The sequence below is a fragment of the Mesorhizobium sp. LNHC232B00 genome (assembly GCF_000502435.1).
Taxonomy (GTDB): Bacteria; Pseudomonadota; Alphaproteobacteria; order Rhizobiales; family Rhizobiaceae; genus Mesorhizobium; species Mesorhizobium opportunistum.
Genome location: NZ_AYWP01000038.1, coordinates 1 through 42,901 on the forward strand (window position 1 = coordinate 1; position 42,901 = coordinate 42,901).

Annotated in this window: 45 protein-coding genes and 1 tRNA gene; 32 read left to right on the top strand and 14 right to left on the bottom strand. The window is 62.0% G+C overall.

What is annotated here, in order from left to right:
• Positions 1–221: 221 nt before the first annotated feature.
• Complete coding sequence (locus X743_RS1000000172490; protein ID WP_156934541.1) at positions 222–431, bottom strand: hypothetical protein; 210 nt, start codon at positions 429–431, stop codon at positions 222–224.
• Positions 432–1,344: 913 nt separating this feature from the next.
• Between X743_RS1000000172490 and X743_RS141090 the strand changes: the two genes are divergently transcribed.
• The 4 genes from X743_RS141090 to X743_RS141080 are packed head-to-tail and all read left to right on the top strand — an operon-like array spanning position 1,345 to position 7,748.
• On the top strand, positions 1,345–2,844 hold the full coding sequence (locus X743_RS141090; protein ID WP_023768752.1) for a class I SAM-dependent DNA methyltransferase: 1,500 nt from the start codon (positions 1,345–1,347) through the stop codon (positions 2,842–2,844).
• Positions 2,834–3,973, top strand: a complete 1,140-nt coding sequence (locus X743_RS1000000170060; protein WP_051508633.1) for a restriction endonuclease subunit S — start codon at positions 2,834–2,836, stop codon at positions 3,971–3,973. The genes X743_RS141090 and X743_RS1000000170060 overlap by 11 nt, the downstream gene beginning before the upstream one ends.
• Positions 3,970–7,014, top strand: coding sequence for a type I restriction endonuclease subunit R (locus X743_RS141085; protein ID WP_023768754.1), 3,045 nt, complete (start codon positions 3,970–3,972; stop codon positions 7,012–7,014). Before X743_RS1000000170060 ends, X743_RS141085 begins: the two co-directional genes overlap by 4 nt.
• Positions 7,014–7,748 (top strand): SprT family zinc-dependent metalloprotease, encoded by a 735-nt coding sequence (locus tag X743_RS141080; protein ID WP_023768755.1) that lies wholly within the window; start codon positions 7,014–7,016, stop codon positions 7,746–7,748. Before X743_RS141085 ends, X743_RS141080 begins: the two co-directional genes overlap by 1 nt.
• 301 nt (positions 7,749–8,049) lie before the next feature.
• On the opposite strand, the gene X743_RS1000000170065 is transcribed toward X743_RS141080, so the two are convergent.
• Both X743_RS1000000170065 and X743_RS141075 read right to left on the bottom strand, forming a co-directional pair.
• Positions 8,050–8,580 carry a hypothetical protein gene (locus X743_RS1000000170065; protein ID WP_023768756.1) on the bottom strand — a complete coding sequence of 177 codons (531 nt, stop codon included), beginning with the start codon at positions 8,578–8,580 and terminating at the stop codon, positions 8,050–8,052.
• Positions 8,581–8,647: 67 nt separating this feature from the next.
• On the bottom strand, positions 8,648–9,622 hold the full coding sequence (locus X743_RS141075) for a hypothetical protein (protein WP_023768757.1): 975 nt from the start codon (positions 9,620–9,622) through the stop codon (positions 8,648–8,650).
• A 268-nt stretch (positions 9,623–9,890) separates the two neighbouring features.
• Here X743_RS141075 and X743_RS141070 point away from each other — a divergent pair, with 268 nt between their 5' ends.
• A complete protein-coding gene (locus X743_RS141070; RefSeq protein ID WP_023768758.1) occupies positions 9,891–10,505 on the top strand; it encodes a recombinase family protein in 615 nt (204 codons plus the stop codon).
• 210 nt (positions 10,506–10,715) lie between these two features.
• Positions 10,716–11,000 (top strand): hypothetical protein, encoded by a 285-nt coding sequence (locus tag X743_RS141065; protein ID WP_031258626.1) that lies wholly within the window; start codon positions 10,716–10,718, stop codon positions 10,998–11,000.
• On the opposite strand, the gene X743_RS141060 is transcribed toward X743_RS141065, so the two are convergent.
• Positions 10,970–12,391, bottom strand: a complete 1,422-nt coding sequence (locus tag X743_RS141060; RefSeq protein ID WP_156934542.1) for a hypothetical protein — start codon at positions 12,389–12,391, stop codon at positions 10,970–10,972. The two genes, X743_RS141065 and X743_RS141060, sit on opposite strands and share 31 nt — an antisense overlap.
• A 347-nt stretch (positions 12,392–12,738) precedes the next feature.
• Between X743_RS141060 and X743_RS141055 the strand changes: the two genes are divergently transcribed.
• Both X743_RS141055 and X743_RS141050 read left to right on the top strand, forming a co-directional pair.
• Positions 12,739–12,966 (top strand): hypothetical protein, encoded by a 228-nt coding sequence (locus tag X743_RS141055; protein ID WP_156934543.1) that lies wholly within the window; start codon positions 12,739–12,741, stop codon positions 12,964–12,966.
• Positions 12,967–12,999: 33 nt separating this feature from the next.
• Positions 13,000–13,245, top strand: a complete 246-nt coding sequence (locus X743_RS141050) for a hypothetical protein (protein ID WP_156934544.1) — start codon at positions 13,000–13,002, stop codon at positions 13,243–13,245.
• Here X743_RS141050 and X743_RS141045 read toward each other — a convergent pair.
• The gene (locus tag X743_RS141045) at positions 13,225–14,511 is read right to left on the bottom strand and encodes a tyrosine-type recombinase/integrase (protein WP_031258627.1); all 1,287 of its coding nucleotides are present in this window, start codon (positions 14,509–14,511) and stop codon (positions 13,225–13,227) included. The genes X743_RS141050 and X743_RS141045 overlap by 21 nt on opposite strands.
• A gap of 170 nt (positions 14,512–14,681) precedes the next feature.
• A tRNA-Ser gene (locus X743_RS141040) sits at positions 14,682–14,771 on the bottom strand.
• A gap of 301 nt (positions 14,772–15,072) precedes the next feature.
• Between X743_RS141040 and X743_RS0137320 the strand changes: the two genes are divergently transcribed.
• From X743_RS0137320 to X743_RS141030, 3 genes are all read left to right on the top strand, one after another.
• Positions 15,073–15,909, top strand: coding sequence for a hypothetical protein (locus X743_RS0137320; protein WP_032923499.1), 837 nt, complete (start codon positions 15,073–15,075; stop codon positions 15,907–15,909).
• A 132-nt stretch (positions 15,910–16,041) separates the two neighbouring features.
• The gene (locus X743_RS141035) at positions 16,042–16,365 is read left to right on the top strand and encodes a hypothetical protein (protein ID WP_023768766.1); all 324 of its coding nucleotides are present in this window, start codon (positions 16,042–16,044) and stop codon (positions 16,363–16,365) included.
• A gap of 252 nt (positions 16,366–16,617) precedes the next feature.
• Complete coding sequence (locus tag X743_RS141030) at positions 16,618–17,607, top strand: BMP family ABC transporter substrate-binding protein (RefSeq protein WP_013893047.1); 990 nt, start codon at positions 16,618–16,620, stop codon at positions 17,605–17,607.
• A gap of 320 nt (positions 17,608–17,927) precedes the next feature.
• Here the strand turns inward: X743_RS141030 and X743_RS141025 are convergent, their stop codons facing one another.
• Together X743_RS141025 and X743_RS141020 are read right to left on the bottom strand one after the other, a co-directional pair.
• Complete coding sequence (locus X743_RS141025) at positions 17,928–18,335, bottom strand: hypothetical protein (RefSeq protein WP_023768767.1); 408 nt, start codon at positions 18,333–18,335, stop codon at positions 17,928–17,930.
• 22 nt (positions 18,336–18,357) lie between these two features.
• Entirely contained in the window at positions 18,358–18,567 is a 210-nt protein-coding gene (locus X743_RS141020) for a SlyX family protein (protein ID WP_013893045.1), read from the bottom strand.
• 198 nt (positions 18,568–18,765) lie between these two features.
• On the opposite strand from X743_RS141020, the gene X743_RS141015 reads away from it, so the two are divergent.
• The 6 genes from X743_RS141015 to deoA all read left to right on the top strand — a co-directional run bounded on the left by X743_RS141015 (position 18,766) and on the right by deoA (position 25,037).
• A complete protein-coding gene (locus tag X743_RS141015; RefSeq protein ID WP_023768769.1) occupies positions 18,766–20,298 on the top strand; it encodes an ABC transporter ATP-binding protein in 1,533 nt (510 codons plus the stop codon).
• Positions 20,295–21,434 carry an ABC transporter permease gene (locus X743_RS141010; RefSeq protein WP_023768770.1) on the top strand — a complete coding sequence of 380 codons (1,140 nt, stop codon included), beginning with the start codon at positions 20,295–20,297 and terminating at the stop codon, positions 21,432–21,434. The genes X743_RS141015 and X743_RS141010 overlap by 4 nt, the downstream gene beginning before the upstream one ends.
• A 1-nt stretch (position 21,435) precedes the next feature.
• Positions 21,436–22,407: an ABC transporter permease gene (locus X743_RS141005; RefSeq protein WP_013893042.1), complete on the top strand. Its 972-nt coding sequence runs from the start codon at positions 21,436–21,438 to the stop codon at positions 22,405–22,407.
• Between the two features lie 78 nt (positions 22,408–22,485).
• The gene (gene cdd, locus X743_RS141000; RefSeq protein WP_013893041.1) at positions 22,486–22,878 is read left to right on the top strand and encodes a cytidine deaminase; all 393 of its coding nucleotides are present in this window, start codon (positions 22,486–22,488) and stop codon (positions 22,876–22,878) included.
• Between the two features lie 30 nt (positions 22,879–22,908).
• Positions 22,909–23,718, top strand: a complete 810-nt coding sequence (locus tag X743_RS140995; protein WP_023768771.1) for a purine-nucleoside phosphorylase — start codon at positions 22,909–22,911, stop codon at positions 23,716–23,718.
• Positions 23,718–25,037 carry a thymidine phosphorylase gene (gene deoA, locus X743_RS140990; RefSeq protein ID WP_023768772.1) on the top strand — a complete coding sequence of 440 codons (1,320 nt, stop codon included), beginning with the start codon at positions 23,718–23,720 and terminating at the stop codon, positions 25,035–25,037. The genes X743_RS140995 and deoA overlap by 1 nt, the downstream gene beginning before the upstream one ends.
• A gap of 16 nt (positions 25,038–25,053) precedes the next feature.
• Here deoA and X743_RS140985 read toward each other — a convergent pair whose 3' ends face one another.
• The 3 genes from X743_RS140985 to X743_RS140975 form a co-directional block, all read right to left on the bottom strand.
• A complete protein-coding gene (locus X743_RS140985) occupies positions 25,054–25,623 on the bottom strand; it encodes a TIGR02281 family clan AA aspartic protease (protein ID WP_023768773.1) in 570 nt (189 codons plus the stop codon).
• Positions 25,624–25,719: 96 nt separating this feature from the next.
• Positions 25,720–26,349: a uracil phosphoribosyltransferase gene (gene upp, locus X743_RS140980; protein WP_013893037.1), complete on the bottom strand. Its 630-nt coding sequence runs from the start codon at positions 26,347–26,349 to the stop codon at positions 25,720–25,722.
• Between the two features lie 122 nt (positions 26,350–26,471).
• Positions 26,472–27,446 (bottom strand): adenosine deaminase, encoded by a 975-nt coding sequence (locus X743_RS140975; RefSeq protein WP_023768774.1) that lies wholly within the window; start codon positions 27,444–27,446, stop codon positions 26,472–26,474.
• A gap of 133 nt (positions 27,447–27,579) precedes the next feature.
• Here X743_RS140975 and ubiE point away from each other — a divergent pair, with 133 nt between their 5' ends.
• The 5 genes from ubiE (at position 27,580) to X743_RS140950 (ending at position 32,735) form a co-directional block, all read left to right on the top strand.
• A complete protein-coding gene (gene ubiE, locus X743_RS140970) occupies positions 27,580–28,356 on the top strand; it encodes a bifunctional demethylmenaquinone methyltransferase/2-methoxy-6-polyprenyl-1,4-benzoquinol methylase UbiE (RefSeq protein ID WP_023768775.1) in 777 nt (258 codons plus the stop codon).
• 70 nt (positions 28,357–28,426) lie between these two features.
• Positions 28,427–30,001: a 2-polyprenylphenol 6-hydroxylase gene (gene ubiB, locus X743_RS140965; RefSeq protein ID WP_023768776.1), complete on the top strand. Its 1,575-nt coding sequence runs from the start codon at positions 28,427–28,429 to the stop codon at positions 29,999–30,001.
• 89 nt (positions 30,002–30,090) lie between these two features.
• Complete coding sequence (gene coaBC, locus X743_RS140960) at positions 30,091–31,542, top strand: bifunctional phosphopantothenoylcysteine decarboxylase/phosphopantothenate--cysteine ligase CoaBC (RefSeq protein ID WP_023768777.1); 1,452 nt, start codon at positions 30,091–30,093, stop codon at positions 31,540–31,542.
• Between the two features lie 279 nt (positions 31,543–31,821).
• Positions 31,822–32,130 carry a hypothetical protein gene (locus X743_RS140955; RefSeq protein WP_023768778.1) on the top strand — a complete coding sequence of 103 codons (309 nt, stop codon included), beginning with the start codon at positions 31,822–31,824 and terminating at the stop codon, positions 32,128–32,130.
• Positions 32,131–32,258: 128 nt separating this feature from the next.
• The gene (locus X743_RS140950; protein WP_023768779.1) at positions 32,259–32,735 is read left to right on the top strand and encodes an NUDIX hydrolase; all 477 of its coding nucleotides are present in this window, start codon (positions 32,259–32,261) and stop codon (positions 32,733–32,735) included.
• Between the two features lie 244 nt (positions 32,736–32,979).
• On the opposite strand, the gene X743_RS140945 is transcribed toward X743_RS140950, so the two are convergent.
• Positions 32,980–33,513: a GNAT family N-acetyltransferase gene (locus tag X743_RS140945; protein ID WP_023768780.1), complete on the bottom strand. Its 534-nt coding sequence runs from the start codon at positions 33,511–33,513 to the stop codon at positions 32,980–32,982.
• 218 nt (positions 33,514–33,731) lie between these two features.
• On the opposite strand from X743_RS140945, the gene X743_RS140940 reads away from it, so the two are divergent.
• On the top strand, positions 33,732–34,187 hold the full coding sequence (locus X743_RS140940; RefSeq protein WP_023768781.1) for a DUF2214 family protein: 456 nt from the start codon (positions 33,732–33,734) through the stop codon (positions 34,185–34,187).
• Here X743_RS140940 and nth read toward each other — a convergent pair.
• Complete coding sequence (nth, locus tag X743_RS140935) at positions 34,184–34,984, bottom strand: endonuclease III (RefSeq protein ID WP_023768782.1); 801 nt, start codon at positions 34,982–34,984, stop codon at positions 34,184–34,186. The genes X743_RS140940 and nth overlap by 4 nt on opposite strands.
• A 22-nt stretch (positions 34,985–35,006) precedes the next feature.
• Here nth and X743_RS140930 point away from each other — a divergent pair, with 22 nt between their 5' ends.
• The gene (locus X743_RS140930; protein ID WP_023768783.1) at positions 35,007–35,501 is read left to right on the top strand and encodes a DUF2244 domain-containing protein; all 495 of its coding nucleotides are present in this window, start codon (positions 35,007–35,009) and stop codon (positions 35,499–35,501) included.
• 59 nt (positions 35,502–35,560) lie between these two features.
• Here the strand turns inward: X743_RS140930 and X743_RS140925 are convergent, their stop codons facing one another.
• Positions 35,561–36,376, bottom strand: coding sequence for a class I SAM-dependent methyltransferase (locus X743_RS140925; protein ID WP_023768784.1), 816 nt, complete (start codon positions 36,374–36,376; stop codon positions 35,561–35,563).
• Between the two features lie 115 nt (positions 36,377–36,491).
• On the opposite strand from X743_RS140925, the gene X743_RS140920 reads away from it, so the two are divergent.
• From X743_RS140920 to X743_RS140885, 8 genes are all read left to right on the top strand, one after another.
• Positions 36,492–37,445 (top strand): bifunctional helix-turn-helix domain-containing protein/methylated-DNA--[protein]-cysteine S-methyltransferase, encoded by a 954-nt coding sequence (locus tag X743_RS140920; RefSeq protein WP_023768785.1) that lies wholly within the window; start codon positions 36,492–36,494, stop codon positions 37,443–37,445.
• Positions 37,446–37,665: 220 nt separating this feature from the next.
• Complete coding sequence (locus tag X743_RS140915) at positions 37,666–38,136, top strand: hypothetical protein (protein ID WP_023768786.1); 471 nt, start codon at positions 37,666–37,668, stop codon at positions 38,134–38,136.
• Positions 38,137–38,156: 20 nt separating this feature from the next.
• Positions 38,157–38,549 carry a hypothetical protein gene (locus X743_RS140910; RefSeq protein WP_023768787.1) on the top strand — a complete coding sequence of 131 codons (393 nt, stop codon included), beginning with the start codon at positions 38,157–38,159 and terminating at the stop codon, positions 38,547–38,549.
• Positions 38,516–39,031, top strand: coding sequence for a hypothetical protein (locus X743_RS140905; protein WP_023768788.1), 516 nt, complete (start codon positions 38,516–38,518; stop codon positions 39,029–39,031). Before X743_RS140910 ends, X743_RS140905 begins: the two co-directional genes overlap by 34 nt.
• Entirely contained in the window at positions 39,006–39,485 is a 480-nt protein-coding gene (locus X743_RS140900; RefSeq protein ID WP_023768789.1) for a hypothetical protein, read from the top strand. The genes X743_RS140905 and X743_RS140900 overlap by 26 nt, the downstream gene beginning before the upstream one ends.
• 151 nt (positions 39,486–39,636) lie before the next feature.
• A complete protein-coding gene (locus X743_RS140895) occupies positions 39,637–40,542 on the top strand; it encodes a ribokinase (RefSeq protein ID WP_023768790.1) in 906 nt (301 codons plus the stop codon).
• A gap of 1 nt (position 40,543) precedes the next feature.
• Complete coding sequence (locus tag X743_RS140890) at positions 40,544–41,989, top strand: amidase (RefSeq protein WP_023768791.1); 1,446 nt, start codon at positions 40,544–40,546, stop codon at positions 41,987–41,989.
• A gap of 115 nt (positions 41,990–42,104) precedes the next feature.
• On the top strand, positions 42,105–42,719 hold the full coding sequence (locus tag X743_RS140885; RefSeq protein ID WP_023768792.1) for a LysE family translocator: 615 nt from the start codon (positions 42,105–42,107) through the stop codon (positions 42,717–42,719).
• Positions 42,720–42,901 lie beyond the last annotated feature (182 nt).

A 42,901-nucleotide genomic window follows, 5' to 3' on the forward strand; every position in this document is an offset into this window, starting at 1 on the left:
CAAAACCCTTTCGGGCCAAAAGTGTTACCCATGTCTCCGGTATAAACCGTAACCTATGTGTCCGGAACGGACCCAACGATGGTTGGCGGAGAGAGCGGCCGCCAGTTCAGCAGTACTCTCTAATGAAATCAAATAGTTAGCGTGGTTGCGGCGAGCAAAATGTTAGCAAAACGTAGAGCAACCTGCCGCTCCTAGATCAGGGTCGGCCCGGTGGTCCCATTCTAGGCATCTTTGTAAAACCAAACTGCGTTGTCGTCCGGTCGATTGTCGATCTTAACGTTGCGCTCCCGAGCAAAGGTGTGAGCACGGCCGCGCGCTCCATCATCAGGTTCGCCGGGCGGGAACAACAGTTCGTAGACATCGTACGGCACGCGGGCACCCTTGCCGGCTTCAAGTTCACGCAAAATCTTATCGAGATCGTCTAGGGTCACAGTGCTTCAATCTCCCTCATGGCATCCGTTTAAGCATCGGCCATCTCGGCAGGACTGCGTTGATGACGGCATCGCAGAGCCATATCGTGAATATTAGTCAGTTAAATCAGCTATTTACCTATCTTATTGCGTTTTGTATAGCCGATTGATTAGCGAAAACCCGTCGCTGTCAACAGACCAGATTTTGAACCCGGTTGCAAAAACCTATGACCCTCATCGAACCCGCTCGCCTGCCGGAATGGAAGTGGCCACGAATGCCTGACTACAACGGCTTCACCCACGAGGAGCGAGTTCGCGGATGGCAACTCATACACCACTTCATCGCTAACGGCTGGCTAGCAAAGCCTGAGCGATGCTCAATCTCCGGTGCAGCGGGCAACGTCCAGTATCACTGCGAGGACTACTATGCTCCATGGTCGCCATATGCGATCAGCCAGCCAATTCACATGGCCCTGCATCGTCGGTTCCGGCAGCCGGATACGTGGAACCGCATCAGGGATAATTACGTCCTAAGTGGCGATGAATGGTTTTGTAAGCTCGACGCGCGACCGGTAGATTTGGCCGCGACGTTGCGTGCCGTCCACGGGGATCAGATTGCCGACGTTTTCAGGGGAGCCCCTTATCCTTCGGAGGGGTTCTGCGGACGCCAGCGGGCTAGCACGGGCCGCCACGCCCTATCTCCGACCCTGCAGTCGGTTGGCAAATAGTCTGTGGCTTCTAAGAACGACAAGGTTAGGAATATATTCTCCAGCCCGGACGATGCCTTGGCGTCGACGCGCTCGTGCCTTTCGAGGACCTGCGCAGCGCGACCGAGGGCCTTCGCGACCTCGGCCTGTGACAGCCCTTTTGCGCGCCGCTGACACTAGCCAAGGCGGTTCGACATGTTGCATTGGTGGTCGTGTGGAGAAGACAAATGGCGAAACTGACGCAAGCCGAACTTGAACGACGCCTTTGGGGCGCGGCAGACATTCTACGCGGCACGGTCGATGCCGGGGATTACAAGCAATATATCTTCGGCCTGCTCTTCTATAAACGCCTATGTGACGTGTGGGACGAGGAGTTCGAGGCACTGCTGGCCGAGACCGACGACCGAGAGGAAGCCGCTGATCCCGACGAGCACCGCTTCCATATTCCGGCCGAACATCGCTGGGACGCAGTGCGCAAGCACGCCACGCAGATCGGCCAGCGGCTCAATAACGCGCTGGCGGCCATCGAAGATGCCAACTTGCGGCTACGCGGCGTATTCGGGTCTGTGGACTTCGCTAATCAGGATCGCTTCTCCGACGCCCTGCTTGAAAAGCTGCTCTCCCATTTCGAGAAGCAGCGGCTGCGCAACGCCGATGTTCCCGCCGACATGCTCGGCGATGCCTATCTCTATCTCATCAAGATGTTCGCCGAAGGCGCGGGCAAGAAGGGTGGTGAGTTCTACACGCCGCGCCCTATCGTACGGCTTATGGTCGAGATACTAGATCCGCGCCCCGGCATGTCGATCTACGACCCTACCTGTGGTTCTGGCGGCATGTTGCTGGAGGCGGTGCAGTATCTGAAAGACCGGGGCGAGGATGCCCGGACCCTGTCGCTCTACGGGCAGGAAAAGAACTTTGCCACATGGGGTATCGCTGAGATCAACCTGTTCCTGCACAATGTGGACGACGCCTTCATCGCCAAGGGCGACACGATCCTGTCTCCTAAGCGATACGACCCCAAGGCTCGCGAGTTCGTGGAGGGCATCGGGGCTTATGACCGAGTGCTGGCCAACCCGCCATTCTCGGAAAAGGTTTGGGGCCATGATGTCTGGCAGAACGGCGATCCGTTCGGGCGCGATGCCTATGGTTGCCCGCCCAAGGGCTATGGCGACCTCGCCTTCGTCCAGCACATGCTCGCCAGTCTGAAGGACGACGGTATGTTGGCCGTGGTGGTGCCGCATGGCGTCCTGTTTCGAGGCGGGGCCGAGGGGCGGATCAGGCGGACCATGCTGGATGCCGATGTGATCGAGGCGGTCGTGGGCCTTGCCCCAAACCTTTTCTACGGAGCGGGCATCCCTGCCGCCGTGCTGGTGTGCCGCAAGAACAAACCCGCCGAGCGCAAGAGCAAGGTGCTGATCGTCAACGGCGATGGCACCTACCAGCCGGGCAAGGCGCAGAACTTCCTGACCGACAATCACGTTCGCACGTTGTCCGATGCCGTCCACGGCTTTGCCGACATCGAGAAACTTGCCCGCGTTGTCCCGGTCGAGGAGATCGCCGCCAACGGCCACAACCTCAATATCACCCGTTATGTGCAGACCGGCGCGGATGCCGAGGCGGTGAATGTCGCGGCGGAGGCCGCCAAGCTGGAAGACCTGATCGCCAAGCGCAACAAGGCGGAAGCCGTGTTGTTCGGGCACCTCAAGAGGCTTGGTTATGTCGATTGATGTGCCGGAAGGTTGGGCATCAGGACCTGTCCTGAACTTTTTCCAACTCCAAAGGGGCCACGACCTCCCCGTTCAGGACCGTAGTCCGGGGCCGGTCCCTGTCATCGCCTCGAACGGTGCAGTTGGGTCACACGACCAATCGCCTTTTCCCGGCCCCGGTGTCATCACGGGCCGCTCTGGCACCATTGGGAACGTTAGCTACGTTGAAGGGGCTTACTGGCCGCTCAATACAACTTTGTATCTGCGTGACTTCAAGGGTGCCGATCCGAAGTTCGTCTACTATTTCCTCCAGAACTTCCCCCTCAAAGATCATCAGTCGGGGACCGGTGTTCCGACACTCAACCGCAATGATGTTCATGCCGTCGACGTGGTGTTCCCACCGCTCGACGAGCAGCGTCGGATCGTCGAGGTGCTGCAATCGGTGGATGAGGCGATTGCCGCCAAGCAAGCTACGCTGGCAGCCACCAAGCAGTTCAAACGGACGTGTCGAGAAGCTGCCGTTATGCGGTTTCAGGATTGTGCACCTACTGCATTACGAAGTGTGTTGGTCTCGATTGACGCGGGATGGAGCCCGGACTGCGAGAGTGAGCCAGCGAATGACGGTCAATGGTCCATCCTGAAAACCAGTTCTGTGGTTTGGGAAGGATACGACGATACCGAGAATAAGAGGCTTCCCGCCCATCTCGGGCCGCGCCCTCACCTAGAGGTGACTGCCGATGACATTTTGATCACCCGAGCAGGTCCAGCCGAACGCACAGGCGTCGTTGCTATTGTTCGGGAAACAGCCGGGCGACGCATGTTGTCCGACAAAATCATCAGGTTGCGTGCCTCCCCTGAAAAAGCAGTGCCTTTGGCAATCGCGGAACTGCTGTCTAGCGACCATGTGCAGGCCGAGTTGATCCGCTCCAAATCGGGCATGGCCGCTTCACAGACCAATATCTCGCAAAAGATCGTCCTTGGGCTGGAGATGCGATTGCCGTCGCTGGCCGATCAGAAGGACTTTGCCAACGAGATGGCAGCTTTGCAGGACGCCATCGAGATTGGCGAAGCCGATCTGCATAATGCTGAACGGCTGAAAGCAGCGCTGATGTCTGACCTCCTCTCTGGTCGCGTCCGGGTGTCTGCATGAGCGAATACCGCCTCGCCGAGAAACCCACCATGGACGTGTTGGCGGCGCTGGGCTGGCAGGCGCTGTCCCCGGCTACCGCCTTGGCGATGCGGCAGGAAGAAAACCGCGTCATTCTCAAGTCCGTGCTAATCGAGGCGCTGCGCGACCTAAACGGCATTGGCGCGGAAGATGCCGAAGCGATCTACAACGACCTTGCCACCCTGTCCGATAATGAGGAGTGGCAGCGCAAGCTGCGCGGCGGCTATTCCCGCCGCCTGTCCGGTGAGAACCGCGATAGCCCGATCAAGCTGATCGACTTCAAGCAGCGGGGCCGCAATGTTTTCCATGCCGTCCGCCAGTTCCGCGTTGCCGCCCAGCGCCCGCGCATTCCCGACATCGTGCTGCTCGTGAACGGCATCCCGCTGGTGGTGATTGAAGCCAAATGCCCCCTGAAAGGCACCGCCACTGGCGACGAGGCACATGAGCAGATCAGGCAATATGAGCGGGACATTCCCCGGCTGTTCTATCCCAACGCCTTCAACATCATCACCGACGGGATGCGCACCGAATATGGCGCAACGGGTGCCAAGGCGCAGTTCTATGCACCGTGGCCCGATGCGTGGCCGCGCAGCCTCGACGAGTTTCCCGACACGCTTGCTAAAGACCTGTGGTGCCTGTGCGAGCCGTCCCGCCTGCTCGACCTGCTCGCCCATTTCATCGTGTTCGAGACCGACCCCGAGACGGGCGGCAAGATCAAGAAGATCGCTCGCTATCAGCAGTTCCGCGCCGTTAACAAGGCGGTGGAGCGCGTTGCGGCCGGAGAGCGCCGCAAGGGGCTGATCTGGCACACACAGGGCAGCGGCAAGAGCCTGACGATGGTGTTCCTCGCCCTCAAGCTGAAAACCCATCTGACGCTGGATGCACCCAGCCTCGCCAATCCCAACCTCCTTGTGCTGACCGACCGGATCGACCTCGACGACCAGATCAGCAAAACCTTCGTTGCCTGCGGCCTGCCCAACCCTGTGCAGTGCGGATCGGTCGCCGCCCTGCGCGATGCGGTGAGCCGGAGTGGCAACGGGCAAATCCTGCTTTCCACCATCTTCAAGTTCGCGGGATCGAAAGAGCCGATCCTCAACTCGGCGAACTGGATCGTGCTGGTGGACGAGTGCCACCGCACGCAGGAAAAGGACTTGGGCGCGTTCTTACAGGCGACCCTGCCGGATGCCCATTTCTATGGCTTCACCGGTACACCGATCAAATCGACCAACAAGGACACCTATGCCCGGTTCAGCATTGTGGGCGAAGGTTACCTCGACAAATACGGGATCGATGACGCGGTGCGCGACGGTGCGACGGTGCCGATCCTCTATGAAGGCCGAAAAACCGATTGGGCGATCAACGAGAGCGAAATCGACATATTGTTCGACCGATGGTTCGTGGACCTGCCCGACGACAAGCGCGAGGAACTAAAGCGCAAGGGGCTGACCCTCGCCACCATAGCCAAGCACCCGGAGCGCGTACGCCTGATCGCGATGGACATCTGGGAGCATTTCAAGGCCGTCTGCCAGCCGGATGGCTACAAGGCGCAAGTCGTGGCCGTAGATCGCGAGGCGGTGATCCTCTACCGCGCTGCGCTATCCGCTGTCATAGCCGCCGATCTGGTGCGCGGGAGTGTGGAAGCCGACGAGGCACAGGTCGAGGCCGACGCCATGATCGCCTGCATCTACTCCAAGTCGCAGGAGGACAACAAACCCAGTGAAAAGCCGGAGGTCGCCGCGTTGCGTTCCGGGCTGGAGGCCCACTACCTCGACGACATCACCGAGAAGGATGTGAAAAAGCGGTTTAAGGTTCGGGGGCAAGAACCGAGCTTCCTGATCGTGTGCGACAAGCTGCTGACCGGGTTCGATGCGCCCATCGAGCATGTAATGTATCTCGACAAGCCGCTGAAGGAGCACAACCTTCTCCAAGCCATCGCCCGGACCAACCGGACCGAGGCGTTTACCGATGCCGATGGCGGCACCATCGAAAAGCCCAATGGCCGGATTGTCGATTATATCGGCATCACCAACCATCTGGACGAGGCGCTGAAGTCCTACCGCTCCGAGGATGTCGAGAATGCCATGCGTGACATCGCCATCCTGCGGAATGACTTGAAGGAGGCCCACGCACGTTACCGCGCTCAAAAGCGGGCGATGAAACTGGACGGTATGGACGAGAAGGCCGCTGCCTTCGCGGCGGCAAAGATAGTTGCTGGCGGACAGGAGGATGACTGGTTCGACCTCCAGCGCCTCACTCGCACCTTCATCAAGGTCTATGGCGACCTGTCGCCAGACCCGGCGATCCTAGACTTTACCGCCGAGGTGAAATGGGCCGCCACCTTCCTGCGACTGGCGACACAGGCCATCTCCAAGGACGAAAGCCTCGATCATCGCAGCTATACCGGCAAGATCAGGGATATGCTGGAACAGCATGTCCATGCCACCGGCCTGTCCACGACCATCCGCTTGCGGAACATCACCGACCCCGATTTCGCTGACGACTTTGCCATCGAGGGCAAGGGTGAGGGCGATTTGCAGGAGGCGTTCGTGCGCAAGTCCGCCGAGCTTCGCCGCGTCACCCGCGAACTGGTGGACAAGAACCCGGCGCAATATGGTAGCTTCTCCGAACGAGTGCTGGAGATCATCCGCCGCTTCGAGCAAGGCCAGCTTGCCGCCGCTGATGGCCTGCGCGACTACGAGGGCCTGACCGGCGATATTCAGGCCGAACAGGGCGCGCACACCGAACTCGGCATGGATGCAAATGCCTTTTCGATCCTGCGCATCATGGAGGCTATTGTGCCCGAGATGGGCCATGCGACCTTGCAGGAGGCAGCCATCGCCATTGGAACGGCCTATGGCAACGCCGCCGCGACCCAGCCCGCGTTCGCGCATATGGAAGCCTACCTGCGATCCTTGCGCCAGCAGGTCCGGCGCATCCTGACCGAGCACGACATCGGCGAGACTAAGATGATCCGCGAGAAGGTCGAAGAGTTCGCCATCCATGCCTATGGGGGCGGTGGCTGATGCCGACGCTCCAGATAGGTCAGACACAAATCTTCTACGAGCTTCGACGCTCGGCAGGGGCATCTGAGCGCCGCATCACCATCACGCCGGGCCATGTCGAGGTACTTGCGCTCACAAGCGACGAAGACGACGACATCGCAGGCTTCTTGGAGCGCAAGCGACAGTGGGTGTTAAACACTGTGCGCGAGATGGAGCGGATCACCGCTAGCCGCCTTGCCGTGCCCCGTTTCATGACCGGTTCGAAGATACTCTTCCGGGGCCGCCGCATATGCCTGACGGTTCGACGCACCGATGGCGACCGGATCGAACTCACGTTCCGCAACGGCTTCATAGTCGATCTTCCCTCATGGGCAGGTGACCATGCCGACAAACTTGTCGCAAGCGAACTCAAGCTGTGGCTAAAACGGCGCGTTCGGCGTGACGTGACGGAGATCGCCGCAGGCTACAAGACCCGGTTCGGGCTTGAGCCTCGTTCCATCCGCGTCGCCGATTTCGCAAACGGCTGGGGATCGTGCGGCCCCGAGGGCAACATCCTCATCAACTGGCATCTGGTTTTCGCGCCGAAGAAGGTGCTGGAGTATGTCGTTGCCCATGAACTTGTCCATCTCCGGCATCGTTCGCACGGACCTGCGTTCTGGGAGTTCCTTGCTTTTATCCTGTCAGATTGGGAGCGTTCGAAGAGGTGGCTTGAAATTCATCAGGGTGAATTGAGCGCCGAATTTCTTAGGCTTTGACAGTGCGACATCCAGCGATGGGACATCGGAAATTTGCACAACATGGGGCTCACATCGCTGACGTTTTCTGGAGAGGTCCATTCCCTCCGAACGCTATTTCCGCTGTTCAGCGTGGCTAGCACTGCCCGCCACGACCCTATCGCCATGCTGACGGTCGGTAGTCGAGTCACGAGCCTACTCAAACCGCCGTTACGGAAGCCCGCGCGTATTGGCATGTCGAGATTGCGCTAGCGCGACGCCTTCACGCCGTCTAGCGACCGGACCGGCACGAATGAAAATTCGAAGCCTTCGGCGTTCTTTGCTACGGCTGGTGTATCTTCTCGGTGAGAAAGAACACGCCGTGAAGCGTTGATACGATCATCGAAGCGAATGCAAAGGTCAACGGTACACCGATCAAGGCTTTGAAAGCGAACCAAGGCCAAGCCTCGCCAGTGCCGCAAACGATAGCCGCGTGCAGGGCTTCAATCGAACCCGACAACGCGTTGATTGTCACTAAAGCGAAGCATAGTCCGAACGACAGGACGACAAGGTAGGAAAACAAATAGGACAGGAACAATCGTCGCGTCAGTTTGATGGTCGCTGTCTGCCCGGCGACACGCATATCAACTTCCGGGGCTGGCTCTGGCATCTCGTAATCCATCGTCGCGTTGCCGAACGTAGCGACCGCCGCAAGGCCAGCGAAATAAAAGCCGGGCAGCGTCGAAACGAGCGTCAACAGGCTGGACGCCAGCCCGTTCGCGCCGATTAGCGCAGGCTTCACCGGCAAAACGATGTAAATGCCGACGGCAATCGCCGTTAGCGCCAGCGGAAGCCATCTCGTGTAAATTCGCATTTCACCGTGCGATATGCGACGGTAAGCGAACCCCCGGCCTAATTCATATAGAAGCTGCTTAAGCACACTAAATCGTCCGGTTGGCAAGGAAATGTGGCGCAGCCGCATCGCGCAAATGCGCCACGACATTCTTAGCCGATTGCGCCAAGAAAGGGAATACATTGATTAGTTCAAAGTTCATCACATAAAGATCTGTCAACGGCGTACCCGTGCTTGTGGCTATTTCTACAGTGACTGTTCTAGTTGAACTTGGAATTTTGTACGTGACTTTAGCTGTGCCGTAGTCAGTAGAATTTAGGTGAAGCGCATTTTTTAGGGAATTCCACAGATTTGCAGGTAGGTTATTGTGGTCAATTTCCAATTTTAGTTCGCTCTTGGACTTCGTAAGGAAGGCCGCACCAGCGATAGGTGTGACGGTTTCCGCTTTGACCAAAGTTATGCCGGAAAGGCTGCCGTTGTTTATGTCGTTGATAAGACTGTTGGACGGTCTGCCGCGCAATTCAACGTGTGGGCAGCATCGGTCGGTTCTCGGTTGGCCTTGTTGGTTCAAGCCGCCGGCCGGATGCGGGTAGGAGAACGACAAAGGATTGTCGTGAAACTCATAGTTCAACAGCTTCGACAAAAGACGCTGCGTTAGGTCGAACGGTAGACCGGGGATGCGTTCAATGGCGCAGGTGTAGATGTTAGGTAGGCCTTGCTCCGGGGCGGTCGAAATCAACACATGGCAACCGTAGTCGGACCCGACGCTGCCAGTCTTTACGTGCTCGGTGAAATGGCCGGACGCCGGGTCAGAATAGACGCTATTCGGCGCGCTAGTGTCGGACAGTCGAATAAGCAATGTGACGAACTGTTGGGCCGCATCCACGTCAATGTCCCCAATCAGCATCGTCGCGGTCTGACTCCTGATGCTGTAAATCCGCGCTGTAGTATGCATCTGCTGCAAGACGGGCACTATGTCGTTCATCGTCGGAACGGTCGCACCGGCTTTGCGAGCGGCCAACTCAAGGTCGAAGATGTAAAATTGCCGACGATTGTTCTGCATTTAACGCGCCCCCGTCTGCATCGGATAGCATGAGATATCTGTCGTCGCCATCTGCAACGAAACGTAATGGAAGCGAAATGAATAACTGTCGGCTTTCGGGCATCACAGGGCAGGAGGTGAATGACGCCCAAAAAAACGCAAAGCGGACGAACTGCCGCATTAGGGTATGCCTTTAGCGGACCGCCTTTTTGGCTGGTTCGATAATAACGTTTGACCACCCTAATCGTACCGGGCAATATCGGACCAATCATATCGAACCGGGGGCAAAATGTTCGTACGCGCATATCTCCGAGCCTCAACCAAAGAGCAGGACGCAAACCGCGCCAAGGGCGATCTTCTTGCGTTTGCCAAGGAGCGTGGTCTGCAAATCGCGGCTACCTATTTGGAAAATGAAAGTGGCGCTTCGCTGGCGCGGCCGGAACTCTTTCGGCTGCTCTCGGACTGCCAACCCGGAGACATTCTGTTAATCGAACAGGTGGATCGGCTGAGCAGGCTGAACAGCGCAGATTGGAACATGCTGAAGGACGAGATCAGAGATCGACGCGTTAAGGTTGTCGCCCTCGATCTCCCGACATCTTGGGGCATGGCATCCGAGAACGCCGACGAGTTCACATCTCGGATGGTGGACGCAATCAACAGCATGATGCTCGACATGATCGCCGCGATTGCCCGGAAAGATTTTGACGACAGACGCCGTAGGCAGACACAGGGCATTGCAAAGGCTAAGGGCGAGGGCAAATACCGTGGCCGCCCAGAGGACAAGACACGCAACAAAGCGATCCAAAACATGCTCATCGGCGGGCAAAGCTGGAACACCATCATTTCGGCAACCGGATGCTCCCGGTCAACGCTGGCGAGACTGGCAAAGCGAGTGGCGGAGTGACTGGCGTGATGCCTAAACTTCTGGGCTGCAATATTTTGAAACTGGGTGCAAGATGTCTTAGTGGCAGATTTGTGCGAAGCTGGACCAATGCGGTTTTTGTCCTACCAAAGACAGCCAATTTCCGGCAGTTGCTAGATAGGCCGCTTGCTGCCACACAATGACCGGGGTCGAATTACTTAGGGGAAAGAAATGAGTCGAGCGCTCGTAAACATGCTGTCCACCATCAACCTTTTCATCGCGCTGATCATTGTCGCAGTCTTCGCGTTCTTGGGGAACGTCTACCTGCCAAAGGCCGGCGCTATCTTCGGAGCTATTATAGGGTTTGCCGTGGCCTCGATAATCTGCGGAGTCCTCGCGGCGCTCTGCCTAATCGAGAAGCACCTGCGGGTGGTCGCCGATGATGTGAAAAAGCGCCAGAAGGCTTCGACGCATGGGTCTCCGGTCCAAAGGACGGCCCAAGCCCATCAAGCCCGGACAGAGCCGGTAATCGGGTAATGGGGGGCGGCCTGCGCTTCCGAGTTAGTGTGTGTGAACGTTCCGCCTTGTCTTAGGTGGTCCGCGAAATCCTTCAGCAACCGTTGCCAATGCCGGTCGACATAGACGGCGGTCGGGTAATCCTCGGCTTCATCAGGCCACGTCGCTACCAGCCATTCGGCGAACCGATGCGCCAAGGCCGGGGTCGCCTTGATGTGGGGCCATCGCGCCGCGACCATGCGCGCCACGTCTAAGCGCTGTTCCTCCGGCCATGACATGGGAGCGTTCGGCCATTGCCGCGCAGCGTCCCGCGCCAAGGTTCGGCCAATGTCCTCTGTTGTGGCAAGCTCCGGCTCGCTCTTGCCGGCCTGATCCGGGGCCGCCAAAGGGGGGCGGGCGCAATGGGGGTTCGGCGATAGCCCGCCGAAGGCGTCTTCTTTCCCGGATAAGCACGCGGCGACTGGGCGCTCACGTCTCCGGACAGGAGGAGACGTTTCTTTCGCCGGAGCCGGCCCCTCGTTGCCGGCAGGCGGCGAGTAGCCTTTCTCCTGATCTTCGAAGTTCCCCTGATATCCTTCCACTATAATGTCCCTCTCATTTGGGAGGGGGCTACCCCCTTGCTTTTGAGTGGGGGCAGACACATAGCCCCCTCTCATTTGAGCGGGGGCCACCCCCTCGCTTTTGAGTGGGAGTGTCGTGTAGCGCCCATGAAACTGAGAAAGAAGCGTCGTGGCGTGCTCCCGGATGAAGGCGGCGTCAGGGCGCTTCGGGGCTCCATTGTTCTTGATCCATTGGGGCCACGCGGCCATGAGCACTCTGGCGAACTTTTTGGCGACTGGCACGTCCATGTCGGCATTGAGACAGATTGCCTCTATGCATTGAGCAACCGTCTGTCGATCTTCATCCGGCCATGGTGCCGCGCCATCATTATCGTAGGCACGGCGCAACGCTTGATCGACTGCACGCGCCATGCGCTGGCCTGCCGGCTCCCAATCAAGATTGGGCTTAATGAGCATCCCCTTGATATCTCCGGCAGAGCGCGTCACCTCGATAAAGCCCTTGGCCTCTAGGGCTTTGATGAAACCACGGGCACGCGTCTCTGTTGATCTGTTCGCCTGTTCGATCTCCCTGTAGGTAAAAGGGCGTTCGGTCTTCCCCCAGTTCACAGTGAGGTCGAGGATGAAGCCGAGCAAGTCGCGTTCGGCCGCTGAGGGTATATCGAGAGACCAGACGCGGAAGAACTGCCGCATGATGCCCTGCTGTGAAATCGGGTGGGATAACGGTCTGTTCCCCGGCGCATAATAGCCGTGCATTCGGAACTCTTTGGCGGCCGGCTCCTCTGACTCAAAATCCGGGGGATTGTTGGCGTCGGCAGATTGCGGGCGTGGCGATGCTGTGGCGTCGGTCGACATGATCGTATTCCTGATCTGAGAGGGGCGGTGCCGCAGTCCGATCAGGGAAACGACAGCACCGCACCTGTTGAAACCCATACGCGCGTTGCTCGGCGCGCGCATGGGTCGAGCGCCCTTCATCTAGCACGACCGGCCGATTTTCTCCAGCGCGTTTCAAGTCTAGTCCTCGCAAAAAGCTTGCAACTGGGTGCAAAATTTACCAACAATGCTGTTGACGAAGACACTGTATGCCGCTTGTTTAAGTAGACCGAAAATATGCGTTCTACATGACTTCCGTGGACCTATTGCTATTCATTGAACCTGTGTCATAGACTCCGGCCGTGATCAAACGACTGGGGCTTCACACGATGACGATGGACACGCTTTTACTGGTAGCCGGTGTATGGGTCGGGGGCGGCGCGCTCTTCATTCACGGCATCGTCACAAACCCGAACGCCAGTCAGGGCACGGCGGCAAACTCCCGCGCCGTGATCGGCGATCTCTTGCGGCTCCGGCCAGCCGCGCTGGTCGCGGCGGTGATGTTCTTGGGTGTCTGGCCCGCGATTTGGGTCGGAGCGAACCTCGTGCGCCGCTGAGTTTGACCCCGGTTCAGTTCCAAAGTGCTCGCCATGCCGCCATGCTCAACCACAGTTGATGACAAGGGCCGATTGCTGGCCCGGCTGAAGGCCGCACGCGCCAAGGTGGCGCAGCTTGTGGTGAGGAATGCCGACTATGCGCCGCTGTTCGAGCGGATAGAGGCCGACATAGCGACAGAAGAGGCCAAGGCGGCGGCCTCCCGTGATCCGATAGAGGCCGCCCGCGCAATCATTGCCGCAAGGCGGACGGGAGCCGGACTAGTGCGCGATCTCCGCTAGGATCGTGGCGGCGTCTTCCAACGATGCACCGTTGCCGTAGCGCTGCCGGCCGCCAAGACCATGGCCCATCAGGTCGCGTCGGATACGCTCGTCAACCTTGGCCGACAACATGCGGTCCTCGAAGCTATGGCGCAGCCCGTAAAGCGTGTGACCCGGCGTTTCCTTCAGGTCGTTCTCTCGAAGGAATTTGTTGATCGTATCGGAAACCGCGTCTTTGAAACGATAGGTAGGGAAGCCTTTCGGAAACTGGCGCATCGCCTCTAGGCTGACACCGACAAGCGGGATTGTCCGCTTTGAGGTTGAGGTCTTGGTCCTCTTGCCTTCGTTGGTGATGATGATGTGCGGCACGTTGGCGTCAAGATTGATGTGGTGCGGGAGCAAGCCGACGATTTCGGACGGCCTAGCGCCCGTGTTCACCATCGCATGAAGGACGGCCCGAGCTTCCGCATTGAGTTTGTCCAGCGCCCCGGCCGAAAGCAGCTTGTCCTTGATCCACTTTTCAGAGAACGGAAGGCGCTGTTCGTCGTCTTCCTCTTTGAACCGGAGCTTTCCGAACGGGAGGTCCAGCCGGAGCCGCTTCATTTCATTAACCAGCCGCAAGGTGCTCTCGACATAGCCAAGGTCTTTATTGGCGCTGTTTGCCGTCAGCCCTTTCTTGTCGAGTTTCTTGGTCCACCAATCCCGGAAGTCGAGCATGTTTTCGCGGGTGATCTGGTCGATAGGAAGGTTGCCGACAACAGCCACAAAATTTCCAATGGCCTTGATGCGCGGGTTCTTCCAGCGGCGGATTTGATCTTCGCTCATGCCGCGCGTGGCGTCGGCCGTCGCAAGCTCCCAATACAGTTCAAGCGCCCGGTTGACCGTGATCGCTGGCGGCTTGGCTACGCCTAGCAGGGCGTCGGCTTCCTTCACGTCCGGAACGCCATTGCGGGTGGCGACGGCCTCGATCCGCTCCAAATAGCTATGCACCGGCAGCTTGGCGATTTCGCTGTTTGTCAGCCAGCGGTAGCCGCGCGCTCTTGCGAGGTTGTTCGCGGCCTCGAATGCCTTTTCGGCGTCGGCAGTGTCGCCGGCAAGCTTAGCCTCCCAAGCGTTGATCAGGTCGTTCCAAACGCGCGGGGCCTTTTGCCGGGCAATCTCTTCGGAGTCGGTTTTCAGGCTGACCCAGATTTCCGATCTTGCCTCTACCGGCGCATACCGAACGGGGACGCGCTTGGCTATGTGGTACGTCTCGCCGCGCTTCCTGATCGTGATTGGCTTCGCCATGCCGCTGCCCTTGTTGACAAAGAGAGTGTCCTTCAGTCCGGCGGACAATGCAAGCAAAATGCGGGGCAAAATGTTAGCAAAAGATAAACGTATCCGCCTTGCTCTCTGGAGCTTTAGGCCGATTTGCGTTTTGCTTTCAATGGCTTAGGTGAATTTGATAGGCACAAAAATGGCGGAGAGAGCGGGATTCGAACCCGCGTTACGGTCTCCCGTAAACACACTTTCCAGGCGTGCGCCTTCAACCACTCGGCCACCTCTCCGTCCTTGCATGTCGCGCCGGCCGGTCTCGCCGCGCGGGTTGGGGAGATGCATCTCCCTTGGGGCTGCGATGCGGAACGTCCGCCATGGACGCCGCCCAACCAGCGGACGTCCTTCCCCTGCACCTGAGCCGTCGAAGCAACAGGCGCGGGGCTCATCTAGTCGATCCCGCGCCGAATGCCAAGCCATAACGGCAGTCTATTCGCTTTGCCGGCGACATGGGATTTCGCGGGCCGCCGGCAGAGCCGCTTTTGAAGCGCCGCCACCCGAATGATGTGCACAGTCAGGACCGCGGGGTCGACCGTGCTTGACTTCGCCTCGAACGAACTGTCGAGTGACCGGGAGGCTTTGCGGGGGCACCGGCCGGACATGACGTCAAACAGCGGAATTCCGGGCAACGCGCCGGACAATGACAAGGCGCCGTCCGGGCGCCCAGGCAATAGGCCGCACAACGGCCCAGATAGCGGATTGTCCTTCGTCCCGGTAGCATGGCTCATCTTCGTCATGGCGTGGTCCGTCTATGGCCTGGCGTCATCCTGGTGGCTGTTCGGGAATTCCGGCCTGCCAGACGACATCTTCTATTTCCTCATGGGCGGGCTCATCGTCGACGTCGTCACGATCCTGTGGGGGCTTTACCTGCTCGGCCTCGCCTTTGGCCGCTCAGCGCGCTTCCCGCGCCACTTCATCATCTGGCAAGCCGTCATCATCATCTGGTCGCTGGCGAGGCAAGCCTATGTGCTTGCCTCGCCGAACTTCGTTTTCTCCGCCGAGAACCTGGCCATCACCGGCGCCGAGATCGCCATCGGCCTGCTTTGCATCTACCTGCTGCGCCGTGGCTCCGGCGCCGAAACCGTCTATGCCAAGCCGGAGACCGAAGCGCCGTCGGTCTTCGTTTCGATTGTCGCGGCCGTGCTCGGCATCATCCTCGGCGCCGTCATCGGCGCCCTCGGCGGTTTTTTCGCCGGCTCGGTGATTGCCGATGTCGCCGAAGTAAGCTGCTTCGAGGGCGGCTGCGGATATTTCGCCGTGTTCATCGGCCTGGCCGGGCTGGTGGTCGGCGCCATCGTCGGCGGCATTCTCGCTGTCTGGCTCGTTCACCGGCGCAGGCGCAAGCCAGCCGTACAGGGGCCGGTCGCATAGGGAGAGAATGCGCGAGCCGTCAAATTCGCGTATCGTGATTGCGGACCAGCCATACCCACTCTATTTCTCGTTTTCGGGACACGTGCCGGCGATCGGTTGGAAAGCGTCCAGGATCGGCCGGGGGAGAGCTTGATGTTTCGTTTCGTCTTTCGGCTTGCGGCCATGGTCGCGCTGTCGGTTTCCGTCATCATGGCGGTGCTCGACGCGACACGCACGGTGGCGGCCTCGGCGCTTGTGCTGACCCCGCTCAACACAAGCTGGCTGGCCGTCTCGCCGGACACGCGGACGGCCTTCGAAACCTTCGTCCGGGCCAAGGCGGGTCCGCTGCTGTGGGACGGCGCCATCGCCTGGGTGCTCAGCCAGCCGGGATTTGCGGTGTTCGCGGTCCTGGCCTTCCTGCTTTACGCTATCGGCTACAGGCGGCAGCGCCGCACGGGGCAGTTCGCCGCCAACTGATCGATTTCCTGCTCCCTCCCAGCGAAGGGCCACCTCCTGACGGCTTGCGCGCAAGGATCGGACTGCGGCGCGGCTTGACCGGGGCATGCTTTTCCAAAAGGTCAAAATTCCACGTGAATTTTGTTTCGGGCCGTGCCAGATTGCCCGGGAGCGGGAGGGGAATACACTCCTGGCTGACGTCGCATGCCTGCCGGTGAACCGGGCAGGCAAGCGGTGCGTAACGGAAAAAATAACCGACAGGGTGTGGATCACATGAAACGTATCGTTCTCGGCCTCCTGGCCGCAACCGCAATGGTTCTTCCGGCTTTCGCCGCGGATGTGCAGCCGGCCATCCTTTATGACCTCGGCGGCAAGTTCGACAAATCCTTCAACGAGGCTGCCTATCACGGCGCCGAGAAATTCAAGACCGAGACCGGAACCGCCTATGTCGAGTTCGAGGTCTCCAACGCTTCGCAGCGCGAGCAGGCGCTGCGCCGCTTCGCCGAGGACGGCCGCAACCCGATCGTCATGGCCGGCTTTGCCTGGGAGGATGCGCTCAAGGTGGTCGCCAAGGAATATCCTGACCTCAACTTCGCCATCATCGACGATGCCGTCGATCTGCCCAATGTCCGCTCGCTTGTCTTCAAGGAGAATGAAGGCTCCTATCTCGTCGGCATCCTGGCGGCTATGGCCTCGAAGACCAAGAAGGTCAGCTTTATCGGCGGCATGGACATCCCGCTGATCCGCAAGTTCGAATGCGGCTATGTCGGCGGCGCCAAGTCGGCGGGAGCGACCGACGTCATCCAGAACATGACCGGCGACACGCCGGCGGCCTGGAACGACCCGGCCAAGGGCGGCGAGATCGCCAAGACGCAGATCGACCAGGGCTCGGACGTGGTCTACGCGGCGGCCGGCGGTACCGGCGTCGGCGTGCTGCAGGCGGCGGCGGATGCCGGCAAGCTTGGCATCGGCGTCGATTCCAACCAGAACGGCCTGCAGCCAGGCAAGGTGCTGACCTCGATGATGAAGCGCGTCGACGTCGCCGTCTACACCGCCTTCATGGACGGCAAGAACGGCACCTTCAAGGGCGGCTTGCAAAATCTCGGCCTCAAGGAAGGCGGCGTCGACTACGCCCTGGACGACAACAACAAGGCGCTGGTGACCGACGAGATGAAGGCGGCGGTCGAAAAGGCCAAGGCCGACATCATCGCCGGCAAGCTCGAAGTGCACGACTACACCGCCGACAACGCCTGCCCGTACTGATCGGTAGGCACCAAGTTTCGAACCGCCGGGTGAAAGTCCGGCGGTTTTGTTTTTTGGAGGGATCTCGAAGGACGCTGAAGATTGGCGAAGGTCTCGGCGATATCCGATCTCCCCCCTTGCGGGGGAGATGCCTGGCAAGGCAGAGGGGGGTGCTGTCCCTCGGCCTAACAGCCAATTCACCGTTATTCGGAAGTCATTCAGGTTGGCGATCCTTCACACCCCCCTCTGGCCTGCCGGCCATTTCCCCCGCAAGGGGGGAGATGGCAGTTCCGGCGTTACGGGTCCTTGTTCGCAAGAATCTTATTTGATTGGCTCGCAGGTCAGGGCAGAAGCGCGCTACCCGTCGACCAAAGCCCAGCGAGATAGCCAAGCGCGAAAACCGCGATCAGCACGATGGCGACGATGGCCCCGCGCCGGCCGCCAAGCGAATGCACGCCGACGCCATGGGGACGGTGCTCCAGCTTGCTGATCACTGGCGTCGGCTTCGCCTTGTCCTGGCCAACCACACGCATCTGCGGCAGTTCGGCGATGCGTTGCGTCACCAGCGCCCAATGATTGGCGCCACTCGGCTTTTCGGCGCGGTCGAACATATGCATGCGTTCGGCAAGCTGCACCACCGCGTCGCGGAAGGCCGGGTCGATTTCCAGATCGCGCTCGGCCCGTTCGCGCTCCGCGTCGTTCATAAGGCCAAGCACATAGTCACCGGCCCTTGCGATGCGGTCGCTCATGATTGCGCCCTCCCCTTGTTCCTCACCAATGTGGCGGCTTGGTCACCGGCACGTCGGGAGCGGACTGCTCCTCCAGCGCCAGGAAACGGTCGGTCAGCGCGTCGAGCTTGCGCTGCATGCGCTCGATCACCTTCCACTGCTCGGCAATCTGGCCTGACAGTTCCTCGATGGTCTTCTCCTGCTCGGCGGCGCGAATTTCCAGCGTCGTCAGCCGGTCGGCGGGCATGGTCATTGGCAATCCCTGGCTTTCATCAAGATGCTGATTTCGGCTCGTCATATTAGCGAATATGAAGGCCACGGACACGTTGGAAATTGACAAGCGCACCGGGATTTGCCGAGAGTGGACGCCGCTCCGGCCGATTGGCATGGGCCGAGCGTCATGCTAGGCATTTTGACCAAGCGATAAAAAAATAAGAGTGGGACTGGCTGCATGGCGCAAGCCGCTATCGAACTGATTGGCATCAACAAGAGTTTTGGCGCCGTACGCGCCAACCGCGACATCAACCTGGAGATCGCGCGCGGCACCATCCACGGCATCGTCGGCGAAAACGGCGCCGGCAAATCGACGCTGATGTCGATCCTCTATGGCTTCTACCAGGCCGACAGTGGCGAGATCCACGTTGGCGGCAAACCGGCATCGATCAAGACGCCCAACGACGCCATCGCGCTCGGCATCGGCATGGTGCACCAGCATTTCATGCTGGTCGACAATTTCTCGGTGCTGGAAAACATCATCCTCGGCGCCGAAACCAACGCCTTGCTGAAGAGCAGCATCGCCAAGGCGCGTTCCGAGCTGGAGCGGCTCGAGCGCGAATACGGGCTAGAAGTCGATCCCGACGCCATCATCGAGGAATTGCCAGTCGGCCTGCAGCAGCGGGTCGAAATCCTCAAGGCGCTTTATCGCGGCGCCGATATCCTGATCCTCGACGAGCCGACGGGCGTGCTCACGCCGGCCGAGGCCGACCATCTCTTCCGTATCCTCAAGCAGTTGAAGGAACAGGGCAAGACGGTGGTGCTGATCACGCACAAGCTGCGCGAGATCATGGCCATCACCGACACGGTGTCGGTGATGCGCCAGGGCACGATGGTCGCGACCCGCGAGACCAAGAAAACCACCGTCGGGGAACTGGCCGAACTGATGGTCGGGCGGCGCGTGCTGCTCCGGGTCGAGAAGGGCGAGGCGGAAGCCGGCGGCGTCAAGCTCGCGGTCAAGAACCTGACGGTCAAGGATTCCCGCGGCGTCACCATGGTCGACGACATCTCCTTCAATGTGCGCGCCGGCGAAATCGTCGGCATCGCCGGTGTCGCCGGCAACGGACAATCCGAGCTGCTCGAGGCGATTTCCGGCATCAGGCGCGCCGTTTCAGGCTCCGTCATGCTCGACGGCAAGCCCATCGATCTCACCGGCAAGGCCGACCCTGGCGAATTGCGCGACCGCGGCCTCGCCCATGTGCCGGAGGATCGCCACCATGTCGGGCTGGTGCTGGCCTTTGAGGAGAACGAGAATTCAATCCTCGGCTATCACGACGATCCACGCTATCTCAAAGGGCCGTTCCTCAACGTCGAGGCCATTATGGCCGACGCCAAGGACAAGATCGAGAAATATGACATCCGCCCCGGCAATCCGCGCCTGAAGACCGCCAATTTCTCCGGCGGCAACCAGCAGAAGATCGTGCTCGCGCGGGAGATGGAACAGGACCCCGGTGTGCTGATCGTCGGCCAGCCGACGCGCGGCGTCGACGTCGGCGCCATCGAATTCATCCACAAGCGCCTGATCGCCATGCGCGACCAGGGCAAGGCCGTGCTGGTGGTGTCGGTCGAACTCGACGAGATCCGTTCGCTCTCCGACCGTATCCTGGTGATGTTTGCCGGCCGCATCGTCGGCGAGCGCGGCCCCGAGGCGACCGAAGGCGAGCTTGGCCTGCTGATGGCGGGCGTCGAGCGCCAGGAGGCTGCGGAATGAGCACGCCTTATGCCAAGCTGCCGGCCTGGGCCGACTACGGGCTGATCCCGCTGATCAACCTTGCGGTGGCTTTCATCGTCGCCGGCTTCGTCGTGCTTCTGGTCGGCGAAAATCCGTTCCGCGCCGCAATCATCCTGGTCGAGGGCGCCTTCGGCAAGGGAACGGGCATCGCCTTCACCCTCTTCTATGCCACCACATTCATCTTTACCGGGCTTTCGGTTGCGGTGGCGGCGCATTGTGGCCTGTTCAACATCGGCACCGAGGGGCAGGCCTATATCGCCGGCCTCGGCATCGCCATCGTCTGCCTGCCCTTGGACAGCGTGTTCCCGTGGTGGCTGACATTTCCGTTGGCGATCGTCGCTTCGGCGCTTGTGGGCGCGTTGTGGGCGCTGATTCCCGCCTATCTGCAGGCGAGGCGCGGGTCGCACATCGTCATCACCACCATCATGTTCAACTTCATCGCCGCCTCCGTCATGGTCTACCTGCTGGTCGGCCCCTTGAAGCCGGCCGCCTCGCAGGCCCCTCAGACGCGCAACTTCCTGCCCGGCGCCGAATTGCCGAAGCTCAATTGGATCATCGAATTGTTCGGCGCCAAGATCCGCTCGGCGCCGCTTAACGTCACCTTCCTGCTGGCGCTGGTCATGGCTTTCCTGGTCTGGCTGCTGATCTGGCGTACCAAGCTCGGCTACGAAATGCGCACCTATGGCCACAGCCCGAAGGCGGCGCGCTATGCCGGCATTTCGGAGACCCGCATCATCATCACCGCCATGATGATCTCGGGCGCGCTCGCCGGCATGATGGCGCTCAATCCGGTGATGGGCGACCAGCACAATGTCGCGATCGACTTCGTTTCCGGCGCCGGCTTCGTCGGCATCGCCGTGGCGCTGATGGGGCGCCTGCATCCGGTCGGCATCGTGCTGGCGGCGATCCTGTTCGGCATGCTCTACCAGGGCGGCGCCGAACTCGCCTTCGAGATGCCTGCGATCAGCCGCGACATGATCGTCATCATCCAGGGGTTGGTGATCCTGTTCGCTGGCGCGCTGGAGCACATGTTCAGGCCATACATCCAGGCGCTGTTCGCCTCGTTCAGTCCGGGATCGGTCGGGATGGAAGCGGTCAAGGGAAAGGGCGCCTGAGATGGATGTCTTTATCGCCATCGTGCAGATACTCGACTCGACCATCCGCCTGTCGGTGCCGCTGCTGCTCGCTTGCCTCGCCGGCCTTTATTCCGAGCGTGCCGGCATCTTCGACATCGGCCTCGAGGGCAAGATGCTGGTCGGCGCTTTCGCCGGCGCCGCCGCCGCTTCCGTGTTTCATTCGGCCCTTCTCGGCCTCGGCATGGCCATCCTGATCTCGGTCGCCTTCGCGCTGGTGCACGGCTTCGCCTCGATTACACACCGCGGCAACCAGATCGTCTCCGGCGTGGCCATCAATTTCATCGCCGCCGGATCGACCATCATCCTCGGCCAGGCCTGGTTCCAGCAAGGCGGGCGCACGCCGGCACTTGGACCTGGCGAGCGGTTCGACGCGATCATCTGGCCCGGCGCCGAGGCGGTTCGCGGTGTGCCGATCATCGGCCCAATCTACGCGGAACTGATCTCCGGCCATTCGATTCTTGTCTATCTTGCTTTCCTGATGGTGCCGTTCACCTGGTGGGTGCTGTTTCGCACCCGGTTTGGCCTCAGGCTGCGCGCGGTCGGCGAAAACCCGGCCGCCGTCGACACCGCCGGCATCTCGGTCGCCTGGCTGCGTTACCGCGCGCTGATCTGCACCGGCATCCTCACCGGCGTTGCCGGCGCCTACCTGTCGATGGTGCAGAATGGCGGCTTCGTGAAGGACATGACCGCCGGCAAGGGCTACATCGCGCTGGCCGCGCTGATCTTCGCCAAATGGAAGCCGGTCAATGCCATGTTCGCTTGCCTTTTGTTTGGCTTCCTCGACGCGGCGGCAATCCGTCTGCAGGGATCACCGCTGCCCTTGATTGGCAAGGTGCCGGTGCAGTTCATGCAGGCGCTGCCCTATATCCTCACCGTCATCCTGCTTGCCGGCTTCATCGGCAAGGCGATCCCGCCGCGCGCCGGCGGCGTGCCCTATGTCAAGGAACGCTGAGACCGCACCAGCCGGAAATCGCAGCGGTCGAAATCGGCACCGGCTTTTTGAACAAGATCATGGGAGAGAAGTACTGAAATGTCGCATGATCTGTTCGAGGCGGCCAGGGCCGCCATGGCCAAGGCCTATGCACCCTACTCGAAGTTTCCAGTGGGTGCTGCCTTGCGCACCGAGGACGGTCGCGTCTTCAGCGGCGCCAACATCGAGGTCGCCTCCTATCCCGAAGGCTGGTGCGCCGAGACCACCGCGCTTGGCCACTACATCATGGGCGGCGGCGGCAAGATCGTCGAAATCGCCGTCCTTGCCGAGCGCATGGCCAAATGCTCGCCTTGCGGCGGCTGCCGCCAGCGGCTAGCCGAATTCTGCCGACCGGAAACCAAACTCTATCTCTGCGACAATACCGGCGTCGCCGAGACCGTGACCATGGGCGACATGCTGCCCTACGGTTTTCGCGGCGATATTCTCAAGTGAAAGATCGGCTCCAATGAAGGGCAGGCTGGAATGACCGAAAAGGCCGTGGATCGTCTTATCGAAAAGCTGGACGGCTTGGCACCGACCACGGCGCTGGTGCTGGGTTCGGGCCTCGGTGGCCTGGTCGACCGGATCGAGCACCCGATCCGCGTCTCCTATGCCGACCTGCCCGGCTTCCCCAGAAGCGGCGTCAGCGGTCATGCCGGCGAAGTGGTGGCCGGGCTGTTTGCCGGCACGCCGGTGCTGATGCTGTCCGGCCGCGCTCACTATTACGAGCATGGCAACGCTGCGGCGATGCGGCCGGTGCTGGAAGTGCTTGCCGGCATCGGCATCACCAAACTGATCCTCACCAACGCCGCCGGCTCGGTCGATCCCGAGATGCTGCCGGGCTCGGTCATGCTGATATCGGACCACATCAACTTCTCCGGCACCAATCCTTTGATCGGCGAGCCGAGCGACCGCCGCTTCGTCGGTCTCACCGAAGCCTATGATGCCGGCATCCGCAAAGCGATTGAACAGGCCGCGAAGGCTACCGGCACGGCGCTGCACAAGGGCGTCTACATGTGGTTTTCCGGCCCGTGCTTCGAAACGCCGGCCGAGATCCGCATGGCGCGCATCATGGGCGCCAACGCCGTCGGCATGTCGACCGTGCCGGAGGTCATTCTCGCCCGTTTTCTTGGCCTGCGCGTCGCCGCCTGCTCGGTCATCACCAATCTGGCGGCCGGCATGACCGGAGCCGAGCTTTCGCACCAGGAGACCAAGGACATGGCGCCGGTCGGCGGGTCGCGGCTGGCGACGGTCCTGCAGCGTGTGTTCCGCGACGGACTGCTGGAGAACTGATGCTTCCGCAGGAAATCATCCGCCACAAGCGCGACGGCCAGAGGCTGCCGGCCCGTGAAATTGCCGCCTTCATGGACGGCGTGACGTCGGGCGCCGTCACCGATGGCCAGGTCGCGGCTTTCGCCATGGCGGTGTTCTTCAACGGCATGAACCGCGACGAGGCCGTGGCGTTGACGCTGGCCATGCGCGATTCCGGCGACGTGCTCGATTGGTCGGATCTGCCGGGCCCCGTCACCGACAAGCATTCGACCGGCGGCGTCGGCGACAATGTCTCGCTGATGCTGGCGCCGATCGTTGCCGCCTGTGGCGCCTATGTACCGATGATATCGGGTCGTGGCCTCGGCCATACCGGCGGCACGCTGGACAAGATGGATGCCATCCCCGGCTATGCCAGCCAGCCCGACATCGCGCTGTTTCGCAAGGCGGTGCTGGAAACGGGTTGCGCCATCATCGGCCAGACCGCCGATCTCGCGCCGGCCGACCGCCGGCTTTACGCCATTCGCGACGTCACCGGAACCGTGGAATCGGTGCCGCTGATCACCGCCTCGATCCTGTCGAAAAAGCTGGCCGCGGGCCTCGGCTCGCTGGTGCTCGACGTCAAGGTCGGCAACGGCGCCTTCATGGAGAAGTCGCGCGACGCGACGGCACTCGCCAACAGCCTGGTCGAGGTCGCCAGCGGCGCAGGACTGAAGGTCTCGGCCTTGATCACCGGCATGAACGAACCGCTGGCGTCCGCCGCCGGCAATGCCGTCGAGGTGCGCAACGCCGTCGATTTCCTGACCGGCCGTTTTCGCGACCGGCGGCTGGAGGATGTGACGCTGGCGCTGGCGGCCGAAATGCTGCAGTCGGCGGGACTGGTATCGTCCAACCAGGACGGCATGCGGCGCGCCACGGAGACGCTTGTCAGCGGCCGCGCCGCCGCCACCTTCGCGCGCATGGTGTCGGTGCTCGGCGGCCCCGCCGATTTCATCGAGAGGCCGGAAAAATACCTGGCCGAGGCAGCAACCGAATTTGCAGTCAAGGCAACGACCGGCGGCTTCGTCACCGGCATCGCCACCCGCGACATCGGCCTGGCGGTGGTTGGCCTTGGCGGCGGGCGCACGCGCCCCGACGACAAGATCGACCCGGCGGTCGGCATCACCAGGCTGCTGCCCATCGGCGCCGAGGTCGGTGCAGGCGAGCCGCTGGCGCTGGTGCATGCCCGCTCGCAGTCCGATGCCGAGGCCGCGGCCGCGGCCGTGCTTTCAGCCTACACGATCGGGGCTTCGAAACCGCCGGCGGACAAAACCGTCATGCGGCGGATTCTGGCGCGCGGTTGACCGGACGGAACTCTTCCTATTGAGCGAGCAGCAAGGTGCCGTTTTCGGCCTGGTATTTGCCAAGCCTGTTGAGGAAGCTCATGCCGATCAGGTTGGTGCGCAGCGCCTTGTCGTCGAGCACGATGGCCTGCACGTCATTGACGGTGATGCTGCCGATCTGCAGCCGATCGATCATCACCACCGCCGCCTTGATGGTGCCGTTGGCGGTGCTGACCTCACGGCTGAAATCGGATGGATTGAGCGACAGCCCGATCCTGCGCGCCGTCGACGTATTGACCGCAACCAGTGTCGCGCCCGTGTCGACCATGCCATCGACCTGACGGCCGTTGAGCTTGAAGGTCGATGAAAAGTGCCCGCGCTCGTCCGCCGCGACGACGACCTTGCGGCCGGCCGGTTTCGGCGCCACCGGCTTGTCGGGCACCGATGCCAGGTTGATGTCGGGCTGGGCCTGGGTCTCGGCGTCGGGCTTGGCCGTCACCGCCGATCTCAGAAGGTTTTCGAAGACCTGCGGATTTGACTGGTAGACAACCGGGATCGACGCCGATGTGCCGGCAAAGACGCTGAAGATGAGAAGTTTGCGCAGCATGGATCGGCCTTTGTGAGTACCGATCCTTTAGCGCCGGATGGTGTTTGCCGCTTTAACGGGCGCTAAAACCGCGCCGTTGCGTAAACATTTGGTAAATTATTTGGTCCCGTACATGCGGTCGCCGGCATCGCCGAGGCCGGGCATGATGTAGCCCTTCTCGTTGAGCTGGCGGTCGATGGACGCGGTGAAGACCGGAACGTCGGGATGCGCGGTGGTGAAGCGCTCGATGCCTTCGGGCGCCGCCAGCAGGCACAGGAAGCGGATGTTGGTGGCGCCGCGCTCTTTCAATTTGTCGATCGCCGCGATCGCCGAATTGGCTGTCGCCAGCATCGGATCGACGACGATCACAAGCCGGTCGGCCAGATCGCTCGGCGCCTTGAAGAAATACTCGACTGCCTCCAGCGTCTCGTGATCGCGGTAGAGGCCGACATGGGCGACGCGGGCTGCCGGCACCAGGTCGAGCAGGCCTTCCAGCAAGCCATTGCCGGCACGCAGCACCGAGGCGAAGACCAGCTTCTTGCCCTCGAGCGTCGGCGCTTCCATGGTCTCCATCGGCGTTTCGATCGTCGTCGTCGTCAGTTCGAGATTGCGGGTGACCTCGTAGCCGAGCAGCAGCGATATTTCGCGCAGCAACCGCCGGAAGCCGGCTGTCGAGGTCTCCTTCTTGCGCATGATGGTCAGCTTGTGCTGGACAAGCGGATGGTCGACGACGGTGACGCCCTTCATGATGTTCTCCTGATGCGTGTCGCCCTATGCGCACAGGCGCGGCAGGCAGCTCGGACGACCCTAGCGGCTATGCGCCGGCCAAGGAACCGCCTGGGCTCGGTGGACCACAGATTTCGCAGAAATCAGCGCGCCACCGCGTTCAACCGGGCAAGAAGCGCGGACTTGGTCTTGCGATCGACGAAAGCGGCCTCGATCGCCGTTCGGGTGACGGCGGCCAGCGCTTTCTCGCTCATCGCGAAATGTTCGGCGGCGATGTCGTATTCGCGCTTCAGCGAGGTCCAGAAATAGGGCGGGTCGTCGGAGTTGAGCGTCACCTTGCAGCCGGCGGCCTTGAGCGCCGGAAACGGATGATCGGCAAAGCTGTCGAACACTTTGAGCGCGATGTTGGAACTCGGGCAGCACTCCAAAACGACGCCTTCGTCCGCGATGCGCCGAACAAGATCCGGGTTTTCGATGGCGCGCACGCCATGGCCGATGCGCGAGGGACGGATATGGTCGAGCGCGGCCTGGACAGTCTCCCAGCCGGTCAGTTCGCCGGCATGGACGGTGATGCCGAGCCCGGCTTCGCGCGCGATCTCGAAAGCCCTGACATAGTCCTCCATGTCGCCCATGCGCTCATCGCCGGCGACACCGAAGCCGGTGACCAGCGGATGCCCGGAGCGCGCCGCGAAGCGCGCCGCCCGCTCGATCGATTCCACGCCGACATGACGCACGCCGGTGACGATCATGCGGCCCTCGATGCCTGTCTTGGCCTTGGCGCGCAGCATGCCTTCGCCGAGCGCGTCGGTATAGGCCTTGGGGGACAGCCCGGCTTTCTCCGCATGGTCCGGCGAGGTGAAGACCTCGGAATAGATGGCGCCGTCACGGGCCAGGCTGGTCAGATAATGGTCGGCCAGCCGCGCATAATCCTCCTCGGTCCGAAACAGGTCGGAGGAGAAGTCATACGCCGCGAGAAAGGACGTGAAATCATGCCAGACGAAGGACCCATTCTGGATATAGGGCGAGGTATCCTTGCCGTATTTCTGCGCCTGGCGGATGACGAGTTCGGGCGCCGCTGCCCCTTCGATATGGCAGTGCAGTTCCGCTTTCAAAGGCATTCAAACATCCCGTCGGTCAGTCCAGGTCTTGAAAACCAGCACCTGGAAGCGCGGCTGAACACCGCGCCTTAAACAATAGCGCCCGCACCATCGATCGGCTATGGTCCCGCCGGTTTTATGACGGATCAAAAAAATGTCAGTTGAGAGAACCACGGCCGCGGGCGGCATGGAAACCTCCTATGGTTTCAAGCGTGTAGGGGAAGGCGAAAAGCAGTCCCTGGTCAACGATGTTTTCCACAAGGTGGCCAACCGCTACGACCTGATGAACGATCTGATGTCGGGCGGCCTGCACCGGCTGTGGAAGGATGCCATGGTGACATGGCTGAACCCTCCGAAAAGAGTGGGCTGGAAGGTGCTCGACGTGGCCGGCGGCACCGGCGACATCGCGTTTCGCATCGTCGACGCAAGCCATGGCAACGCACATGCCACCGTGCTCGACATCAATGGCTCGATGCTCGCTGTCGGCCGCGACAGGGCGCAGAAGAAAGGCCTGTCCGGCAACACCGACTTCGTCGAGGCCAATGCCGAGGAACTGCCTTTCGCCGACGCCACTTTCGACGCCTACACCATCGCTTTCGGCATTCGCAACGTGCCGCATATCGACGTCGCTCTGGGTGAAGCGTTCCGCGTGCTGAAGCCGGGCGGCCGTTTCCTGTGCCTGGAATTTTCCGAGGTCGAGATGCCGCTGCTCGACCAGGTCTACGAAGCCTGGTCCTTCAACGCCATTCCCAAGATCGGCAAGATGGTCACCGGCGACGGCGAGCCTTATTCCTATCTGGTCGAATCGATCGCGAAATTCCCCAACCAGGCAAACTTTGCTTCCACGATCACCCACGCGGGCTTCGACCGCGTTTCCTTCCGCAATTATTCCGGCGGCATCGCGGCACTGCATTCGGGCTGGAAGCTTTGAGGTTCGACCGCATTTCCCGCTCCCGATATGGCTCCTGCCGGTTCTTTGAACCGGCCGGATGGATGCAGCCATGAGCAGCGTCGGCGCCGGTTTCAGGCTCGTGCGGGCCGGCTGGGTGCTGGTGCGCGAGGGCGTCGTCGCCGCCTTGCCGGGCGAGGAACTCTCAGGCCTGCCGAAACTCGGCTGGCGACTGGCGCGGCTGTTCACCCGCCGCCGCGCTCTGGCCTATGAGCGCAGCGATCGACTGGCCAAGGCAGTGGTCCGGCTCGGACCATCCTATGTCAAGCTCGGCCAATTCCTGGCGACACGGCCCGACGTCGTCGGCAACGACATGGCGCTCGATCTCGCCATGCTGCAGGACAAGATGCACACCTTCCCGAAGGTCGAGGCGGTCGCGGCCATCGAGGCTTCGCTCGGGCGCAAGATAGGCGATCTCTACACGCAATTCGGCGATCCGGTCGCCGCTGCCTCGATCGCCCAGGTCCATGCCGCTGAAACTGTCCAGGCTGGCGCCGTGACCAAGGTGGCGGTCAAGGTGATCCGGCCGGGCGTGCGCCGCCGCTTCTTCCAGGACCTCGAAAGCTATTTTCTAGCCGCGCGCCTGCAGGAGAAATACATCCCGTCGTCACGCCGGCTGCGGCCGGTGGAGGTGACCGAGACGCTGGCGCAGACCACCAGAATCGAGATGGATCTGCGCCTCGAGGCGGCGGCACTCTCGGAACTCGGCGAAAGCACCAGGAATGATCCTGGTTTTCGCGTGCCATCCGTCGACTGGGAGCGCACCGGCCGCGATGTGCTGACCATGGAGTGGGTCGACGGCGTCAAGATGAACGATATCGCAGGCCTTCAAGCGGCGGGCCACGATCTCAAGGCGATCGCCACCAATCTCATCCAGTCCTTCCTGCGCCATACGTTGCGCGACGGCTTCTTCCATGCCGATATGCATCCGGGCAATTTGTTCGTCGAGGCAAACGGCACCATCGTCGCCGTCGATCTCGGCATCGCCGGCCGGCTCGGCAAGAAGGAGCGCCGCTTTCTCGCGGAAATCCTCTACGGCTTCATCACGCGCGACTATCTGCGCGTTGCCGAAGTCCATTTCGAGGCTGGCTACGTTCCGCGCCAGCACAATGTCTCGGCCTTCGCGCAGGCGATCCGCGCTATCGGAGAGCCGATCCATGGCCAGCCGGCCGAAACGATTTCGATGGCCAAGCTTCTGACGCTGCTGTTCGAGGTGACCGAGCTCTTCGACATGGCGACACGGCCTGAACTGATCCTGCTGCAGAAAACCATGGTGGTGGTCGAGGGCGTGGCGCGCACGCTCGATCCGGGCTTCAACATGTGGAAGACGGCCGAACCGGTCGTCGGCGGCTGGATATCAGGCAATCTCGGCCCGCGTGGCCTGCTGGCCGATGCGCGCGACGGCGGCAAGGCGATGCTGGCGCTGTTTCGCCAGGTGCCTGAGCTTGCAGTGCGCACCGAGCGGCTGTCGCGCGAGATCGACCTGATGGCCGAGCACGGCCTGCGCTTCGACGAGAACACTGCCCGCGCGATCGGCAAGGCTGAAGCGCGCTACAGCCGCTCCGGCCGTATCGCGCTGTGGGTGATCGCGCTGACGCTGGTCTATATCGCCTGGAAGATCTTTTAGGCTCGGCTATCGGCATGGCGCCATAGCTTGCGAGCATTTGATTGCATTGATATCATTGCAATCGATCAATCTCGGCAAAGTGCAATCATATGGCTAGCATCACGATCCGCAATCTCGACGATGAGGTCAAGGAACTGCTGCGCCGACTCGCGGCGGAAAATAGCCGTTCCATGGAAGAACAGGCGCGGGTGATGATCCGGGCCGCTGTCGACCGCCAGATCGTGCCTGAAAAGACCCTGCACGAGCTGACCAGCGTGCACGGCACGGCGATCCCGGCTGCCGCCCCGGCAGGCAAGATGTCGCCGCGCGGCGCCCTTTCCGGCAAACGCATCCTGCTCATCATCGGCGGTGGCATCGCCGCCTATAAATCGCTCGATCTCATCCGCCGGCTGCGCGAGCGCGGTGCCGCGGTGCGCGTGGTCATGACATCGGCGGCGCAGGAATTCGTCACCACATTGTCGGTCGGCGCGCTCTCGGCCGATCATGTCTTCACCGAACTGTTCGACCGCAATGACGAGCACGATGTCGGCCACATCAGGCTGTCGCGCGAAGCCGACCTTTTGGTGGTCGCTCCCGCCACCGCCGACCTGATGGCAAAGCTCGCCAATGGCCATGCCAACGATCTTGCCTCGACAGTGCTCATCGCCACCGACAAGCCGGTGCTGATGGCGCCGGCCATGAACCCCAGGATGTGGTCACACCCCACCACCCGCCGCAATCGCGCGACGCTGGGCAAGGATGGCGTCGGCTTCGTCGGCCCGGCCAAAGGTGAGATGGCCGAAAGCAACGAGGCCGGCGAAGGCCGTATGGCCGAACCGCTGGAGATCGTGGCCGCCGTCGAGGCGCTGCTCGATGTCGGCCCCAAGCCGCTGGCGGGGCGCAAGATCATCGTCACCTCCGGCCCGACGCACGAGCCGATCGACCCGGTGCGCTATATCGCCAACCGTTCGTCCGGCAAGCAGGGCCACGCGATCGCCGCCGCATTGGCAAGGCTTGGCGCCGACGTGCGCCTCGTCTCCGGTCCTGTCGGCATCGCCGACCCCGCCGGCGTGACGACTATCCATGTCGAACGTGCACAGGAAATGCGTGAGGCGGTGGAACAACTCCTGCCCGCCGACGCGGCGGTGTTCGTAGCCGCCGTCGCCGACTGGCGCACGGAAAATTCGGCAGATGAAAAGATCAAGAAAGTGGCTGGCGAAGGGCCACCGTTACTGCGCATGGTCGAAAACCCCGACATCCTTGCAGGGGTCGGCCACCACAAGCAGCGGCCCCGCCTTGTCGTCGGCTTCGCGGCCGAGACCCAGGATCTCCTGCGCAACGCCGAAGCCAAGCTTTCGAAGAAGGGCGCCGATTTCATCGTCGCCAACGACGTGTCGCAGGAAAGCGGCATCGGCGCTTCGGGCGTGATGGGCGGTGATCGCAACCGGGTGCGGATCGTGTCCGAGGCCGGTGTCGAGGAATGGCCCGAGATGACCAAGGACGAGGTGGCGGCACGGCTCGCCGCCCTCATCGCCGAGCGGTTGAAAACGATCGTCGTGTAGGCGTTTCCAGGAAAAGTGTGAAACGGTTTTCCCGGAAAAGCGCGTAGCGCTTTCCCTTGGGAATCGCGTCAAAACAAGGGGTTACAGCAGTTCACCGGTACCGTGAACTGCTCCGTCAATTGGACAGGAGTTCCGCGGTTCGAGCCAGCTGCTGGGTTGCCGGGCAGATTCTCCGCCGCCGCGAAGGCAATCCAGGGCGATCCATGTGCCGGCCATGGCATCGCCGGACAAACGCCCTATATGCAAGGGATGAACAGGATTTTTTGCAGGAACGAGCGAATGTCAGCGCGTCGAACACCGGCGGCCGTTGCCGCGGTGCTACTGGCCGCTGTGGTCCTGGCGGGCTTTGGTCAATCTGCTTCCGCGCAGATCGTCATTCCCTCGGCCAACGGCAATGCCCAGATCCAGCAGAACGACCTGCAGGCCTTGCAGAACCGGGTTCAGCGCCAGCAATTCCAGCAGCAGCAGCAACAGTATCGTGCCCAGGACCGCGTGGTCGTCCAGCCGCCGCAGCCGGTCGTGCCGCGGGTCAAGCCGAGCTGTCAGACGCAGATAATTGGCAACACCGCCGTCAGCACCTGCCGCTGACAGGCGGCTACCTTCTTTTATTTAGCCGACTTACATGGTAGGGGCCTTCAAGTGCCCCTGCGGCAGTTTGGGTTTTGCAAAGATGCCGCATCACGCTATGGGGCACTGCACCGACTGGATTTTTACGAATGGCAGCCACCAAGAAAAAGGCCGTGCGCAAAGCCAAGAAAGGCGAGAGGATCCGCCAGGTGGCGGCTATCCCCTTTCGGCTGAACGCGCACGGCGACATCGAAGTGATGCTGGTCACGTCGAGAACGACGAGACGTTTCATCGTGCCCAAGGGCTGGCCTATGAAAGGCAAGAGCGGGCGCAAGGCGGCCACCATCGAGGCTGAAGAGGAAGCCGGCGTGCTCGGCAGGACGCTGAAGCAACCGGCGGGCCTCTATTCCTACTGGAAGCGGCTGGCCAGCCGTTTTGTCCGCGTCGACGTCATCGTCTATCTGCTTGAAGTGACGGAAGAGCTTGCCGACTGGCAGGAAGCCAAGCGGCGGCAGCGGGCCTGGCTGGCGCCGGCCGACGCAGCGATGCTCATCGATGAGCCCGATCTCTCGACGCTGGTGAAGACCTTGAAGCTTCCCGAGCCCCAGCCGGTCGACGCAGCCTGAGGCAGGGCCATGGGCAAGCGCACCATTGCCGAGGTCGTCGAAAGCGACGGCATCGCCGCCGCCCTGCCGGCGATCGGTGTCGACTATGCCCAGGGCTATGGGATCGCCATGCCGCAGCCCTTCGATGCCTGGGCGGCGCTGCTCGGCCCGAGAAGCGCTCCAGCCACAGCCGACACCGCCGATCCTTGGGCCGATCAGGCGCGCAAGCTGCGCCGCAGGCGGGCCAAGGTCTCCAATCCCGGTTTTAAGGCTGCCGCTCCAGCAGGACGGTCGGGGCGTCGTGATAGCTTGTCCGAACCACTTCCCGGTAGCCGCACTTCGTCGCGACGTTCAATGAGGCGGTATTCTCCGGATCGATGATGCAGACGGTTTTCGTGCGCCCGAATGTCTCTTCGCCCCATGAAAGCACGCGGCCGACGACCTCGGTGGCAAGGCCAGCGCCATGCACCGTCGGCGCCAGCGCCCAGCCGGCCTCCGGGATACCCTCTATCGATGGCTGGATATTGCGCTTCAGGTCGTGAAAACCGGCCTCGCCGACGAAGCGGCCCGTCGCCTTCTCCTCGATGGCCCAGAAGCCGTAGCCCAGCAGCGACCACAGGCCAGCGTGGCGCAGGAAGCGCATCCAGCTTTCCTCGCGCGTGCGTGGCTTGCCGCCGATGAAGCGGGTGACGACCGGATCGGCCCACATGTCGACATAGGCATCGAAATCGCCGAGCCGGTGCGCCCGCAGGATGGTTCGCTGCGTCTCGATGAACGGAACGCCGTGCGGATTGGTCATGATGATCTGCCTCGCTGGTCGTCAGCGCTTACCAAATCGCCGCTGCGGCGCAAGGGCCAGGGCGACACGCGCCATCATCCAGGGCGCCGTGGCGCTACACAAGCTCGCTCCGGGAATTTTATCCGGGAGTGTTATTTTCCCGGCAGGCAGATTCGAGCACCCTTTAGGCAATCTTTTCAGACGTGGACTGGGCCGTCGTCAAACCCAGGGGAACGAGCATGGACACCACCGACCTTGTGCTTGCCATCGTCCATCATCTGCTGGTGTTTTCCCTTGCAGGCATCATCGGCGCCGAGTTCGTTCTGATCCGCGGCGACCTCGCCGCCGCCACGCTCAAGCGGCTCGCTGGCATCGACCGCCACTATGGCATCATCGCCGCGCTTATCATCATCGTCGGCATCGGCCGTGTCTTCTGGAGCCTCAAGGGTTGGGAATTCTACGTCTACAACTGGATGTTCTGGGCCAAGATGGCGGCGTTTGGTGTTGTCGGCCTGCTGTCGATCATCCCGACCATCCGTTTCATCTCCTGGAACAGGCAGGCCAGCGCCAATCCAGCCTTCGCCGTGCCAGCAAGCGAACTGGCTTCGGTCAAGACCTATATCCGCGCCGAAGCCTTCGTCTTCCTGCTGATCCCGGTCTTCGCGGCGGCGATGGCGCGCGGCTACGGCTACTAACCAGCGGCAACCGTTTCGAGCGGAGCGATCGGCACCAGGGGGGCCGGAATGCCGGTCGTCTTCACCTCCGCCTTGCAGATGTCGGCGATGACGCAGGCCGGGCAATCCGGCTTGCGCGCCTTGCAGACATAGCGGCCATGCAGGATCAGCCAGTGATGCGCATGGCGCATGTATTCGTCCGGGATTATCCTTAACAGCCCCTGCTCGACCTGCTCCGGCGTCTTGCCGGGCGCCAGCCCGAGCCGGTTGCCGATCCGGAAAATATGCGTGTCGACCGCCATCGTATGCTGGCCGAAAGCCATGTTGAGCACGACATTGGCGGTCTTGCGTCCGACTCCGGGCAGCTTGACCAGCTCGTCGCGGTCGTCAGGCACCGCGCCGCCATGGTCGCGGATCAGCGCTTCGGACAGCGCGATGACGTTCTTGGCCTTGTTGCGCCACAGGCCGATGGTTCTGATGTGGTCGCCGACCTTGGCCTCACCCAGCGCCAACATCTTCTGCGGCGTATCGGCGGCCTTGAACAGGGCCCGTGTCGCCTTGTTGACGCCGGCATCCGTCGCCTGCGCCGACAGCACCACCGCGACCAGCAGCGTGAAGGCGTTGAGATGTTCGAGTTCGCCCTTCGGTTCCGGCCGCTGGACGGAAAAGCGCCGGAAGATCTCGTGCACTTCCGCCGGGCTGTAGCGCGACAAACCCCGTGCCGGACGTGGGCGTGGTTTGGCGTTCGAGCCGTCACGCCGGCCGGGCGCGAGTTCTTTTTTGGGCATGGAAGACTCTTTGGACTTGGGGCTCGCCATTCCCTTCCTATAATATCCAGTCATGAGCGACACAAACGCCTCATTCCAGGCCGACGAGCCATTCTTCCAGGCACTGCTGACCCCACACCGGTCGCTGGGCAGGACGGGTTTCTTCGTGCTGATGGGAGCGCTGCTGTTCGGCTGGCTGGTGACGGGCGCGTTTTTCCTGTCGCGCGGCGCCTGGCCGGTGTTCGGCTTCTTCGGCCTCGACGTGGTTGCCGTCTACGTCGCCTTTCGCGTCAACTATCGGGCTGCCCGCGCCCGCGAGGAGGTGTCGGTCTCCCGCACCAGCCTCGACATCCGCAAGACCGCACCCTCCGGAAAATCGGAAGCGCATCGCTTCAATCCGTTCTGGGCAAGGTTTTCGGTCGCCCGCCACGCCGAGATCGGGATCACCAGGATGACGGTCGAGGGGCAGGGCCAGAACGTACCAATCGGCGGCTTTCTCGATCCCGATTCCCGCGAGACTTTTGCGACCGCCTTTTCGCGGGCGCTGGCGACCGCCAAGACGCGCTAGAAGCAATTCCCGGAAAGTACGCAGCCCTTTCCTTGGGGAATTGCGGCAAACAAAGTTCTTCAGAACCTGTAGCGCAAAAGCCTGCCGATCTTGCGCAACGCGGGAATGTGCTTCCAAAGGCGAACGAACAGCTTGGCGGGCCAGCCCATGCGGGCGGCGTGTTCGGGCTTGTATGCTGGGATATCCTCGACGAACCGCAGCTTCGGAACCGCCAGTTCCAGCTCGTGCGGATCCTCGATCGCCCAATGGACCTCGGCGCCTGTCGCCCTGACCGCCGGATTGAGGCGAAGCAGCTTCAGGCCGAAACGGCTATAGGCGTCGAATATCAACTCGCCGCCGGCAAGATGGGAGACAAGCCTCGAAAGCAGGCGCGGCCCTTCTTCGGCCGGGAGATAGGGCGTCAGCCCCTCCGCCACGACGATGGCCGCGCGGTTGCGCGGCATTTCAGCCAGCCAATCGGGATGGGTCAGCGACGAACCGACCAAATGGTAGCGATCGCGTGGCGGGTAAAGTTTGCGCCTGAGTTCGATGGCCTCGGGATAATCGACGTCGAACCAGTCCACGCCTGATGGTGGATCGACCCGAAAGACACGCGTATCGAGCCCGCAACCCAGATGCAGCACGATGGCGCCGGGATTTCTGGCCAGAAAATCCTGCACGTGGACGTCCAGCGTCTTGGCCCGGATCGCCAGGCCGATGCCGAGATTGACGTCAACCTTGAGCCTGGCAAAATCATAGTCGATCTTGCCAACCGCCTCGTCGGCGAAATGGTCCTCCAGCAGCGAATTGGGCAACCGGCTCTCCAGCGCCTTGCCGTAGAGCGTCATCAACAAGGTTTCCCTTTCCCCGGTCAGATGCACTTTCTCGCCAGCCATCGGTGCCTCGTGGTTCGAAATTGCGTGTCTATCTGGGTATGCACCGCAAGAAGGCAAGTTTCGGGTGGCGATCGGCGCCCCAAGGGGCGATATTCCGGCTCAAGGAGATGCTTCCATGAGCACACACACAGCAGTCCTCGAGAAGGACATCACGCCGCAAGGCAGCGACTACGAGATTGTGCGCCGCGCCATCGAGAAGATCAGCCTCGACTACCGTGACCAGCCATCGCTGGAAGAACTGGCCNACGAGATTGTGCGCCGCGCCATCGAGAAGATCAGCCTCGACTACCGTGACCAGCCATCGCTGGAAGAACTGGCCGAGGAGGTCGGCGAAACACCGACCGGCCTGCAAAAACTCTTCACCCGCTGGGCCGGCCTGTCGCCCAAGGCGTTTCTCCAGGCAGTGACGCTGGACCATGCGCGCAGATTGCTCGATTCCGGCATGCCGCTGCTCGAAACCTCGTTTGAACTGGGCATGTCCGGCCCCGGCCGGCTGCATGACCTGTTCGTCACCCATGAGGCGATGTCGCCGGGCGACTACAAGACGCGCGGCGCGGGCCTCACCATTCGCTATGGCTACCACCCCTCGCCGTTCGGCACCGCCCTGATCATGGCCACCGACCGCGGGCTTGCCGGCCTTGCCTTCAGCGATCCGGGCGAGGAGCGCGCCGCCTTCGCCGACATGTCCAGCCGCTGGCCGAACGCCAACTATGTCGAGGACATGGCCGCGACCGGCCCCTACGCCGCGCGCATCTTCGACCCGACGCTGTGGCGTCCCGATCAGCCGCTGCATGTCGTCATGATCGGTACCGACTTCCAGGTTAGTGTCTGGGAGGCGCTGCTCAAGATCCCGATGGGCAAGGCTCGCACCTATTCCTCGATCGCCGCCAGCATAGGCGCGCCAAGCGCCAGCCGGGCGGTCGGCGCCGCCAACGGCGCCAATCCGCTCTCCTTCGTGGTTCCCTGCCACCGCGCCATCGGCAAGTCCGGCGACCTCACCGGCTATCACTGGGGCCTGACCCGCAAACGCGCCATCCTTGGATGGGAGGCCGGGCAAGTGTCGTCGTGAATATCGATTTTCCAGTTTCCGCCGTATAAATCTACATATCCTTATAAACGGAAAGTATCGACAATAATTCTGCGGCGTTTTTCTTCCTTACAACCTACGACAACCCAGGGTTTGCGCAACAGGTACTTCAAACAACTATTTTAGTTTACCCTAAATTAACCACGATAAAGCGATGATGACCTATATTAATTCGGGCAATCCGGCTTAGTAGGAGGTCTCGATGAAGTTGTTTCGTGTTGCCTTCGGTGCAGCCATGTTGGTCGTCTGTATGGACCAGGCGGCGTTGGCCACGACGCAGAATGTCATTTTCAACGGCACGATCACCGCGACCTGTACGCTGGTGGTCGCCACCAATGGCACGATGACGGTGAGCCCCGATCTCCAGTCGCTGAGCTCGCATAACAGCGGTGGCTCGGCGGGGACGGTCACGCTCACCACCACCGGAGGTGTGTCGCTGAGCGTCGACCCGGTCACCATCACCACAGTGCCGGCCGCCGACACCACGGCCATCACCTGGACGCCAACCTATTCGGCGAGCGGTGCCCATACGATAGCGGAGACGGGCTCGGCCACCAGCCTGACCGCCCCCGGTGCCGATCTCGTCACGGTCCACCTCGCCGGCACCAAGGGCGGCAGCAACCGCTTCGCCTCTGGAAGCTATCAGGCAACGGTGACGGTGCGCTGCGAATAGCCCTCGGGAAGGAGGCATCCTTGACCTTTTCTGGAACCTTGGCGACGGCGCTGGCCGTCGGCCTGATCCCTGTTGCCGCGGCGGCTCAGTCGATGTCGCCGATGCGCGGGGAGGTCAACAGTTTCACTGACGTCTTCGCGGTCCGCGTCTTCCCGGCCAATCCCTACGACCAGAAGATCAAGATCGAAGTCCACGTCTACGATCAGGATTTTCAGCCGGTGGAGGCCAAAATCTCTCCCAGTGTCTTCCAACTGGCTTCGCAGGCTTCCCGTCCCGTCCTTGTGGTCGTCCCCTTCGACGGCGCCCCCGACCGTAAAGTGCGTATCTGTACCGAAAGCATTCCCTTTCCCAATCAGCAGACCCAGATAAAGGCACAGATATGCGGAAAGTTCTTTGGACATCGCAAGTCCTGACGCTGGCACTCGCGGTTGCCTCGGCAAGCGCCGCGCCTGCTCTGGCCGAGGATGTCTACAACCTCAACCAGAACGAGAGCGGCTTCAACCTGCCCGGCGTCACCTTGCCCCAGGGCCAGGACGAGGTTCATGCCGCTGACGGCACCACTTGCCGCTCGGCGGTTTCGGGAAGCGGCGCCTATCTCGATCTCGGCGTCATCAGAGGCAACAGCCAGTCGAACAATGACGTCGCCACCTATGGCCGGGTCGTGATCCCGATCGGCCGGACGCCGAAGCGTCTCGACTGCAGCCGGCTCTATGAACTCGAGGTGCAGCGCCTGCAAATGGAACTGAAGCTGTTGAAGATGGGCGTCAATGTCGACGGCGGCCAGACGGCGAGTGTGGCCGCCGCCGCGCCCACGGCCGCGTCCCCTGGGTGGGCCAATGAAGGCTGGAGCATCAGGACCGGAAATGGCGATGGCAGGAAAAAGAAGAAAAAATAACCGCGCGCTGCTGGCGATGGCACTTGCCGGCTTCTGCCTTCCGGCGCGGGCGGCTATCATTGGCACTTGCACCATCATGGTCGGGGCATCGGGGACGATGACCGCCAATCCGGCCATCGGCATACTGAGTTCCAAGCAGGCAGGCGGATCGAGCGCGAGCGCCACCATCGTGGCAAGCTCCTTGCTGTGCTCCCTGTTCAATCTGCTGGACTGCTATTCCGTTTCGGCCCCGGCGCCTGCCGCATTCTCGTCCGCGCCGAGCGGCGGCGGCACCAACGTGACCTTCGCCTCGGTCTTCCGCCTGGATGGTGCTGGGGTCGACAACCCCGGCAGCGTGCCGCAGAGGGTCGCCAACGGAACGCACGGCTTGCAAGTCGACCTTACCGCCACCAAGTCGAGTGGAATCTTTCCTGCCGGCAGCTATCAGGGTACGGTCACCGTGCGCTGCGAATAGGCTCCGGCAGGACAAATCCGGCTGGACCACTCGCGTGGTCTGGCAAGCCGCGGCCTTACAGGCTAGCTTCCCGCGCGATTGGGGCGACGTGCGTCGGCAGGATGCAGACGACGCTCCGGCATCTTGAATTTGTACCGGCAGGAGGCCTTGCTTGATTATCGTTGTCGGCTCGATCAACCTCGATCTTATCGCCAATGTCGACCGATTGCCGAGCCCTGGCGAGACGGTGAGCGGCTCGAGTTTCGCCACTGCGCCCGGCGGCAAGGGCGCCAACCAGGCGCTGGCCGCCGCGCGCGCCGGTGGCCAAGTGCGCATGGTGGGCGCGGTTGGCAAGGACAGCTTCGCCGCGGAGGCGCTGGCACTATTGCGCGACGGCAAGGTCGACCTGTCCGGCGTCGCCGAAACCTTTGCCTCGACGGGGACCGCGCTGATCATGGTCGGCGACGACGGCGAGAACATCATCGCCGTGGTGCCGGGCGCCAACGCTTCGGTCCTGCCCGGCGACCTCTCCAAGGCCTTTCTGAAAAAGGGCGATATCGTGCTTTTGCAGCACGAGATCCCGCTGGCGACCGTGGATGCGGCACTCGACCAGGCCAGGGCGGCCGGCGCCATCACCGTGCTCAACACGGCGCCCTTCCAGGGCGAAGCAGCGGCTTTCCTCGGCAAGGCCGCCTATGTGATCGCCAACGAGACCGAGTTCGACCTCTATGGCGAAGCGTTGAAGCTGAGCGGCCGCGACCGGGCGGCGCGCATGCGCGACTTCGCGGCGAAAACCGGCCGCACCATCGTCGTCACACTCGGCGGCGACGGCGTCATGGCGGCAACGCCAACCGACTTCCTGACCGTTCCGGCCATGAAGATCACGCCTGTCGATACGGTCGGCGCCGGCGACACGTTTTGCGGTTACTTCGCCGCTGGCCTGTCGTCCGGTCTCGCGCTCGAGGAGGCACTGGCACGCGCCGGTGCGGCCGGCTCGCTGGCCTGCTTGAAGCCCGGCGCCCAGCCGTCAATCCCTCGGGCTGGGGATGTCGATCAGGCTTTGCAGGAAAAGCGCTGAGATGCTGCGCCCCAAAACGAAACATGCCGTGCCGCCGGCCGGCGATATCTGCCGCCTGTCGGCGATCGACTTGGCAGCCGCGATCCGGCACAAGAAACTGTCCGTGCGCGAGGTGGCGACGGCCTTCCTCGACCGCATCGAAACGGTCAATCCGCTGGTCAACGCCATCGTCTCCTTGCGCGACCGTGGCGATATCCTGCGCGAGGCCGATGCGGCCGATAGCCGCCGGGAGGACGAAACCGGCCCGCTCTTCGGCCTGCCGATCGCCATCAAGGACCTCGCCTCGACCACCGGCCTCAGAACCTCATTCGGCTCGCCGATCTTCGCCGATTTCGTGCCCCAGGAAGATGATTTCTTCGTCGAAAGCATTCGCGATGCCGGCGCCATCATCATCGGCAAGACCAATGTCCCCGAATTCGGGCTCGGCTCGAACACCTACAACCCCGTATTCGGGCCGACGCTGAACGCGTTCGATCCGGCGCTCACCGCCGGCGGATCGAGCGGCGGCGCGGCGGTGGCGCTGGCGCTCGACATGGTGCCCGTCGCCGACGGCAGCGATTTCGGCGGCTCGCTGCGCAATCCGGCGGCCTGGAACAACGTCTACGGCTTCCGCCCGTCGCAGGGGCTTGTCCCCGGCGGGCCGGACCTCGAGGTCTTCCACGCACAGATGGGCGTTGACGGGCCGATGGGCCGCAATGTCGCCGACATGGCGCTGCTGCTCGACGTGCAGGCGGGCTACCACCCGCAAGTACCCCTGTCCTATGAGAAGGCAGGCTCGTTCCTCGAAGGGCTTGGAACGCCGGCGAAAGGCGGCCGCGTCGCCTGGTTCGGCGATCTCGGCGGCCATCTGCCGGTTGAGCCCGGCATCCTCGACCTCTGCGAGGCGGCACTGGGCCGGTTGGCGGAAGCATCCTTCCTGGCCGACCCCTTCAAGCCGGATTTCGATTTGGAGGGGCTGTGGCAGGCCTTCGTGACGCTGCGCCAGGCCAGCAGCGGCTGCGCGCTCAAAACCCACTATGACCACCCTTCCAGGCGCGGCCTGCTGAAGCCGGAAGCCGTCTGGGAGGTGGAAAACGCAATGCGGCTGACGGCACCGCAGATCCGCGCGGCATCGGTCATCCGCACGTCCTGGTATCGGATGCTGCTGTCGATCTTCGACCGCTTCGACCTCATCGCGCTGCCGACCGCGCAGGTCTTTCCCTTCGACGTCGGCACGCACTGGCCGTGCGAGGTCGCCGGCCGGGCGATGGACAGCTATCATCGCTGGATGCAGGTTTCGGCCTTCGCCACGCTGGGCGGCTGCCCTGCGGTCAACGTGCCCATTGGCTTCGACGACAAGGGCCGACCAATGGGCATGCAGCTGATCGGCCGGCCGCGCGGCGACCTCGCTGTGCTCCAGGCGGCGGCGGCCTATGAGGCGATACTGCCCTGGCAGGCCGGCGCCTGACCCGGGCGCATCGGCGTCTAGCGACGCCTCGCGCGCCGGCTTGCATCGCTATCGCCGCCATGCATTGATTGCCACCAGCCGCACCGCATCGGCGGCATTCCAAGGGAAAAAATCCATGTCGCTGGAACTCTACGCCGCCTATGTCCTCGCCTGCATCGTGATCATCCTTGTGCCCGGTCCGACCGTCACGTTGATCATCGCAAACAGCATCCGCCACGGCTCCCGCGCGGGCCTTGCCAATGTCGCCGGCACGCAGGCCGGGCTTGCCATCATGATCGCCATCGTCGGCATCGGCCTCAACACGCTGATCGCGGGCATGGGCCACTGGTTCGAATGGATCAGGCTGATCGGCGCCGCCTACCTGATCTGGATGGGCGTGCAGATGCTCCGCTCCAAGGGCACGCTGAACGCCGACGGAACGGCGCGAAAGCCGCGCGGCGGCTTCTTCCTGCAGGGCCTGCTGGTGGCGCTGAGCAATCCCAAGACGCTGGTGTTCTTCGGCGCTTTCTTCCCGCAGTTCATCGCCCCGCAAGGCAATTATTCGCTGCAGATCGTCGTCATGGGCCTCACCGCCATGATCTTCGCCGCCTTCTCGGATTCGTCCTATGCGCTCGCCGCCGGCCGCGCCGGGCGCCTGCTGTCGGCCAGCCGTATCAAGCTCATGTCCAGGATCAGCGGCAGCTTCCTGGTCGGCGGCGGCCTGTGGCTGGCATTTTCACGGTCGAAGTGAAGCGGAACCTTGCCTCCTTCTCCCCTTGCGGGAGAAGGTGGATCGGCGCGTCAGCGCCGAGACGGTTGAGGGGTGTTCCAGCGGAGTGAGACGTTGGTGTTGCCTGGAGCACCCCTTGTGTCTCTCGAATCATGCATGATCGGGCTGACGGGTGACCCGGGTCATGACCGGATCACCCGTTG

Bases quoted from the DNA above. Each gene is read 5' to 3' on its own strand.
- X743_RS141090 (WP_023768752.1), top strand. From the start codon at position 1,345: ATGGCGAAACTGACGCAAGCCGAACTTGAACGACGCCTTTGGGGCGCG.
- X743_RS1000000170060 (WP_051508633.1), top strand. From the start codon at position 2,834: ATGTCGATTGATGTGCCGGAAGGTTGGGCATCAGGACCTGTCCTGAAC.
- X743_RS141085 (WP_023768754.1), top strand. From the start codon at position 3,970: ATGAGCGAATACCGCCTCGCCGAGAAACCCACCATGGACGTGTTGGCG.
- X743_RS141080 (WP_023768755.1), top strand. From the start codon at position 7,014: ATGCCGACGCTCCAGATAGGTCAGACACAAATCTTCTACGAGCTTCGA.
- X743_RS1000000170065 (WP_023768756.1), bottom strand. From the start codon at position 8,580: ATGCGAATTTACACGAGATGGCTTCCGCTGGCGCTAACGGCGATTGCC.
- X743_RS141075 (WP_023768757.1), bottom strand. From the start codon at position 9,622: ATGCAGAACAATCGTCGGCAATTTTACATCTTCGACCTTGAGTTGGCC.
- X743_RS141070 (WP_023768758.1), top strand. From the start codon at position 9,891: ATGTTCGTACGCGCATATCTCCGAGCCTCAACCAAAGAGCAGGACGCA.
- X743_RS141065 (WP_031258626.1), top strand. From the start codon at position 10,716: ATGCTGTCCACCATCAACCTTTTCATCGCGCTGATCATTGTCGCAGTC.
- X743_RS141060 (WP_156934542.1), bottom strand. From the start codon at position 12,391: ATGTCGACCGACGCCACAGCATCGCCACGCCCGCAATCTGCCGACGCC.
- X743_RS141055 (WP_156934543.1), top strand. From the start codon at position 12,739: ATGACGATGGACACGCTTTTACTGGTAGCCGGTGTATGGGTCGGGGGC.
- X743_RS141050 (WP_156934544.1), top strand. From the start codon at position 13,000: ATGCCGCCATGCTCAACCACAGTTGATGACAAGGGCCGATTGCTGGCC.
- X743_RS141045 (WP_031258627.1), bottom strand. From the start codon at position 14,511: ATGGCGAAGCCAATCACGATCAGGAAGCGCGGCGAGACGTACCACATA.
- X743_RS141035 (WP_023768766.1), top strand. From the start codon at position 16,042: ATGTTTCGTTTCGTCTTTCGGCTTGCGGCCATGGTCGCGCTGTCGGTT.
- X743_RS141030 (WP_013893047.1), top strand. From the start codon at position 16,618: ATGAAACGTATCGTTCTCGGCCTCCTGGCCGCAACCGCAATGGTTCTT.
- X743_RS141025 (WP_023768767.1), bottom strand. From the start codon at position 18,335: ATGAGCGACCGCATCGCAAGGGCCGGTGACTATGTGCTTGGCCTTATG.
- X743_RS141020 (WP_013893045.1), bottom strand. From the start codon at position 18,567: ATGACCATGCCCGCCGACCGGCTGACGACGCTGGAAATTCGCGCCGCC.
- X743_RS141015 (WP_023768769.1), top strand. From the start codon at position 18,766: ATGGCGCAAGCCGCTATCGAACTGATTGGCATCAACAAGAGTTTTGGC.
- X743_RS141010 (WP_023768770.1), top strand. From the start codon at position 20,295: ATGAGCACGCCTTATGCCAAGCTGCCGGCCTGGGCCGACTACGGGCTG.
- X743_RS141005 (WP_013893042.1), top strand. From the start codon at position 21,436: ATGGATGTCTTTATCGCCATCGTGCAGATACTCGACTCGACCATCCGC.
- cdd (WP_013893041.1), top strand. From the start codon at position 22,486: ATGTCGCATGATCTGTTCGAGGCGGCCAGGGCCGCCATGGCCAAGGCC.
- X743_RS140995 (WP_023768771.1), top strand. From the start codon at position 22,909: ATGACCGAAAAGGCCGTGGATCGTCTTATCGAAAAGCTGGACGGCTTG.
- deoA (WP_023768772.1), top strand. From the start codon at position 23,718: ATGCTTCCGCAGGAAATCATCCGCCACAAGCGCGACGGCCAGAGGCTG.
- X743_RS140985 (WP_023768773.1), bottom strand. From the start codon at position 25,623: ATGCTGCGCAAACTTCTCATCTTCAGCGTCTTTGCCGGCACATCGGCG.
- upp (WP_013893037.1), bottom strand. From the start codon at position 26,349: ATGAAGGGCGTCACCGTCGTCGACCATCCGCTTGTCCAGCACAAGCTG.
- X743_RS140975 (WP_023768774.1), bottom strand. From the start codon at position 27,446: ATGCCTTTGAAAGCGGAACTGCACTGCCATATCGAAGGGGCAGCGGCG.
- ubiE (WP_023768775.1), top strand. From the start codon at position 27,580: ATGTCAGTTGAGAGAACCACGGCCGCGGGCGGCATGGAAACCTCCTAT.
- ubiB (WP_023768776.1), top strand. From the start codon at position 28,427: ATGAGCAGCGTCGGCGCCGGTTTCAGGCTCGTGCGGGCCGGCTGGGTG.
- coaBC (WP_023768777.1), top strand. From the start codon at position 30,091: ATGGCTAGCATCACGATCCGCAATCTCGACGATGAGGTCAAGGAACTG.
- X743_RS140955 (WP_023768778.1), top strand. From the start codon at position 31,822: ATGTCAGCGCGTCGAACACCGGCGGCCGTTGCCGCGGTGCTACTGGCC.
- X743_RS140950 (WP_023768779.1), top strand. From the start codon at position 32,259: ATGGCAGCCACCAAGAAAAAGGCCGTGCGCAAAGCCAAGAAAGGCGAG.
- X743_RS140945 (WP_023768780.1), bottom strand. From the start codon at position 33,513: ATGACCAATCCGCACGGCGTTCCGTTCATCGAGACGCAGCGAACCATC.
- X743_RS140940 (WP_023768781.1), top strand. From the start codon at position 33,732: ATGGACACCACCGACCTTGTGCTTGCCATCGTCCATCATCTGCTGGTG.
- nth (WP_023768782.1), bottom strand. From the start codon at position 34,984: ATGGCGAGCCCCAAGTCCAAAGAGTCTTCCATGCCCAAAAAAGAACTC.
- X743_RS140930 (WP_023768783.1), top strand. From the start codon at position 35,007: ATGAGCGACACAAACGCCTCATTCCAGGCCGACGAGCCATTCTTCCAG.
- X743_RS140925 (WP_023768784.1), bottom strand. From the start codon at position 36,376: ATGGCTGGCGAGAAAGTGCATCTGACCGGGGAAAGGGAAACCTTGTTG.
- X743_RS140915 (WP_023768786.1), top strand. From the start codon at position 37,666: ATGAAGTTGTTTCGTGTTGCCTTCGGTGCAGCCATGTTGGTCGTCTGT.
- X743_RS140905 (WP_023768788.1), top strand. From the start codon at position 38,516: ATGCGGAAAGTTCTTTGGACATCGCAAGTCCTGACGCTGGCACTCGCG.
- X743_RS140900 (WP_023768789.1), top strand. From the start codon at position 39,006: ATGGCAGGAAAAAGAAGAAAAAATAACCGCGCGCTGCTGGCGATGGCA.
- X743_RS140890 (WP_023768791.1), top strand. From the start codon at position 40,544: ATGCTGCGCCCCAAAACGAAACATGCCGTGCCGCCGGCCGGCGATATC.
- X743_RS140885 (WP_023768792.1), top strand. From the start codon at position 42,105: ATGTCGCTGGAACTCTACGCCGCCTATGTCCTCGCCTGCATCGTGATC.